The organism is Allofournierella massiliensis (assembly GCF_964241245.1).
Taxonomy (GTDB): Bacteria; Bacillota; Clostridia; order Oscillospirales; family Ruminococcaceae; genus Allofournierella; species Allofournierella massiliensis.
This window is the reverse complement of the sequence record NZ_CAXSWZ010000012.1, coordinates 1-57,671: the sequence shown is the minus strand read 5'-3', so window position 1 is coordinate 57,671 and position 57,671 is coordinate 1. Positions and strand designations below refer to the sequence as shown.

At 58.9% G+C, this 57,671-nt stretch carries 41 protein-coding genes, 2 tRNA genes and 2 CRISPR repeat arrays (1 of these 45 running past the window's edge); of the genes, 10 read left to right on the top strand and 33 right to left on the bottom strand.

Annotated elements, in window-relative coordinates; translation table 11 throughout:
- The 5 genes from ACESYO_RS08050 to ACESYO_RS08030 form a co-directional block, all read right to left on the bottom strand.
- Nucleotides 1-303, bottom strand: partial view of a class I SAM-dependent methyltransferase gene (locus tag ACESYO_RS08050; protein WP_373209748.1) — the 5' end (the start) only. Its footprint begins 366 nt before the window's first position; 303 of the gene's 669 nt are visible here — the first part of the coding sequence; the start codon lies at nucleotides 301-303; the stop codon falls past the left edge of the window.
- Nucleotides 300-500, bottom strand: coding sequence for a DUF1858 domain-containing protein (locus tag ACESYO_RS08045; protein ID WP_058965310.1), 201 nt, complete (start codon nucleotides 498-500; stop codon nucleotides 300-302). The genes ACESYO_RS08050 and ACESYO_RS08045 overlap by 4 nt, the downstream gene beginning before the upstream one ends.
- Before the next feature lie 92 nt (nucleotides 501-592).
- Nucleotides 593-2,935 (bottom strand): DUF2142 domain-containing protein, encoded by a 2,343-nt coding sequence (locus ACESYO_RS08040; RefSeq protein WP_373209747.1) that lies wholly within the window; start codon nucleotides 2,933-2,935, stop codon nucleotides 593-595.
- A gap of 232 nt (nucleotides 2,936-3,167) precedes the next feature.
- Nucleotides 3,168-3,446, bottom strand: coding sequence for a zinc-ribbon domain containing protein (locus ACESYO_RS08035; RefSeq protein WP_087180234.1), 279 nt, complete (start codon nucleotides 3,444-3,446; stop codon nucleotides 3,168-3,170).
- Between the two features lie 142 nt (nucleotides 3,447-3,588).
- On the bottom strand, nucleotides 3,589-4,134 hold the full coding sequence (locus ACESYO_RS08030) for a sigma-70 family RNA polymerase sigma factor (RefSeq protein WP_058965313.1): 546 nt from the start codon (nucleotides 4,132-4,134) through the stop codon (nucleotides 3,589-3,591).
- Nucleotides 4,135-4,596: 462 nt separating this feature from the next.
- Between ACESYO_RS08030 and hcp the strand changes: the two genes are divergently transcribed.
- Complete coding sequence (gene hcp / locus ACESYO_RS08025) at nucleotides 4,597-6,237, top strand: hydroxylamine reductase (protein WP_283128651.1); 1,641 nt, start codon at nucleotides 4,597-4,599, stop codon at nucleotides 6,235-6,237.
- A 76-nt stretch (nucleotides 6,238-6,313) separates the two neighbouring features.
- Here hcp and ACESYO_RS08020 read toward each other — a convergent pair whose 3' ends face one another.
- Complete coding sequence (locus ACESYO_RS08020) at nucleotides 6,314-6,763, bottom strand: GNAT family N-acetyltransferase (protein WP_373209746.1); 450 nt, start codon at nucleotides 6,761-6,763, stop codon at nucleotides 6,314-6,316.
- Nucleotides 6,764-7,067: 304 nt separating this feature from the next.
- Nucleotides 7,068-7,928, bottom strand: coding sequence for a hypothetical protein (locus ACESYO_RS08015; protein ID WP_373209745.1), 861 nt, complete (start codon nucleotides 7,926-7,928; stop codon nucleotides 7,068-7,070).
- A 289-nt stretch (nucleotides 7,929-8,217) separates the two neighbouring features.
- Between ACESYO_RS08015 and ACESYO_RS08010 the strand changes: the two genes are divergently transcribed.
- From ACESYO_RS08010 to ACESYO_RS07995, 4 genes are all read left to right on the top strand, one after another.
- A complete protein-coding gene (locus tag ACESYO_RS08010; RefSeq protein ID WP_283128592.1) occupies nucleotides 8,218-9,297 on the top strand; it encodes a SulP family inorganic anion transporter in 1,080 nt (359 codons plus the stop codon).
- A gap of 19 nt (nucleotides 9,298-9,316) precedes the next feature.
- Complete coding sequence (locus ACESYO_RS08005) at nucleotides 9,317-10,570, top strand: amidohydrolase family protein (RefSeq protein WP_373209744.1); 1,254 nt, start codon at nucleotides 9,317-9,319, stop codon at nucleotides 10,568-10,570.
- Between the two features lie 97 nt (nucleotides 10,571-10,667).
- On the top strand, nucleotides 10,668-11,426 hold the full coding sequence (locus tag ACESYO_RS08000; protein WP_276872382.1) for a MerR family transcriptional regulator: 759 nt from the start codon (nucleotides 10,668-10,670) through the stop codon (nucleotides 11,424-11,426).
- A 164-nt stretch (nucleotides 11,427-11,590) separates the two neighbouring features.
- Nucleotides 11,591-11,782, top strand: a complete 192-nt coding sequence (locus tag ACESYO_RS07995; protein ID WP_283128590.1) for a hypothetical protein — start codon at nucleotides 11,591-11,593, stop codon at nucleotides 11,780-11,782.
- Nucleotides 11,783-11,989: 207 nt separating this feature from the next.
- A CRISPR array of direct repeats spans nucleotides 11,990-18,776; the repeat unit is 33 nt; unit sequence ATTTCTATCCACGCCCTCCGTGTGGAGGGCGAC.
- Between the two features lie 184 nt (nucleotides 18,777-18,960).
- On the opposite strand, the gene cas2 is transcribed toward ACESYO_RS07995, so the two are convergent.
- The 10 genes from cas2 to ACESYO_RS07945 all read right to left on the bottom strand — a co-directional run bounded on the left by cas2 (nucleotide 18,961) and on the right by ACESYO_RS07945 (nucleotide 31,779).
- A complete protein-coding gene (gene cas2 / locus ACESYO_RS07990; protein WP_058965945.1) occupies nucleotides 18,961-19,251 on the bottom strand; it encodes a CRISPR-associated endonuclease Cas2 in 291 nt (96 codons plus the stop codon).
- A gap of 19 nt (nucleotides 19,252-19,270) precedes the next feature.
- Nucleotides 19,271-20,302: a type I-C CRISPR-associated endonuclease Cas1c gene (gene cas1c, locus ACESYO_RS07985; RefSeq protein WP_283128589.1), complete on the bottom strand. Its 1,032-nt coding sequence runs from the start codon at nucleotides 20,300-20,302 to the stop codon at nucleotides 19,271-19,273.
- Nucleotides 20,299-20,892: a CRISPR-associated protein Cas4 gene (gene cas4 / locus ACESYO_RS07980; protein WP_373209760.1), complete on the bottom strand. Its 594-nt coding sequence runs from the start codon at nucleotides 20,890-20,892 to the stop codon at nucleotides 20,299-20,301. The genes cas1c and cas4 overlap by 4 nt, the downstream gene beginning before the upstream one ends.
- A gap of 73 nt (nucleotides 20,893-20,965) precedes the next feature.
- On the bottom strand, nucleotides 20,966-21,850 hold the full coding sequence (gene cas7c, locus ACESYO_RS07975) for a type I-C CRISPR-associated protein Cas7/Csd2 (protein WP_058965939.1): 885 nt from the start codon (nucleotides 21,848-21,850) through the stop codon (nucleotides 20,966-20,968).
- 1 nt (nucleotide 21,851) lies between these two features.
- The gene (gene cas8c, locus ACESYO_RS07970; protein WP_058965937.1) at nucleotides 21,852-23,579 is read right to left on the bottom strand and encodes a type I-C CRISPR-associated protein Cas8c/Csd1; all 1,728 of its coding nucleotides are present in this window, start codon (nucleotides 23,577-23,579) and stop codon (nucleotides 21,852-21,854) included.
- A complete protein-coding gene (gene cas5c, locus ACESYO_RS07965; RefSeq protein WP_058965935.1) occupies nucleotides 23,576-24,220 on the bottom strand; it encodes a type I-C CRISPR-associated protein Cas5c in 645 nt (214 codons plus the stop codon). The genes cas8c and cas5c overlap by 4 nt, the downstream gene beginning before the upstream one ends.
- Before the next feature lie 42 nt (nucleotides 24,221-24,262).
- On the bottom strand, nucleotides 24,263-26,413 hold the full coding sequence (locus tag ACESYO_RS07960; RefSeq protein WP_373211239.1) for a CRISPR-associated endonuclease Cas3'': 2,151 nt from the start codon (nucleotides 26,411-26,413) through the stop codon (nucleotides 24,263-24,265).
- 274 nt (nucleotides 26,414-26,687) lie between these two features.
- Nucleotides 26,688-28,146: a CRISPR direct-repeat array (repeat unit 33 nt; unit sequence ATTTCTATCCACGCTCTCCTCGCGGAGAGCGAC).
- A gap of 608 nt (nucleotides 28,147-28,754) precedes the next feature.
- Nucleotides 28,755-28,840: transfer RNA gene (locus tag ACESYO_RS07955), tRNA-Leu, on the bottom strand.
- A 149-nt stretch (nucleotides 28,841-28,989) separates the two neighbouring features.
- Nucleotides 28,990-31,572, bottom strand: a complete 2,583-nt coding sequence (locus tag ACESYO_RS07950; protein ID WP_373209742.1) for an NYN domain-containing protein — start codon at nucleotides 31,570-31,572, stop codon at nucleotides 28,990-28,992.
- 84 nt (nucleotides 31,573-31,656) lie between these two features.
- Nucleotides 31,657-31,779, bottom strand: coding sequence for a hypothetical protein (locus tag ACESYO_RS07945; RefSeq protein WP_276870992.1), 123 nt, complete (start codon nucleotides 31,777-31,779; stop codon nucleotides 31,657-31,659).
- Between the two features lie 234 nt (nucleotides 31,780-32,013).
- On the opposite strand from ACESYO_RS07945, the gene ACESYO_RS07940 reads away from it, so the two are divergent.
- Nucleotides 32,014-33,399 carry an SLC13 family permease gene (locus ACESYO_RS07940; protein WP_373209741.1) on the top strand — a complete coding sequence of 462 codons (1,386 nt, stop codon included), beginning with the start codon at nucleotides 32,014-32,016 and terminating at the stop codon, nucleotides 33,397-33,399.
- 201 nt (nucleotides 33,400-33,600) lie between these two features.
- Here the strand turns inward: ACESYO_RS07940 and ACESYO_RS07935 are convergent, their stop codons facing one another.
- From ACESYO_RS07935 to ACESYO_RS07870, 14 genes are all read right to left on the bottom strand, one after another.
- Nucleotides 33,601-35,043 (bottom strand): DUF4179 domain-containing protein, encoded by a 1,443-nt coding sequence (locus tag ACESYO_RS07935; protein WP_373209740.1) that lies wholly within the window; start codon nucleotides 35,041-35,043, stop codon nucleotides 33,601-33,603.
- Nucleotides 35,030-35,539 carry a sigma-70 family RNA polymerase sigma factor gene (locus tag ACESYO_RS07930; RefSeq protein ID WP_373209739.1) on the bottom strand — a complete coding sequence of 170 codons (510 nt, stop codon included), beginning with the start codon at nucleotides 35,537-35,539 and terminating at the stop codon, nucleotides 35,030-35,032. Before ACESYO_RS07930 ends, ACESYO_RS07935 begins: the two co-directional genes overlap by 14 nt.
- Before the next feature lie 251 nt (nucleotides 35,540-35,790).
- A complete protein-coding gene (locus tag ACESYO_RS07925) occupies nucleotides 35,791-38,097 on the bottom strand; it encodes an ATP-dependent Clp protease ATP-binding subunit (protein WP_373209738.1) in 2,307 nt (768 codons plus the stop codon).
- A 44-nt stretch (nucleotides 38,098-38,141) separates the two neighbouring features.
- Nucleotides 38,142-38,819, bottom strand: a complete 678-nt coding sequence (locus ACESYO_RS07920; RefSeq protein ID WP_276871002.1) for a CvpA family protein — start codon at nucleotides 38,817-38,819, stop codon at nucleotides 38,142-38,144.
- Nucleotides 38,820-38,859: 40 nt separating this feature from the next.
- Entirely contained in the window at nucleotides 38,860-40,056 is a 1,197-nt protein-coding gene (locus ACESYO_RS07915) for a DUF5711 family protein (RefSeq protein ID WP_373211238.1), read from the bottom strand.
- Between the two features lie 32 nt (nucleotides 40,057-40,088).
- Nucleotides 40,089-40,886 carry a tRNA pseudouridine(38-40) synthase TruA gene (truA, locus tag ACESYO_RS07910; protein ID WP_373209736.1) on the bottom strand — a complete coding sequence of 266 codons (798 nt, stop codon included), beginning with the start codon at nucleotides 40,884-40,886 and terminating at the stop codon, nucleotides 40,089-40,091.
- Between the two features lie 4 nt (nucleotides 40,887-40,890).
- Entirely contained in the window at nucleotides 40,891-41,709 is an 819-nt protein-coding gene (locus ACESYO_RS07905) for an energy-coupling factor transporter transmembrane component T family protein (protein ID WP_058965916.1), read from the bottom strand.
- Nucleotides 41,703-42,587, bottom strand: coding sequence for an energy-coupling factor transporter ATPase (locus ACESYO_RS07900; RefSeq protein ID WP_276871011.1), 885 nt, complete (start codon nucleotides 42,585-42,587; stop codon nucleotides 41,703-41,705). Before ACESYO_RS07900 ends, ACESYO_RS07905 begins: the two co-directional genes overlap by 7 nt.
- Nucleotides 42,588-42,681: 94 nt before the next feature.
- Nucleotides 42,682-43,515 carry an energy-coupling factor transporter ATPase gene (locus ACESYO_RS07895; protein ID WP_058965912.1) on the bottom strand — a complete coding sequence of 278 codons (834 nt, stop codon included), beginning with the start codon at nucleotides 43,513-43,515 and terminating at the stop codon, nucleotides 42,682-42,684.
- A gap of 38 nt (nucleotides 43,516-43,553) precedes the next feature.
- Entirely contained in the window at nucleotides 43,554-44,420 is an 867-nt protein-coding gene (locus tag ACESYO_RS07890) for a class I SAM-dependent methyltransferase (protein WP_058965909.1), read from the bottom strand.
- Nucleotides 44,421-44,523: 103 nt separating this feature from the next.
- The gene (ruvB, locus tag ACESYO_RS07885; RefSeq protein ID WP_283128397.1) at nucleotides 44,524-45,528 is read right to left on the bottom strand and encodes a Holliday junction branch migration DNA helicase RuvB; all 1,005 of its coding nucleotides are present in this window, start codon (nucleotides 45,526-45,528) and stop codon (nucleotides 44,524-44,526) included.
- Nucleotides 45,529-45,573: 45 nt separating this feature from the next.
- The gene (gene ruvA, locus ACESYO_RS07880; RefSeq protein ID WP_276871017.1) at nucleotides 45,574-46,176 is read right to left on the bottom strand and encodes a Holliday junction branch migration protein RuvA; all 603 of its coding nucleotides are present in this window, start codon (nucleotides 46,174-46,176) and stop codon (nucleotides 45,574-45,576) included.
- A gap of 33 nt (nucleotides 46,177-46,209) precedes the next feature.
- Nucleotides 46,210-46,707, bottom strand: coding sequence for a crossover junction endodeoxyribonuclease RuvC (gene ruvC, locus ACESYO_RS07875; protein ID WP_373209735.1), 498 nt, complete (start codon nucleotides 46,705-46,707; stop codon nucleotides 46,210-46,212).
- 510 nt (nucleotides 46,708-47,217) lie between these two features.
- Nucleotides 47,218-47,293: transfer RNA gene (locus tag ACESYO_RS07870), tRNA-Val, on the bottom strand.
- Nucleotides 47,294-47,453: 160 nt separating this feature from the next.
- On the opposite strand from ACESYO_RS07870, the gene ACESYO_RS07865 reads away from it, so the two are divergent.
- From ACESYO_RS07865 to ACESYO_RS07855, 3 genes are all read left to right on the top strand, one after another.
- Nucleotides 47,454-49,997 (top strand): YfhO family protein, encoded by a 2,544-nt coding sequence (locus ACESYO_RS07865; protein WP_373209734.1) that lies wholly within the window; start codon nucleotides 47,454-47,456, stop codon nucleotides 49,995-49,997.
- 140 nt (nucleotides 49,998-50,137) lie between these two features.
- Nucleotides 50,138-51,964 (top strand): translational GTPase TypA, encoded by a 1,827-nt coding sequence (gene typA / locus ACESYO_RS07860; protein WP_276871023.1) that lies wholly within the window; start codon nucleotides 50,138-50,140, stop codon nucleotides 51,962-51,964.
- A gap of 138 nt (nucleotides 51,965-52,102) precedes the next feature.
- Nucleotides 52,103-53,239, top strand: coding sequence for an aldo/keto reductase (locus ACESYO_RS07855; RefSeq protein WP_373209733.1), 1,137 nt, complete (start codon nucleotides 52,103-52,105; stop codon nucleotides 53,237-53,239).
- A gap of 77 nt (nucleotides 53,240-53,316) precedes the next feature.
- Here ACESYO_RS07855 and ACESYO_RS07850 read toward each other — a convergent pair whose 3' ends face one another.
- Together ACESYO_RS07850 and ACESYO_RS07845 are read right to left on the bottom strand one after the other, a co-directional pair.
- The gene (locus ACESYO_RS07850) at nucleotides 53,317-55,005 is read right to left on the bottom strand and encodes a hypothetical protein (RefSeq protein ID WP_373209732.1); all 1,689 of its coding nucleotides are present in this window, start codon (nucleotides 55,003-55,005) and stop codon (nucleotides 53,317-53,319) included.
- A 153-nt stretch (nucleotides 55,006-55,158) separates the two neighbouring features.
- Nucleotides 55,159-56,121, bottom strand: a complete 963-nt coding sequence (locus tag ACESYO_RS07845) for a DUF4349 domain-containing protein (protein WP_373209731.1) — start codon at nucleotides 56,119-56,121, stop codon at nucleotides 55,159-55,161.
- 190 nt (nucleotides 56,122-56,311) lie between these two features.
- Between ACESYO_RS07845 and ACESYO_RS07840 the strand changes: the two genes are divergently transcribed.
- Nucleotides 56,312-57,535: a 6-phosphofructokinase gene (locus ACESYO_RS07840; protein WP_373209759.1), complete on the top strand. Its 1,224-nt coding sequence runs from the start codon at nucleotides 56,312-56,314 to the stop codon at nucleotides 57,533-57,535.
- Nucleotides 57,536-57,671 lie beyond the last annotated feature (136 nt).

Here is a 57,671-nt window from a genome sequence, read left to right as displayed (position 1 = left end):
GGCGGTCTGGGCGCTTACGCCCGCAATCACCACCGCCTGCGCCTCGCCGGGAGCCAGCACGCTCAGGCCATCGCCCAGGCGAAGCTCCACATGCGCAAGGCAGCCCGCTTCCTCGCAGGTTTTCTGCGCGGTGGAAAGCGGCCCGGGGCGAAGATCCGCGGCGATCACCCGCCGGGCCCGGCCGGTGCAGGCCAGATAGGCCGACAGCTTGCCGTGGTCGCAGCCAATGTCCGCCGCGGTGTCGCAGGGGCGAACCAGATCCGCCGCCGCCTGCAGTCGTTCGTCCAGTTTTGGGGCGATCATTCGTTGCCGAAGTGCTTGTTCAGCTTGGCCACCAGCTCGTCGGCGTTGGTGCCGTGAACCATGCAGGCCTCCTCAATGGTCTCGCCGCGGGCAGAGGGGCAGCCCAGGCAGTGCATGCCGATCTCCAGGAAGAAGGGAGCCACGGAGCCGTCGGTGTCCAGAATATCGCCGATGATGGTATTTTTGGTAATGATCATGATGTTCGATCTCGCTTTCCTTTTCAAACTCGGGCGGCTGTGCGTGCCGCCGGTACTTATACTATACCCAATTTCTCCATATTTTGCAACCGTCAGGCCCCGCAAAACAGCGCAAAGCTCTGCAGTGCAGCCGCGGCGCTCACGAACACTGCCGCGCAGCGCACGCCCCGGCTCACATCCCGCCGGGCGCAGAAGGCATTCTGTTCCCCCAGCAAAAGCAGCAGGATGGGCAGAACCGGCAGCAGATAACGGCCCTGAATGCCGAACACGGTGGTGGCGTTGATGGGCGTCCAGATCAGCGCGGCCACAACCATGAGCCCCGCCACCGACAAAGCCACCAGGCCCATCACCCAGCGGGCGGGCTGGTTCAGCCGGGCAGGCTGTTCCGCCCGGCGCACCGAAGCGCACACCGGAACCAGCAGCAGCAGGATGGTCAGGCTCCAGCTCAATGTCAGCTTGTGCACAATGGGCTCGCCGGGCAGCGCCCCCACCAGCCCCTGCAGGTAAACGGGAAGCTGTTCGGTGATCGTGTTGGCCAGCAGCTTGATCGTCTGGCTCAGATGGCTCAGAATATAGCCCACGCTGAAGGTGTAGATGGATTCGCCATTGGGCTGAATTCCGGCAGCCAGCTCCTCCGGAGTAAAGGTCTGTCCGCTGTTTGCCAGCACCCAGACAGCCGTACCCCCGCCTGCCAGCAGGATCAGACCGCAGGCGCCCAGCGCCGCCCACTTGAACCAGCGTTTTTTATGCAGCTTGTACCAGGCAATACCGCACAGTGCCACCAGCACCAGTGCAGGCAGCACTGCCAGCCGGATGCGCTCGGTATCCACGCTGCGGAAGGTGTAAGCCACCGTCTCGCCGTTGACCATCAGCCAGCTGGCCAGAGCCGCCACACACACCAGAGCCTTGAAGATGCGGCTGCGCAGCTTTCCGCCCAGCTGTTCCGCTCCAATGGGGAACACCAGCGCCACCATGCCCAGATAGATGGCTTTGGCCGGAGCCAGCAGCGCCGCCAGCACCAGAAGCGCCGCACAGCGGCCGATGCTCACCTGCTTTTTCTCTGTCAGGGCACTCACACAGAGCGCCGTGAACAGGAAGGCCATGCCCAGAACCGTGGTGTCCGCCGAAAAGCTGCCCGCCAGCGAAAGGCCCATGGGCAGCAGAGCCGCCGCACCAAAGATCTCCTTGCTGCCCTGGGGTGCGATTTTCACTGCCAGAGCCGTCAGTGCGGTATAGCAGGCCACGCTGAACAGCCGGCCCATCCACAGCATGGGATAGAAGCCCAGGCCCAGCAGCCGGGCCAGCAGAATTCCCAGCGCCTGGGGCAGATACTGGGCCGGAAGCGGATTGGAGGGCGCCACCACATCCACCCGCTCGGTGAGCTGGCCGCTGTTGCCAAAACCACCCGGATGATCCAGAATCTGCTTGTAACCGAACACGCCGATCTCGCCGGATTTGTTCAGCATATAGGGTGCATCACAGCTGCGCATGGGCAGGGTGTAGGTTCCCTTGCCCCAGTTATCGTAGCCCGTTTCCACACCGGGCTGCCCCATCATCCGGCTGGCCATGGAATAGGCTCCCGCCAGATGGGTGTACTCGTCCGGCCCCGCCATGGGGGGCGTGATCAGCGACCAGGCCAGACCCAGCGCCGCCACCGCATAGGCCACACAGGCCGCCGCGCCGGCTTTTTTGCAGAAGATCAGCCACCAGGCCCCCATGACTGCCGCAAACAGCACCACAGCCACCGGGATACACAGCCACAAACCGATGCTGCCGCTGTAATTGGTGATGTATTGCAAAGCCGCAGTGGCTCCGCCCTCCGGCTGCACCGTACCGCCCGTCAGCGGGAAGGCCGGATTCGCCGCATTGGCGCTCACCGCCGCGTCCGGATCCGGCACAAAGGGAATCTGGTTTTCGTCCAGCTCCACCTCCTGCGGCATGGGGCCGGTGCCGTACACAAGGCCCAGCACATCCTCCGCGGTGGCAGGCTCGTAGTAAATGTGAAGTGTATAGCGGGTGGCGTCCTTTTCCGGGAACACCGGCTGTTCAAACACAATGCCCTGAAAATCCAGACCCAGAATTTCGGTCATATCCAGTGCCGCACCGGTCAGCCGCTGGCCGCTTTCGTCCAGAAGATCCACATACAGGGTACCGTGCACCACCCGATCCAGGCTGGAAAAATACAGACGCACACCGTAAAGCGGCGTGTCCGGCCCCGCAAGGATGCCCTGCGTCCAGCCTTCGGCCGGGTCAGCCGCCAGCATCACCTGGTTTTCCGCGTAATAATCATGCACCTGGTAGTATTCCGACTGGCCGTTCACGGTATGGATCACATTGTAGGCGGTCCAGGCCAGGGCCAGCGCGGTGATCGCCGCCACCAGAAGGCCTGCGGCTGCCAGCCGCCAGCGCTTTTTTGCTGCTTGGTTCGATGCCATAACAGGGCTCCTTCGTTTTTTCGGCAGGGTGCCGTTTTTTTCAGAAGCTGCGGCCTTTGCCCGCATGCTCCTACCTTATTATATATTATATACAGACAGATCGATCCGCACCTCTCTGCTGCCTGTTCATTGTACCGTAAATGCCGCGAAAACACAAGGCCGCGCCCCGGGCACAGAAAAAGCCCCCGGTTTGATACCGGGGGCTTTGGATCGCAAAGAAACGAAAAACGGATCAGCCGTTCTCCTTCATCTTGGCGAAGCACTCGCTGCAGTAAACGGGGCGATCCTCGCGGGGCTGGAAGGGCACGCGAGCAACCTTGCCGCAAGCGGCGCAGGTAGCCTCGAACATCTCACGGGTGCCGCGGGTGGCGTTCTTGCGAGCGTCACGGCAGGCCTTGCAGCGCTGGGGCTCGTTCTCGAAGCCACGGCTGGCGTAGAACTCCTGCTCGCCGGCGGTGAACACAAACTCCTTACCGCAGTCTTTGCATACCAGGGTCTTATCTTCGTACATGCTAGATTCTCCTCTGCATTCTGTTTTTTTGCCCGCGGAAGGATTTCAACCGACACCTTTGGAATTGACCAATGCTCTAAATGTTAAGCTACAGGGGCATATATTCTTACAGGCCGTTCGCCCATAATTCAAAAATAGATTGTTAACCACGCGCTTCTTTCAGCTTGCGACGCAGGCGGGAAAGTGCATTTTCCACCGACTTGGGGCTTCTGCCCAGCGCCTGAGCGATCTGCTCGTAGCTGCAGCCGCTCAAAAACAGCTCCAGCACCTCCTGCTCGAAGGGAGAAAGCCGGGTCTGAATGGTCTGCAGGGTGTCCTGCAGCTGCTCATTCTGGATGGCAAGCTCCTCCGGGCCCGGGGTGGTGTCCTCCTCGCTGAGGGGGACGCTCTGGTTCAGCGGCCCGTGCTTTTTGCGGCCCGCCGCCCGCCGGGCGGTGCGAATCGCATTCTGGATACACCGGCCCGCGTATGTGCCAAACGAGGCCCCTTCACCGGGGCGATAGCTGCGGATGGCGGCAAACAGGCCGATAATTCCTTCCTGCACCGCGTCATCCAGATCCAGCCCGGGGCATACCCCCGCGGCCGCGTGACTGCGGATCACCGGCATCATGTGGGCCAGCACGGCGGCAAGCGCGGCTTCCTGCCCTGCCTTGGCCTGCTGAAGCAATTCTGGAGTGATCTGAGTCATATTCGGCGACCTGAACCGGCCTGCCCAAAACGACGCGCCGGACCTCTGTGTGACATAATAAAAGCATACCGTTTTGCCCAACGTTTGTCAAATGGGATACTCGACAATTTTTGGAGCAATTTCACAGGCAAATTCACCAATTCCCTACCTTCTTTGTGCGGTATGGAAAAAGTTTTGTCTGTTTGTTACCACTCTATCACAGAAAAGTCCACAGGTCAATGAAAAAATAGTGACAGTTTCTGCCTTTTTGTGTATAAAAATCCCAAGGTTTTTAATGGGATATTCCATTTTTTCCGTACAGATTCCAGAATTGCCACACAAAAATCAGCACAAAAGTTGTTTTTCCAACATATCTTCCGTTTCAAATACGGTATCATCATAGCTGTCCGCAGGCGTCGGCGGGCACCATTTGAGTAAATTTCCGGCGCACTTTTATCCCCATGAACAAGGAGACGTTCAACCATGGAACAGAAAATGTTTTGCTATCAGTGCCAGGAAACCGCCGGCTGCCGGGGCTGCACCCAATCCGGTGTGTGCGGCAAGACCCCCGATGTGGCCGCCATGCAGGATCTGCTGATGTATGTGAGCCGGGGCATCTGCGCGGTGACCACCACACTGCGCGGCGAAGGCCGCGAAGTGCCCACCGCAATCAACCAGCTGATCACCCTGAACCTGTTTGCCACCATCACCAACGCCAACTTCGACAAGGAAGCCATTGTGGCCCGCATCCGCGCCACGCTGGACGCAAAGCAGGAGCTGCTCAGCCAGCTGGATCACACGGCCGATCTGCCCGAAGCCGCCCTGTGGGACGGCAGCGGCGACTGGGAGCAGAAAGCCCAAACCGTGGGTGTGCTGTCCACCGAAAACGAGGATATCCGTTCCCTGCGGGAACTGATCACCTACGGCCTGAAGGGTCTTTCCGCCTATTCCAAGCATGCCAACGCCCTGCTGGAGCAGGACGAAGAGCTGGATGCCTTTTTGCAGCGCGCACTGGCCGCCACGCTGGACGACAGCCTCACGGTGGACGATCTGGTTGCCCTGACGCTGGAAACCGGCAAATACGGTGTGACCGGCATGGCCCTGCTGGACAAAGCCAACACCTCCGCCTATGGCAACCCGCAGGTGACCCGGGTAAACATCGGCGTGGGCAAAAACCCGGGTATTCTGGTTTCCGGCCATGACCTGCGGGATCTGGAAATGCTGCTGGAGCAGACCCAGGGCACCGGCGTGGACGTTTACACCCATTCCGAAATGCTGCCCGCCCATTACTATCCGGCGTTCCAGAAGTATCCCAACTTTGTGGGCAACTATGGTAACGCCTGGTGGAAGCAGAAGGAGGAGTTCGAGAGCTTCAACGGCCCCATTCTGATGACCACCAACTGCATCGTTCCCCCCAAAGCCAGCTACAGGGATCGGCTGTACACCACCGGCGCTGCCGGGTATCCGGGCTGCAGGCACATCCCCGGTGAGATCGGGCAGACCAAGGACTTTTCCGCCATCATCGAACAGGCAAAGACCTGCCCCGCCCCCACCCAGATCGAGACCGGCGAAATTGTGGGCGGCTTCGCCCATGCGCAGGTGCTGGCGCTGGCCGATCAGGTGGTGGATGCGGTGAAGAGCGGCGCCATCAAAAAGTTCGTGGTCATGGCCGGCTGTGACGGCCGCGCCAGAAGCCGGGATTATTACACCGAGTTTGCCAAAGCACTGCCCCGGGATACCGTGATCCTCACCGCAGGCTGCGCCAAGTACAAATACAACAAGCTGCCCCTGGGTGACATCGGCGGCATCCCCCGGGTGCTGGATGCGGGCCAGTGCAACGACTCCTACTCGCTGGCGGTGATCGCTCTGAAGCTGAAGGAAGTCTTTGGCCTTGCCGACATCAATGACCTGCCCATTGTGTACAACATTGCCTGGTACGAACAGAAAGCAGTGATTGTGCTGCTGGCCCTGCTGCATCTGGGCGTGAAGAACATCCATCTGGGGCCCACCCTTCCTGCCTTCCTGAGCCCCAACGTGGCCAAGGTGCTTGTGGAGAATTTCGGTATCGCAGGCATCGGCACCGTGGAGGATGACCTGAAGCTGTTCTTCGGGGAAAACGCCTGAGCCAAACCGGCAGTGCGATCCCGGAAAACCGCATAAAAACCGCCGGGCTTCCAGAATAGACGGAAGCCCGGCGGTTTTATTGCATCTTCTCCATCACAAAATTGGTGAGCCGGATTCCCCTGCGCTCCACCTGCTGCTCTTTTACCACCCGATATCCCCTCTTTTCAAAAAAGGGGCGGGCCGTAATGGAGGCATGGGTCACAATGGTGCCCGCCACAGTCTGTTCCAGCCGGTTGCACAGTGCGGTGGCAATGCCCTGGCCCTGATAATCCTTATGCACATAGAGCCGGTCCAGATAACCATCGGCAGCCATGTCGGCAAAGCCAACGAGCACTTCTCCCTCCAGCGCCACAAGGCTGAAATGCTCCTGCAGCGACCGGTTCCAGGCATCCAGATCCGGGCTTCCATCCGCCCAGGCATCCAGCTGAGCCGGGGCGTAGTCCCGGCGGTTCACAGTATGCACCGTATCGTAAAACAGCCGGGTAATCGCTTCGCAATCCTCCGGCCGGTATTCCCGGAGCTCCATGTTTTCTTCCTCCCTCTGCCTGTTCTGTGGGGATTTCCTGTGTCTGCCCCACTGTTTTTATTATAACGCAGCCGCTTTCTTTTTGAAAATCCGCAACCGTGATTTTCTCTTTACAGGTATGGAATATCCCCCATACCTCCAGAATTCAAGATACAAATCGTAATTTAACAAAATATAAATACGATTTGTATCAAATTCGTTTGTCTCGAATGCTCCCTTTGCGTGTATACCCACTCATACCAGGGGAAAAGCCGGGCGAGCTTCTCCGCTGTGCCCGGCTCCTGCCTGTTCTTTTGATCTGTTCTCACAGCTCCAGCTGATCCGGCGCAGCTTCCGTCTCTTCCGAAGGTGCTGCCTGCTGATGCCGGCTTACCTGCCTCAGCAGGCCCTCAATCTCCTCCTCGGTGATGGTGGAATCCACCGTGTTTCCGCCATCATAAATTTTCACCAGAATCCAGCTGCAGAATCCGTCGTCCAGATTTGCCCACGCATAGTAGTTCCGGCCCTTGCAGGCGCCATCGTAGGTAAAGCCTTCCCCGCAGAACAGGAAATCTCCGGTGTCGGTTACTTTGAACTCCGACATCGGGTCGCCAATATCTTCACTGCCGGTATAGTTCACTTCTTCCTCGATTACCATATCCCAGAAGAACAGGTCGTTGGAGTCAACGGTTATCCACATCGGATAGCAGACCAGCCGATCCAGCTCTTCATTGTAAAAATTCACCTGGTCATATCCGGAAGATTCCAGCTCATAGCCTTCCGGGGCTGCAACATCCACATAATAGCCCCTCTCCTGAATGGTGAAGGTGCCATCTCCATTGTCCGGATTTCCTTCCTGAAGCCGCTGGTCCTGCTCCGCTGCTTCCTTTGCACCTTCCGGCAGCACACAGGGCTCCACCGGTTCATAAGAGGTATAATCCATCGTTACTTCCGCGTTCCGGATCCCCAGGGTAAACGCCTCATCCCCCATCAGGCCGGACAATGCCTGCGAGACGTCTTCGCCGATCACCTCTGCGTTCAGACAAACCGCCGGGGCGTCCTCCAGCTCGATCACTTCCTCGTCAATGGAAAACTGCTCTGCGGGCAACTCCCAGATGGCACCGGAGCCGCTTTCCCCTGTCTGCTGGAACTTCTCCAGCTCCGATCGGGTCCAGTTGCCCTCCACATTTCAACACTTATTTTTTATCCAGTGAGCAAGAAAAAAAGCCGCCACGATCCGCCCCGGTCGTCTTCTCTGCCATAGCCGGAACGGTGCTGATTGGAACAGTCGAAGTCATCATGTGCCGTAATAAAATTCATGCAAAAAGCCCTTGACTCTATGGTTACCATAGGGTTTATTCTGACACAGGACGCTTTTTACCGACAGAAAAGAAAACTATTTTATCGGCAAAGCAGCGCCGTATGGGGAAACCACAATCCTGTATGACGCAGGAAGAATGAAGGAGGAAATTATATTGGAATTTGAGATTATCAAAGACATCCTTTCGGTGTTGGGAAATGTGATCAACGGCCTTTCCGGAATCATCATGGGCCTCAGCTTCGGGTTTCTATCCGCCCCCACAGCACTGGGCTATTGCGCGGGCATCATCGGCATGCTGGCCTTCAAGACGGTGATTCCCATCAACATTCAGGGCGAAACCATCGTTCTTGCGGGAAGCGTTGGCAAAAACTTCCGCGAACGCATCAGCATCGTGTTTTACAGCGGTGTGATCATGGTAATTCTGGGCGGCCTGGGCCTGCTCCAGCGCATTGTGGATTTCGCGGGCTCCTCCATCATTTCCGGCATGGAGGCCGGTGTGGGCATCATCGTCATTCGTGTGGCCATTGATCTGATCAAAGAGAGCAAGAAAACCGGCGCCGTCTCGCTGGTTTCCGCCTTTGCCGCCTATTTCCTCACCAAGGACCTGAACTGGACACTGGTCATCAGCATGGCAGCCAGCATCGCCTGTTTCCTGATTCTGAACAAGGGCCCCATGGAGGAGGTAAAGGAAGAAAGCAAATTCAAGTTCTTCAAGCCTGTTACAAACTTCAACGTCATTCGTGGCGCTCTTGCCCTGGCCTGCCTGTCCATCGGCACAAACATCGCTTACAGCGGCATCGTTTCCGGCATGGCGGGAATGGAAAACCCGAACGTGGACGGCCTGACCATCTATTCCGGTGCGGCGGACATTCTGACCGGCCTGTTCGGCGGTACGCCTGTTGAAATCACCCTTTCCTCCACAGCAGCAGCGCCCCATCCGGTGGCGGCCGGCATTCTGCTGATGGTGGTGATGGCGCTGATCCTCTTCGCACGTCTTGTTCCGAAGATTGCGCGGTTTATCCCGGCGGTCTCCATTTCCGGTTTCCTGTTCGTACTGGGCTCCATGGTCAGCGTTCCCCAGTATGCCGCAGCCACCTTTGAGGGTGCAAGCCAGGCGGATGCTCTGGCCGGCGGCGCCACCATTGCCGTTACCGCGCTGATCGATCCCTTTGTGGGGCTTCTGGCAGGTATTGTAATTCGATTCCTGTCCGTTGTATCCGGACTCGCGGTCTGATAGCAGAAAGGAACTCACAGTGAATATTCTTCATGGCAACATCCTGTTTTCAAAAAGCTACGACGAGCTGGTCACCTATGAAGACAGTTATCTGATTGTGGAAAACGGAAAAGTCCGGGAAATCTGCAGCGTTCTTCCGGAGCAGTATAAAGGCGCAGAGGTCACGGACTACGGAAAAGGCGTGATTATTCCCGCCTTTTCGGACCTGCATGTCCATGCTTCCCAGTATATCGAGCGGGGTCTTGGAATGGACATGCTTTTGTCGGACTGGCTGAACGAGTACACCTTCCCGCAGGAGGCCCGCTTTGCGGACATGGACTACGCCCGGCCGATCTACGACGCCTTCATTGACGACATGATCAGGCACGGCACCTTCCATGCCTGCATTTTTGCCACCATCCATCGGGAAGCCACCTCTTATCTGATCCGCCGCATGGAGGAGCGCGGCCTTTACGGCTATGTGGGCAAGGTGAACATGGACATCGCTTCGCCCGATTATTTGTGCGAAACGGTGGAGGAATCCCTCCGGGAGACGGAGCAGTATCTGGCCGACTGCACAGGTCACAAAACCGCAAAGCCCATCATTACCCCGCGGTTTGCTCCCACATGCAGCGAAGCGCTGGTAAAGGGTCTGGGCGCTCTGGGCAAAAAGTATCAGGTGGGCCTGCAGACCCATCTGGTGGAATCCCGCTGGGAGGCCCAGGAGGCCCTGCGGGTTTACCCCGGCTACAAGTGCGACACGGAGATTTACGAAAAAGCGGGACTGATGGAGAACGGCCCGGTTGTGGGCGCACACTTTATTTTCCCCGCCAAAGAGGACATCGAAATCATCAAACGTCACGGCGGCCATACCGTTCACTGCCCGGATGCAACTACCAACATCATTGCCGGGATCATGGGCGTTTCCGCCCTTCACAGCGACGGCGTGAACATTACCCTTGGCACCGATGTGGGCGGCGGCCATTCCATGGGCATCTATACACAGATCGGCCGTGCCGTGCAGCTGTCCAAGCTGAAGTGGTTCTACGAGCCGGAAAACGCCAGCCCCATCCCCTTCACCAACGCCTTTTATCTGGCCACAAAAGCCGGCGGACAGGTGTTCGGAAAGGTGGGCAGCTTCGAAAAGGATTATGTGTTTAATGCACTGGTCATCGACGGCATGGAAGATCTGAACATTCCGCTGACGCCTGCGCAGGTCGTGGAGCGGTTCTGTTACATCGGAACCACCGACAACATCAGGGCCCGGTATCTGGGCGGCAGGTGCATCGGCTGACACGGCCCTTGACAAAAATGCAATTCCACCCTATCATGACAACCGTCGAGACCGGCGGTTGTCATCTTTTTTTTGCTGGCAACATGGGAGGTGTGTTATGAAGGAGTATCTGCGAATCGGGGAACTGGCCCGCTTGTTCCATGTGGATGTGCAAACCCTGCGGCTGTATGAGGAAAAGGGGCTTTTGCTGCCGCAGGGCCGAGAGGAAGGAAGCAACTATCGCTACTACAAGTTCGACCAGTCTTACTCTTTGGCGCTGATCCGCTATCTGCGCCGTCTGGGCTGCCCTCTGTCGGAGATCAGCGGCTTTATGGGCCAGCGCAGCTTCACGGAAACCTGTTCCTATCTGCGGCATCAGTCCAGCAATCTGCGCGAGCAGCTTCAGGAACTGTTGCGGCTGGATGCGGTGATTCAGACGAAAATCGCCTTTACAGAGCAGGAGCTGGAAAACCTCTGCGTTGAAAAAATCAGCGTCGAGCGCTTGGATGCCATCCCGTACATTGCCCTTGGAAACCTGAGCGAGGTTTTCTCCAACGAGCTGTTCTATCTTTACCCCACCCTGGCCTTTTATCAGGGCGAGGAGCAGTCCTTCGGCGCTTATCTCATCGGTGAAGTTCCCGAGGCTTCCCAGCATTCGGTTCATGAGATCCCGGCGGGCAATTACCTGACCGGCTACCATGCCGGGCCTTACTCCAGCATCTGGGAGACCTTTACCCGGATGCGCAGCGCCACACAGCTGCCTTTGGCAGAGGATGTCATCTGCATCAACATCATCGACCAGTTTGTGGAGGTAAATCCCCAGAATTATATTACGAAGATATTGATTAGAATTCTGGACGATGGTGGCTCTATATAAAATTCAATGCTGCCAGGCAGCAAAGAGTACTTCTTCCCCCTTCACGATTTTCTCTTCACTTCCCGACGGCCCGGGCAGTGTACGTCAGGGAAGCGTAGAAAATAAACAGCGAACGGGAAAAAGCCCCCGAATGCAATTGCATTCGGGGGCTTTCAGTTTGCGTAATGAAACAGGTAATCGCCGCTCTTCTTATTCCGTGGGCCAAGCAGGAAATTACTCAAGTGAAACGGAAACAGCCGGCCAATCAGCCGAGCAATATGAAATCCGTGCCGCAAAGCGACACACCTTACTTCTTCACTCTTCACTATTTGTTATTCACTTTCAAAAATCCCGAGCGGGGAGCACAAAATCAGTGAAGAGTGAAAAGTGAATGGTAAACAAGGAAAAATCCCGAACGCTTACGCATTCGGGATTTTTGAGTTTGTGGGATGAAATTGATGCCCGAAAAAGCTGTACGCTTCTCTGTGTAACAATCAGCAAAATAACCCCGCCATACAAACTCCTCATGCGTACTTTGTACAGAGGATGACTACCGTAAGTTATTACTAAACTATCGAGATAAGATTTCTCCCCACGCTCTCCGTGCGGAGGGCGACACCGGTGCCCTTGTTCAGTGCATCCACCAGCGTGTATTTCTATCCACGCCCTCCGTGTGGAGGGCGACCGCGATGCTGCGCATCCGCTTCATGTCAGCCAGATTTCTATCCACGCCCTCCGTGTGGAGGGCGACCGGCCACGCTGATGGCGTCAGTAAGCGCCATCTTATTTCTATCCACGCCCTCCGTGTGGAGGGCGACGAGTGGGAATTGAATGTTTCCACGGGAGAAAAGGAATTTCTATCCACGCCCTCCGTGTGGAGGGCGACCCCGAAAAGGCATGGGAAAAAATCGTCCTCGAAGAGATTTCTATCCACGCCCTCCGTGTGGAGGGCGACGTCAAACGGGTGGTTTCTGCCGTGCGCGCATTCCTATTTCTATCCACGCCCTCCGTGTGGAGGGCGACGACAGCGGGCTTGCGGTCTTTGATGGATTTATGGATTTCTATCCACGCCCTCCGTGTGGAGGGCGACCGTGAAAGGGTTTGACCTGTCGGACTGCGTACAGGATATTTCTATCCACGCCCTCCGTGTGGAGGGCGACAGCGCGTCCAATGGAATCCTGGGCGCGATTTTTGATTTCTATCCACGCCCTCCGTGTGGAGGGCGACTGCGGGGAGAAAGAAAAAGACCCCGAGAAAATCAATTTCTATCCACGCCCTCCGTGTGGAGGGCGACCATAGCACTTATAAACAAGGCGATCAGCGGAATATTTCTATCCACGCCCTCCGTGTGGAGGGCGACAACCCCTACGACGTGACCACCGCAGACCAGCTTATATTTCTATCCACGCCCTCCGTGTGGAGGGCGACGCAGCAGGCAGTTCACGACACTGGTAACCAGTGTGATTTCTATCCACGCCCTCCGTGTGGAGGGCGACCGCGCAGAGCTGAATGCAGCCAACCATGGAACGGTATTTCTATCCACGCCCTCCGTGTGGAGGGCGACCATTATGATCGAAGTGGACGGCGAGCAGCTTGTGATTTCTATCCACGCCCTCCGTGTGGAGGGCGACGGCGTACTGCGACCCGAAGCAGCTGCGGACTGAAATTATTTCTATCCACGCCCTCCGTGTGGAGGGCGACTTGCATCGACCTACGCAACGGCAAGATAACGCAATTTCTATCCACGCCCTCCGTGTGGAGGGCGACTGTGGCGAACAACCTTAAGCAGGCAGCGACCACCGAATTTCTATCCACGCCCTCCGTGTGGAGGGCGACCGACAGCGAACCCACCGTTTGGCGCATCCGCAAGGTATTTCTATCCACGCCCTCCGTGTGGAGGGCGACGGCTGTTTGCCGGGCTGCTGGGCGTGATAATCCATATTTCTATCCACGCCCTCCGTGTGGAGGGCGACACAGCCAACCCCTGCACAGCTTCAGGCCCGGGCAATTTCTATCCACGCCCTCCGTGTGGAGGGCGACGGCACATTTGCGGACGTGCTCAATTGGGGCTCTCAGATTTCTATCCACGCCCTCCGTGTGGAGGGCGACGCTCTCAGGAAGGCGAACGCTTTGGCGTAACCATATTTCTATCCACGCCCTCCGTGTGGAGGGCGACACCTACCTGTAGCCCGCAAACACCACTGTCCTGTATTTCTATCCACGCCCTCCGTGTGGAGGGCGACAATCAGCCGTACATCCCGCCCACCGGCGCAGAACTATTTCTATCCACGCCCTCCGTGTGGAGGGCGACCCGCGAAAATGATCGTGGGACAGCCCACAGAAAGGAATTTCTATCCACGCCCTCCGTGTGGAGGGCGACCTATAACTCCACAAGATGGAAACACAAGGCAGAATTTCTATCCACGCCCTCCGTGTGGAGGGCGACCCGCGTGGGTCGACCTGCACACCAGCAACGTTTTATTTCTATCCACGCCCTCCGTGTGGAGGGCGACGGTTGCCGTTTGCATCGGGGCGGACGGCGGAGAAATTTCTATCCACGCCCTCCGTGTGGAGGGCGACCGAGGTTTTTGGAACCGGCGGCTCCATGCTGGTATTTCTATCCACGCCCTCCGTGTGGAGGGCGACCCGGGTCTGGAGCTTACCATCAACGGCGATCAGGATTTCTATCCACGCCCTCCGTGTGGAGGGCGACACACGCAAAACGCCTACGAAGGCACAACCAACATATTTCTATCCACGCCCTCCGTGTGGAGGGCGACCGTGTCTTTGTGGGTTTCTTTCACCTTCTCACGATTTCTATCCACGCCCTCCGTGTGGAGGGCGACCGTGGAACCGCACAATGTCCGTACCTGCCAGCTTATTTCTATCCACGCCCTCCGTGTGGAGGGCGACGCTGCGATGGTGCGGAATGGGAATGGAGAGGACTATTTCTATCCACGCCCTCCGTGTGGAGGGCGACGACAGTCTCGCCAGACCATCGCCGGTACTGTACCCATTTCTATCCACGCCCTCCGTGTGGAGGGCGACAACATCACCATCAATGCTGCCCCCGGCATGGATGTATTTCTATCCACGCCCTCCGTGTGGAGGGCGACTTACTGCACTGAAACCGTTTGTATGGGCTATGCAATTTCTATCCACGCCCTCCGTGTGGAGGGCGACGCCGGAAAAGGCGTGGGAGAAGGTGTACCTGACGATTTCTATCCACGCCCTCCGTGTGGAGGGCGACCGGAAGCGTGGAGAGCCTGGTGCGGTATATCTGCAAATTTCTATCCACGCCCTCCGTGTGGAGGGCGACGCCTTGTCGTCTGGGCGGATGGGGAGAACCAGGGCATTTCTGTCCACGCCCTCCGTGTGGAGGGCGACGAGGCAACCGTGGCCGCTGCCTTGCAGGCAAAGACATTTCTATCCACGCCCTCCGTGTGGAGGGCGACGCTTTACTGCACTGAAACCGTTTGTATGGGCTATGCAATTTCTATCCACGCCCTCCGTGTGGAGGGCGACCTTTTTTCGGCGGCGGGATGTTCCCCCGTAGGGGATTTCTATCCACGCCCTCCGTGTGGAGGGCGACCTATGATTGGCCCAAGTGCGCTTGTCAGTCCCGTATTTCTATCCACGCCCTCCGTGTGGAGGGCGACCCATGGCTTCTCCCTTCTCGATCTTGCCGGGATTATTTCTATCCACGCCCTCCGTGTGGAGGGCGACCGGACTACGCCAAGACGGTGGTCAAGAACGCCAAATTTCTATCCACGCCCTCCGTGTGGAGGGCGACCACGACGGTTTCCAGATCGTCCGCAACGCCGAGCAATTTCTATCCACGCCCTCCGTGTGGAGGGCGACAGTACAAGGTGGGCGACATCGTGAACTTCACGGGATTTCTATCCACGCCCTCCGTGTGGAGGGCGACCTCCCCCGCTGCGGTGCTGGGGTATGCGATGATGATTTCTATCCACGCCCTCCGTGTGGAGGGCGACGCTCTTCCGTCTCCTGGAGCGTCATGTGCTCGATATTTCTATCCACGCCCTCCGTGTGGAGGGCGACGCCTTGCTGCTCTGTACAAAGTTGGGGGCCTTGTTATTTCTATCCACGCCCTCCGTGTGGAGGGCGACCAGGCCTTGGATGATCGGCTTCACCGTTGTTGTCATTTCTATCCACGCCCTCCGTGTGGAGGGCGACGGGTGGGCGCTCATGGGCCACAGCCCAAAATACAATTTCTATCCACGCCCTCCGTGTGGAGGGCGACGCGATGGAGCGAAGCGCCATCAACAAAACCATCCCGAATTTCTATCCACGCCCTCCGTGTGGAGGGCGACGCGCGCAGGGTCTCCAGCTCGTCGGCCTGCTGCTATTTCTATCCACGCCCTCCGTGTGGAGGGCGACCTGCGGGAGCTGGGCATCGTGGCGTAAGGGAACAGAAGATTTCTATCCACGCCCTCCGTGTGGAGGGCGACCGATGTCGATGTCTTTGTCAGCGTCCGTATAATTATTTCTATCCACGCCCTCCGTGTGGAGGGCGACCTATGATTGGCCCAAGTGCGCTTGTCAGTCCCGTATTTCTATCCACGCCCTCCGTGTGGAGGGCGACCCATGGCTTCTCCCTTCTCGATCTTGCCGGGATTATTTCTATCCACGCCCTCCGTGTGGAGGGCGACCGGACTACGCCAAGACGGTGGTCAAGAACGCCAAATTTCTATCCACGCCCTCCGTGTGGAGGGCGACACATACACCGTCACCCGCCTGGCCTACGACAAGCTATTTCTATCCACGCCCTCCGTGTGGAGGGCGACACGGCCTCTACGGCCTCCTTGTAGTTGTTTACCAATTTCTATCCACGCCCTCCGTGTGGAGGGCGACCGACGATGGTTCTGATTCCTTCCAGGTTGTCTCCCAATTTCTATCCACGCCCTCCGTGTGGAGGGCGACATCGGCCTCGTTGGCCTTGTCCGCATCGGACTGGGTATTTCTATCCACGCCCTCCGTGTGGAGGGCGACACACCCGCGCTGGACAACAAAGGACGGCAGAGTGATTTCTATCCACGCCCTCCGTGTGGAGGGCGACGTAGGCGGCGGCGCTGCGCTTCTTGTCGAGAGTGAATTTCTATCCACGCCCTCCGTGTGGAGGGCGACGTTCCGCCGCCGTCTGGAAGAGGAAAACGAGCGACAATTTCTATCCACGCCCTCCGTGTGGAGGGCGACTGTGGTGCGTATGACAGGCGGGCAGATCGAAAACATTTCTATCCACGCCCTCCGTGTGGAGGGCGACGGTCTGCGGTGGGGGAGGCAGCGTTGTTATCCTATTTCTATCCACGCCCTCCGTGTGGAGGGCGACAGGCTTTTTCGTCGCGCTTCTCGCCGTTCTGGATATTTCTATCCACGCCCTCCGTGTGGAGGGCGACAACGTCCTGGGGATTTTTTTGGGGGAAAAATCTGTATTTCTATCCACGCCCTCCGTGTGGAGGGCGACCTACATCAAGCGGCTATACCGCTGGTGCGATAAATTTCTATCCACGCCCTCCGTGTGGAGGGCGACGGAGCGCGTGGAACAGGTGGGATTTTGCCATGTAATTTCTATCCACGCCCTCCGTGTGGAGGGCGACCGGTGTGAGGAGGTAACAACGATGCCCAGAACTATTTCTATCCACGCCCTCCGTGTGGAGGGCGACCCGGGCCGAGATTGCCCGCCTGCAAGACAAGCTATTTCTATCCACGCCCTCCGTGTGGAGGGCGACCTGTACACCCGGGACGAAAATGACCCGCTTAGAATTTCTATCCACGCCCTCCGTGTGGAGGGCGACGGTCAAAGCGAGGATGACTTCAACGCCAAACTTGCTATTTCTATCCACGCCCTCCGTGTGGAGGGCGACCCTGTGCCAGGCGTGCCACAACAAGGCGCATCCGGAATTTCTATCCACGCCCTCCGTGTGGAGGGCGACCTTATCCAGCAGCAGAAGACGCTTGCGTCCGAGCTATTTCTATCCACGCCCTCCGTGTGGAGGGCGACCGCTGTGGCGTACAAAATCCAGGCAATGACACAAAATTTCTATCCACGCCCTCCGTGTGGAGGGCGACGTGGGCGCTTTCGGGGATATCATCGAAAGCACTAAAATTTCTATCCACGCCCTCCGTGTGGAGGGCGACCTTTTTCCGCCTTTAGATGCGCAGCCACAACCGATTTCTATCCACGCCCTCCGTGTGGAGGGCGACAGGTAGTTCACGGTAATGGTTGCCTCGCCGGAAGTATTTCTATCCACGCCCTCCGTGTGGAGGGCGACGCTGGCAGTATTCTCGATGTTTACGGCGGCGAATATATTTCTATCCACGCCCTCCGTGTGGAGGGCGACGTGCAGGTATTTTCTGGCAACGTCACAGAATCCGATTTCTATCCACGCCCTCCGTGTGGAGGGCGACGCTGGGCGTGATAATCCACGAATGGAGGACGATTATTTCTATCCACGCCCTCCGTGTGGAGGGCGACACAAAGTGGTATGCAATTTCCGATGAAATAATGATTTCTATCCACGCCCTCCGTGTGGAGGGCGACAAGTTTGCAACCGTGGTTTTGTCCGTCCAGAATGTATTTCTATCCACGCCCTCCGTGTGGAGGGCGACCGCTGCTTGCCTTTGAATACAGTGTTGTCCTGGATATTTCTATCCACGCCCTCCGTGTGGAGGGCGACATTCAGCAGGTGGTGGACAACCTTGAAGACATTCAATTTCTATCCACGCCCTCCGTGTGGAGGGCGACTGTGGTGCTGCCTGTGCCATTCTCGCCACCATCAATTTCTATCCACGCCCTCCGTGTGGAGGGCGACAACAAAATGGTCGTGGGACAGCCCACAGAAAGGAATTTCTATCCACGCCCTCCGTGTGGAGGGCGACCGAAGCACAGGCGGATTTGAACGAATCTCTTGGAATTTCTATCCACGCCCTCCGTGTGGAGGGCGACTGGAAATGCCAGCGTTGCGCTGGATCTCGATTAATATTTCTATCCACGCCCTCCGTGTGGAGGGCGACTTTGCGCCGCAGGTCGTTACGCTGTGTGGCAAGAAATTTCTATCCACGCCCTCCGTGTGGAGGGCGACCTCGGAAACGGTTATAACGATCCGCTGAACCGCCATATTTCTATCCACGCCCTCCGTGTGGAGGGCGACCATCCAGCAGCAGAAAACGCTTGCGTCCGAGCTATTTCTATCCACGCCCTCCGTGTGGAGGGCGACGGCAGTATTCTCGATGTTTACGGCGGCGAATATATTTCTATCCACGCCCTCCGTGTGGAGGGCGACTCATCCGGGCAATAGGCATCACGCGCGAATTAATATTTCTATCCACGCCCTCCGTGTGGAGGGCGACAGCAAAAGTTCACAAAATATTGTTTCATTTTGCAGCACAAACACGAAAATTTGTCGTTTTGATATTACAAAGCATACTCTCTCCCGTTCTATCAAAACCGTTTCGCGTTCTTTTACATCATTTTTCAGCTATCTTTTAGTGCGAAGCTCCCAGCGTTTTTCTGGTTGCTTCACGTTCGCACCATCTACAACAGCAGCACGTCATCCTGCGACCACTGCGGGCAGCGCCCGATATGCTCCACCTTCTTTTTGTAAGAGTTTCCCAAACAGTAAAAACGCAGGCTATCGCATTCCGGATCAATCAGCTGCGTCAGTTTTGATTTCAAAACCGCATATTGCGCCGCGTCCAGCAAACATTCAAACACCGAATTCTGTACACGCTGCCCATGATCGATACAAGTCTTTGCAACCTTGCGCAGACGTTTGCGTCCGACCGGTGTTTCTGTGTTTACATCATATGTGATCAGCACCAGCATATCACACACCTCTTTTGCTTCATTTCCAGAAAAACGGCGGATATTCCTCCAGATCGCCGCGCAGTGTACGCGCAAGCAGCACCCCCTGTATATAGGGCACCAGCCCCCATGGCAGCTTTTCACCCAGAAATGGATGCGTGATGGTTTCCTGTTTGCGTTTTTGCCAGGCGGAAAGGAACACCTTGCGTCCTTCGTCCGTCAGCCAAACTGCTCCGCTGTCTTGCCGCTGGCAATGCTTTCCTGTAATGACTTTTTGGTTGATGCAGGACAAAACAAACCGATCAGCGCACACAGGGCGTAGCTCCTCCATCAGATCCAGCGCCAGACTGGTTCTTCCCGGGCGAGGCCGGTGCAAAAATCCAACATATGGGTCCAGCCCAACGCTTTGCAGTGCAGCTGCACACTCCCGGGCGAGCAGCGTATACGCAAAGGAAAGCACTGCGTTTATGGGATCCAGTGGCGGTCGACGGCTGCGGCCGGTAAATGCAAAGTCTGTTCGCTGCTGTAAGATCAGACTGTCAAACCCATCGAAATATCGTTGTGCCGCTTCTCCTTCCAACCCTCGCAGCTCTTCCAATGTACCGCACTCTCGAATTCGCATCAAGGAAGCTGCCAGCTGCGACGAGATTTCTTTCAGCCGTTCCACCGGTACGCGCTGAGGATGGTCACGGGTAGCACGTTCCAACACCCACCGTGCGTTGTAAACTTTTCCCAAGATAAACCCGCACGCATATCGGCAACTAACTGCAGGATTATCCGCAATCCGGTACTGCTGCTGACGAAGCAGCACATTGCCGCGTTCTTCTCCTACAGTGCGAGCCAGAAAGCGGCCATTGGGTGTAAAAAACGCCAGATCAATCCCTCGCTCAGCACAAGCACCCATCAGCGCGGGAGATGCTCCTGCATAGGCAAAGGTGAGTATTCCTTCCAGTGTGTGCAGTGGAAACCGTGCCGCTTCTGTTCCTTTCTGATTCACCACCACGGTTTCACCCTCCAGCGAAAGATAGCTTTCCGGTGTAAGAACAAACAGCGTATTCAGCATCTTTCTCATTTGGCTTCCTCCGTGTTCTGCTCTGCCAGATGAGTACGAATATACTCATTTACAGCATTTTTCCTGCACAGCGCCGGCAGGCAGATCTCTTTCAAAGAACAGGCATTGCAGTGTTTCCCGGGGCGCACCTTCGGCGTATACCCGCGGGCAAAGTACTCGTTCATCTCTGCGGCGGTACGGCGCGTTTTTTCCCGCAGCTCCGGCGTGAACTCCATAAGCTCCCGCCGGCGTGTCTGCGCATAGTACAGTGCACCGCACGGCACGCTGCACACCAGCATTTCCTCCAATGCCATTCCCTGTGCACACAGCTGCAATCGGTCGGCATCACTCTCTTTTGGGGCACCATGTTTGTATTCCACCGGCAGAGGCAACCACAGGCCTTTCTGCCCCTGTAAAGGAACACCTTGCGGATCAAGCGAAAACTCCACCACATCGCACACGCCGGACAGCTTCAGCGTGTGCGATGTTACTCGCATTCCCCGCACAATCAGCAGATTGTTCCGTTTTTCGCGCAGCGTTTCATCGTGGCAGCGCTGATGATCCAGCCTGCCCTTGGCGGTGCGGAGGTTTTCCTGCCATTGCTGCTCCAGATGGATCAGTGCCCATTGGCGGCGGCAGAAAAAAAATGCTGAATACCTGACAGCAACAGATATTCATTTTCCATCATCCCAACCGTTCACAGGTCACTCCACCAGGCAGAGTATCATCCACCGTTACCTGGTAGTCACGATAGCTGCGTGCCACAGCTACCTCCGGCTTGCGCTCAACATGTACCGCATCAAACAGCTTATAAGCAGGTGCATTGCCCAACTCACTGTCATGCCGGAATACGATTAGCTCCCGCACCGCCATTTTACCGCGTGCTGCACTATGGTCATTTTCAAACATGTTCAGAATCGCCTGCCACAGAATCTGCAGATCATCCTCCGAAAATCCGGTTGTTTTGCGGGCCAGATTTGCCGACACATATCCTTCTGCACGATACAGGCCATATGGTACGATGTATTTGCGGCCCATCTCAGTACCCTTGTTCTCGGCATCTGCCTCTGTAGTGATGGCCACACGGGTGATAGTGACCTCCTGCGGCAGAATCGGATCCACACTGCGGGCAAAGCCCAGCTGCACAGGGCCGCGCACCTGCCCACAATCCAGTGCCCCTTTTACAAAGGTAGTCATCACGGCACCGAAGGTACGGATGTCGTAAAAATTGCTGCACATGAAATTGCGAATTTTTTCATCCAGAGTGGGGTCATCCTTTTTGGCCGCTTTCAGGTCTTTATCCACCTTCAAATACTCCAGTGCCTCGGCATCGCTGCGCTGCAGTGGAATCCGATCCTTGATGTAGATCCGATAGCCCGGAGCATCTTCTTTTGCTGTTTCCACATAATTGCGGATCTTGCGTTTTAGGCACACATCGGTCACCAGTCCATACCCGGTTTCGGGATCAATGCGCGGCATATTGCCTGCATCCGGATCTCCGTTGGGATTGCCGTTTTCCACATCGAACAGGATCACAAAGTCGTAGCGATTTTTAATGATTTCAGACATTTTATACTTCCTCCTTTTTGGTGTAACGCTTCTGTGTTTCGTGATAATAGCCGATCTGGAAGGCACTCTGCTCCGGCAGGGTGAGCCGGGCAGGCAGCGTTTGTGTGATACGGGAATTCAGCTCCGTGATCTTGCGGTTATAGTGTATGACTAACCCTTTATCCAGCTTTGCCAGATGCTTTTGAGCCAGATTGATCAGCAGTGGAAATACTGTTGCGGGCGTTGCCGAAGCAGAATTGAAATAACGATTCTTGATGGTCGTATTGATTCCCGGATTGGCCCGTTGCTGAACGTCCTCCAATACCGCAAATAGCCGCCCCAGCAGATACGGCAGATAGTTGCTTTGTTCATTCAGTTCCACAGTCATGACCTCCTTCAGTTGTTCGTCTTTCGAGTTACGCAGATACCAAGCTTTTAAAATTGCAGCCCGGCCGCGCGTAATCTCTCTCTCGGCACGAATACGCAGCACCACGCCGTCCAACAGGGTAGCCGGATAAGGCGTTCCATTCAAAATCGCCAACAAAAGATCTCCCGCCAGCCGCGGGTTCGGCTCCGGATTGCGGGCATTCTGATTCACCGTTTCCCGCAGCAGCCGCCAGACCGGCAGCGTGGGAAATTTGTCAAATGAGGGCCGCGTAATTTCCAGATCCCGGTAATGTTTTGTCACGTTTTGAATCAGCGCTCCAAAGCTGTTCTGCCAGAAGAATCGCACCGAAAGACGTGCGGCATTGGGTGCAATCCCCAGAACATAAAAATGTGTATCCGGCGAAAGTTTCTGCTGCTGCCAGTCCACTGGTTCTCCTTCCGCCAAGCGGATCATCGTACTCTGAATGTCACGTTCATCCATATTGTCATCATACAGCGCTGCCATCATGAAATCCTGATAGACGGGTTGTCCACCCGCTGCCCAGCAGACGATGGTGGTATCGCCTACGCGGCGTGTGTGCTCCCGGTCGGCAATAAGGGTATTGAGCGCTGTGGTATAAGCAAAAGACACATATTCACCGGTCGGGGCATTGTCCCCTTGTTCGTGCTCATACGAGCAGAAAGCCGGTGCATTGAAAGACACCAGCGCCGCACCGGCGGTCTGTGCGCCCACCACTCCCTTGATATTGGGGTGCAGGCGAGCAGTCGGTTCGTGCTTACCGGTAACAAGACACAGCGCATTTTCTGCATTCCCACTTTGTTCGTTGGCAAGCTGCCAGCTTTCCCGCACCTGCGCATCTTCCGTCACAGGACCTCCCCGGTACCAGAACAAAAGATTACCGCCCTTCATCACCTCATCCCACTCCTCTTTCAGCGCCGGGTGATCTTTTGCGGTCTGTGAGTCCCAATGTTCATAAAATGCGAGCACAGCACACGCGGCCGGGCTCTGGGCCTCCTTCAGAATCTGCTCATGCAGCGTGCGGGAAGCTGCGAAGCATTCTGCAGTACGTTCCGGCTTTCCCTTTGTGTCAACCCCAAGAAGATAACCGGATGTATCACACAGAAAATTGGCTGCCACACCGGATGACCGCTTGACCGGCTGCGGCACCTCTCGCTCCTGTGGAATCAGTACCGTTTTCTTTCCCCGCTGCACTTCCTGCTGCAGATGCAGCAATCCCAGCAGCTCGCCATTGTCACCAAGTTCCAGTGCCCACGATACCTTTGCTTTCGCCCAACCCGGGCGCGCAATTTTCCCAAGAGCCAGCAAATCCTCATAATAATCTGTCAAAGCCTGCAGGATCATCGAAGCACCTCACAATCCGCCACATTCATAACGCCTTGCTTCAGACTTGCTCGGAAATACGTCGGCGTGATGTTCTTCGGATCCGAGTAATCAAAGTCATACAGCATCAACCCCAGATCCCGCGTCTCTTCGATTGTGGGGATTGCACCGCCGGGCCAGCGGCGGAACTTTGCCGAAAACTCTCTGCACCCAAAGTAGGGAGTGTGATAGCATTGCCCCCGCTCCATGCGCCGGGTCACGATATCCTGAAATTTTCCCGGATTATCACCGGGCGCAGCACGGTCTGTCATCGTAAAATGCGCCTCAATTACATAATGTACATCCTGTAACACCAGCGATGCCCTCTGCACAATCTCCTGAGGCGAAGCCAGATACAGTGGCTGTCCACTTCCCTGTGCCGCAGCGCGGGCTGCTGTGGCAAGAACCTTACTTTTTACCTCGTTGCGGCGTATACTGACAAAACGAATGGGATTAAGTACATAAATCCGGTCGATATGCCATTGCAGACCGGGGTGGTAGTAAACCGCCTCCACCAGTCCGCGCGCCGCCGAGGGCGTGGGCACGTCATAGGACATTCGCTCAACCTTCAATTCAGGGCGGGAAAAGAGCGCATAGTCGCCCCAGACTTCCAATTGGATCATCCAACATTCCTCCTTACTATCGATTTCACAAGACTCATGCTTTTATATCATCCAAGCTTTCCCTGTTTCCACGTCCAGAGCGAGTCCGGTCTCACGATTGTACAGGGTAGTATCCGTCAGCACCCAGTCTTCCCCATCCAGCATTTCCACCGCACCGGCCGCATGCAGCGCCGCAAGATGTTCAGGATACACCGTGACGCCGTATTGGCCCAATTTGCGATACAAAGAACGGCTACCATTTCCCTCCCACAGAGCTGCGAGCAGTTCCCGGTTCTCTTCTGTTGGTATATATACCGTCACTGCGCAGGACTCAATCAAATGGAATCGTTCCGCGGCAGTTGCAAAGGGAAGCATACGCCCTTCCATTGTTTCATTGAAGCCCTTTAAAATTTGCTTCTGATCCAGCGCGTCTTCTCCCTTTACCGCATACAAAAGGGAAAAATATGCTTCGATCGCCTGCGGCTGTGAGACATCTTCAAAGTTGCGCCACACACTGCGCGCTGCGTCTGCATTTTGACGGATGATCTGTGGAACCGGCTGACCACTCAGCCGAAAAACAGTAACCACACTATCCGCCACCGGATGTTTTCCCTCCCGATTGCACCGTCCTGCCGTTTGCAAAACCGAATCCAGCCCTGCTTCCTCCCGCCATGCCACCGGAAAATCCACATCTACACCGGCCTCGATCAACGAAGTGGACACAACACGGCAGGGCAGCCCTTTTTGTAAGCGAGTGCGAATCTCCCGCAGCAGACGTTTGCGGTCAGCTGCACAAAGAAGTGTTGTCAGGCAGTAGCTTCCATCGGCAGGCAAACTACTGTACAGCCGCTGTGCCGTTGCCCGACGATTCACCACACACAGCACCTGCTGTGCCTGGCCCAATTTCTCTGCCAGCTGTTCTTCTGTGAGTTCTCCTTCATTGCGCAGATTTGTACGGTGAAAGAAATGGTACAAGTCGGCTGTATCATTACAAATTTCCCGTAGCGTCAACCCTGGAGCCAGCTCCCGGAACAACGGTTCCAACGCCGGTTGCGTGGCTGTGCACAAAACAGCGCTTGCCCCATAATAACGCACCAACTGCCCAATAGCCGCCACACAGGGGCGCAGACAAGCCAGTGGAAGCGTCTGTGCCTCATCAAACACAATCATACTATCAGCCAGATTGTGCAGCTTGCGGCAGCGGGAAGAACGGTTAGCAAACAGCGATTCAAAAAACTGTACTGCGGTCGTAACGATCACCGGCGCATCCCAGTTTTCCGTCGCAAGCACCTTACGGTAAGTATCCGGGTCTGATTGGCTTTCCTCCATCACCGCATCACTGCCCGAATGATGTTCCAACACATTTTCCTCGCCTAAAATGTTGGTAAACACCTCAGCAGTCTGGTCGATGATAGACGTATAAGGAATCACATAGACAATTCGTCGTTTTCCATGTGCCACCGCATGAGACAGAGAGAAGGCCAGCGAGGAGACGGTCTTTCCTCCGCCTGTGGGTACCGTCAAGGTAAAAAGTCCCGGCTGCTCCGTCACGCCTTTTTCAAAACAGGCGCGAAGAATTTCACATCGCTTTTTGTTCAGTTCATTTTTTGCATCCCACCAGGGAGCAACATATTCCTGCAATCGACGAAGCAATTGTTCCGGCGGCTGAGTTCCCCCGCGCGGTGCAGGGCCTCCATTCATAAAAGTCTCTGTATCCAAATAGTCTGCGTCCACCAGACAGGAATACAGCATTCTCGTATAAAAAGCAGTGGAAAAGCCATCCGGAAAGTGTTTCCTTTCCGTCTCATCCGGAAGTTTTACCTCCTTCTTCCATTCACTATAATCAGGAATTGCAGTTTTCTTGATACGAGCGAGCAAGGTAGCTCCTTCCTTATCGCTTTTAGCCCCGCCATCCGGCAAGCCGCCATGGTGTCCTGCCACTGCAAAAGCCACCTCCAGCTGCCTCATGGAAAAGGCCTCCTGCGCACCGGCAGTGGAATGATCTGTTTTTTCCCCACCAGCCAGTCGCTTTTGGAACGCATCGCTATATTTTCCGATATCGTGCAGCATTCCCGCCAGATACGCCTGTGCCGCAGCACCAAAGGGTTCTGCAAAACCGGCAGCCAGATTTGCCGTTCCATTCAAATGTTCCAAAATCGTTTGCGGGCGTAACCCATCCTCAGAAACATGTGCTAATCTATAGGATTCATCCATGGAGTTCATGTTTTCACCTCCGCATTCAACTGTGAGCCTTTTCTAAAGTATAACACGCTGAATGTCCAATAGTACGGATTGATTTCCTGAATTGCCCATTTGATTTTGCTTTCGTAAATCTTTTAAAATTATAACCTGCTCCTGAATATTCCGTTAAAATAAGCAAAAGCGTAGTTTTCGGCACAATGCTAAACCGAAAACTACGCTTTTGTTTAAGATTCTCTCATCGCGGAGAGCGACGTATGGGCAGCGGTACAACCAAGGTAGCCTGCCGATTTCTATCCACGCTCTCCTCGCGGAGAGCGACATGGAGGGACAGCGAATGGGATTGACAAACGAGCAATTTCTATCCACGCTCTCCTCGCGGAGAGCGACTTTTCAGAACAACCGCATGGGAGCGTGAGCAAATATGATTTCTATCCACGCTCTCCTCGCGGAGAGCGACCGGCGTCGTCTGCGTCATCGGCCACAGCCTTCGCAATTTCTATCCACGCTCTCCTCGCGGAGAGCGACCTGTACGATCTGGCCCCACTTCTCAGCTTCAGCGAATTTCTATCCACGCTCTCCTCGCGGAGAGCGACGCTTTGGCAGCGTTTTGGGCGCCGGTGCGCTGATTATTTCTATCCACGCTCTCCTCGCGGAGAGCGACGTGTACTACTTAGACCCGACCAGCAGCACCATCTGATTTCTATCCACGCTCTCCTCGCGAAGAGCGACCTGCCGAAACAAAGTGCGGCGCCGGGAAAGCTGCTGATTTCTATCCACGCTCTCCTCGCGGAGAGCGACTGATGTCGCACACATCGCCTTTCTGATCTTCCATATTTCTATCCACGCTCTCCTCGCGGAGAGCGACGCCGGTCATTTGAGCGGTCTCCTCCTGGGCTGTACTATTTCTATCCACGCTCTCCTCGCGGAGAGCGACGCTCCCCCGCTGCGGTGCTGGGGTATGCGATGATGATTTCTATCCACGCTCTCCTCGCGGAGAGCGACCGGAGCTGGAAGAGAGGAGAAAAGACCGTGAAAAAATTTCTATCCACGCTCTCCTCGCGGAGAGCGACAGCCCCACCAGGACAGCCCCACCAGGACAGGCGGATTTCTATCCACGCTCTCCTCGCGGAGAGCGACCCCGGGCGTTTTGGCGGTTCTTCTTCTTCACGGGATTTCTATCCACGCTCTCCTCGCGGAGAGCGACACAGCCTCGCATATTCTCCCCTTACGCACTTGGGATTTCTATCCACGCTCTCCTCGCGGAGAGCGACCCGTGTGCCTGCGCAGGGAGGGCACGACCATCCCATTTCTATCCACGCTCTCCTCGCGGAGAGCGACGCCCTGACGTGTTCCGTTTGCTCCGTGTGGTACTATTTCTATCCACGCTCTCCTCGCGGAGAGCGACGGCATCAATGATTCAGTACCACACGGAGCAAACGATTTCTATCCACGCTCTCCTCGCGGAGAGCGACGCGTTGTCCGCCGTCTTTGCGTGCCCGCCGTCTTGATTTCTATCCACGCTCTCCTCGCGGAGAGCGACGGCTGGTTCTGATAGGTCAGCTGCACAGCCGCCACAGATTTCTATCCACGCTCTCCTCGCGGAGAGCGACAGGTAGTTCACGGTAATGGTTGCCTCGCCGGAAGTATTTCTATCCACGCTCTCCTCGCGGAGAGCGACTAAACTGTAGTTTAAATTAACTGATACAAAAATTATTTCTATCCACGCTCTCCTCGCGGAGAGCGACAGCAAAAAGCAACAAAAGATCGGTTCTTTTGTTGCAGAACTTGCTATATTACCATTACAATACGCGCTTTCTCTAGATTTGTCAAAATATTTTCGCCGTTATAGTTCTGTTTTTGAAAAACTTTTTGGTGCGAAGGTTCCTGAATTTTAATGTTTTCTTCATACTCGCACTAAAACAACTTACAATTTTTCTTCCTTATGGGAAACATCTACACTTTGATTTCTCAAACTGTAGATTTCAACTTGTGTTTGCATAATGAAATTGGTGCTCGCTCCCCCCTCCTGAGCCCGTAGAGTGGGGAGAAGGAGAAATGGCGGAGCGGTATGAGAAAAGCCCAGTCAAGTGGCTGGGCTTTTTGAATGGAGCGCAGTCCATTCCGATGTGAGTTTGTGTGATGAAATTGACATCCTGCCATTCCAGGCCCATAGGACAAAAGCGAACCTGACAATATAAAATCCGTGCCGCAAAGCGACACACCTTACTTCTTCACTCTTCACTATTCTCTATTCACTTCTAAAAATCCCGAGCGGGGAGCACAAAATCAGTGAAGAGTGAAGAGTGAATGGTGAATAAGGAAAAATCCCGAACGCTCTCGCATTCGGGATTTTTGGTGCCGGTGGTGGGACTTGAACCCACACGGTGTTGCCACCAACGGATTTTGAGTCCGCATCGTCTGCCATTCCGACACACCGGCTTATTTGTAACAGGGTTTATTATACTATACCGGGCCTGAAAATGCAAGCACTTTTTCGCGCTGAACGGCACCGGTCCAACCGGAGAGTTTCTCCTGCCGGACCGGTGCTTTTTTCCGTATGGGAGCGTTTTTCGCCCGTTCGTTTTTTCTTATCGCCGGGCATTTTTCAGGCGATTCTCCTCCAGAATGCGGCGAATTTCGCCGTTGGTACGCTCCACCTCTTCCCGGAAGGAACGGGCCGAGACCCGCAGCGCCCCGTGCCCCAGAATGATCAGCTGTTCGGCTCCGTCCGAGGTGACCACCCGCACCCGGCGCTGCTTTGCCAGCTGGTAGGTGGTCTTTTCGATGTACATATCCGCGGTTTCCGCTTCCCGGGTATAGACGATGTAAATATTATGATACCGGCTCACCTCACCGGTGCCATGGGGCACCTTGTAGGCATCGAACACCAGAATTACCTGACAATCGTGAAAGCCCCGGTAATTGCACAAAAGATCCGCCAGCGCCTGCCGCGCGCCTTCCAGATTATCCGCCGCCAGCTTTTTCAACTCATCCCAGGCGAAGATCAGGTTATAGCCGTCCACCAGAAGATACTCCGGCCCGCTGGGTTCAAAATGGTATTCCGCCGGCTTTACCGGCGCGGGGCGGAACAGCTCCCGCCCCTTGGAGGGGCCGTACGTCCGCTCGAAGATGGCCGCCAGCTGCTTGTCCTCCTCCAGTGAGGACACCGGCGCTGCCTGCCGCCGAGGCTGCCGGGCGGCAGGTACTTTCTCCTCTTCCGGCTCGTTCAGGCGCACGCCGCTTTCCACATGGGCATGAGCGGGCACCTCGTCCCACTTCACGTTATAGCCTGCGCCATGGGCACAGAACACCGAGTCCGCCGGGTTTTCCGTATCCCGCTCCGGGTCGTAGCCCACCTGCTCGATCACCGCGGGGGCATCGTGGCAGGGCCGGTAGCCCGCCAGCGTGCAGGCCAGTTTCCCCTTGCCCCTGGTGTAGCCGGCCAGTTCCATGGCATAGCCCCGCATTTCCGCCACCGGCACACTGCCGGTGAGCACCGAGGTATCGCCCAGCAGCTCCGGCGGGTCAAAGCTGCCGCCCATCCGCTGCACGTCTGCCATGGCCCGGCCCACCTGCTCGGCGGGCACCTCCAGCCGGAACTCATACCAGGGTTCCAGCAAAATACTGTCCGCCTGCATCAGGCCCTGCCGCACTGCCCGGTAGGTGGCCTGCCGGAAATCGCCGCCCTCGGTATGCTTCAAGTGAGCCCGGCCGGCGGTGAGTGTGATTTTCATATCCGTGATGGGGCTGCCGGTGAGCACGCCCAGATGCTCCTTTTCCTCCAGATGGGTGAGGATCAGCCGCTGCCAGTTCCGGTCCAGCACGTCCTCGCTGCAGATGGAATCAAACTGCAGGCCCGCGCCCCGGGGCAGCGGTTCCAACAGCAGATGCACCTCAGCATAATGGCGCAGCGGCTCAAAATGCCCCACGCCCTCCACCGGCCCGGCGATGGTCTCCTTATACACGATGCTGCCGGGGCCAAAGCCCACAGCCAGACCAAACCGTTCCCAAATCAGCCGCTTGAGCACGTCCAGCTGCACCTCGCCCATCATCTGCAGATGAATCTCGCCCAGACGCTCGTTCCACACAATACGCAACTGGGGGTCCTCCTCCTGCAGCTGGGTCAGCCGTGGCAGCACCGCGTGGGCGTCGCAGCCCTCGGGCAGCAGCAGACGGCAGCTCTGCACCGGCTGGAGCACCGGGGCCTGGCCGGCGGTCTCCTCGCCCAGGCCCTGGCCTGCCCAGGTACGGGTCAGGCCGGTAACGGCGCACACGGTGCCTGCCGGGGCCTGCTCCACCGCCTGGAATTTGGCTCCGGAATACACCCGCAGCTGGTCGGCCTTTTCCTGCCAGGGCTGACCGTCCGGATCTTCACCGGTGAGCAGCGCCTTTACCCGCAGATGGCCGCCGGTGACCTTCAACCAGGTGAGTCGGCTGCCCTGTTCGTCCCGGGAGATCTTGAACACCCGGGCGGCAAACTCTTCCGCCTCTTTGGGCTGGCGGGTATACACCTGCAAGGCGGCCAGCAGTTCATCCACACCCTGCAGCTTCAGCGCCGAGCCAAACAGGCAGGGAAACACCTGCCGCCGGGCCACCATGGCGGTGATCAGCTGCCGGGGCACTTCTCCGTTTTCCAGATATGCCTCCATGGCCTCTTCGCTCTGCATGGCCAGTGCTTCCGCAAAGGCATCTGATTCGAGGGAACCATCAAAGGGCACAAAACCCTCTTCCAGGCGGGCAAGCTGATCCAGCACTGCCTGCCGATCCGCTCCAGCCAGATCCATCTTGTTCACAAACACAAACACCGGCACCCCATAGCGGCGCAGCAGCTTCCACACGGTTTCGGTGTGGCTCTGCACGCCGTCGGTACCGCTTACCACCAAAACCGCATAGTCCAGCACTGAGAGGGTTCGCTCCATCTCGCCGGAAAAATCCACATGGCCTGGGGTATCCAGCAGGGTGATCTGCGCATCGGGCAGGCCGAGCACCGCCTGCTTGGAGAAGATGGTGATGCCCCGCTCCCGCTCCATGGCGTTGGTATCCAGAAAGGCGTCCTTGTGATCCACACGGCCCAGCTTTTTCAGGCATCCGGCCCGATACAGCAATGCTTCGGACAGGGTGGTTTTACCCGCGTCCACATGGGCCAGCAGACCCGTACAAATTCGTTTCATCGCGTTTTCTCCTGTGATCGTACTGCCTTTTATTGTATCACAGAATGCACGAAAATCCGAGTTTCATTTTGCTTCTTTTCCCCTTCAGCGCCGCCTCTGCTGTTCGGACCGGCGCTCCTCCCGGCTGGACACACAGGCCCCCGCATAACACACCAGTGCGCTGCCCAGCGCCGCACACAATAATACCAGCAACAGGATTGTTCCCACGGCCTTCCCTCCTTCTTTTTGTGGTGCAAGACCATGCTACCATGCCCATCGTGCCGTTTTTGCTGCATTCTGCCGGATATTTTCCCCTGTTTTCAAACAATTTTTACGTTTTCGATTGTTCCGGATTGACATACAATTCACCAGTCGTTATAATATAGATACTAAACATCATTGTTCACATAGTATACTATTTTCTGTGCATTTTTCCAATCCACACATCAAGGGGATGGATTCATGAAGAACAAACTTTTTGAAAGGGATCTGCAGTTTCGCTCACCGGCGGCACCAAAAAAGCAGATCGGTTTCGCTGTGGTAGCGGCGGAGGCCATTCTGCTGTTTGTTGCCCATTCCATACTGCACTGGAGCGCCAGCAGCCTGACTCTGTTGATTCTCGGCATGGTCTCGGTGCTTTTTATTTTTGAGCTGATTCCCATTGCCATTGCTGCACTGTGCGTTCCCGTGGCGCTGTGGTATGCGGAAGTTCTGCCCGCCAGCGACATTTTCTCCGGCTTCTGCGACTCTACCGTGGTTCTGTTCGGCGGAATGTTTGTGGTGGGCGGGGCCATGTTCTCCACCGGAATCGTGAGCATTATCGGCAGCAAAATGGCGCGGATTGCCGGCAAAAACGAGACCACCGCCATGCTGGGTGTGATGCTTCTGAGTGCGGTGCTTTCCTCCATGCTCAGCAACACCGGAACTGTGGCCGTTCTGATGCCCATCTGCCTGGGCTTTTCCAAATCGGTGGGCTGCAGCCGTACCCGGCTGCTTTTGCCGCTGGCCATGGCCTGCAGCCTGGGCGGATTGATCTCGCTGGTGGGTACCCCACCCAACACCACGGTGAACAGCGTGCTTACCGCCGCCGGGCTGGGCAGCTTCGGTTTCTTCGAATTCGCCAAGATCGGTATTCCGCTGACCATCGTTGGCATCATTTATCTGCTTACTCTGGGCCGTGTCTTACTGCCTGCCCGTCCCTTTGAGCCGGACGAGGCCGAAGTGATCCCCCCTCCGGAACACTACAACACCAGAAAACAGATCATTACCCTGCTGATCTTTATCGGGCTTTTGATTGGCATGGTGCTGAATCTGGCCCCGCTGGCTGTGCTTACCACCATTGCCGCCGTGCTGTGTGTGGTTTGCGGCACCCTGACGGAAAGCGAAGCCTATGGCTCCATCAGCTGGAGCACCCTGTTTCTCTTTGCGGGTATGCTGCCCATGGCTCAGGCATTGGAGGTTTCCGGTGCCGGCGAACAGATTGCAAACGGGGTGGTGCATCTGCTGGGAAACAACGCCAACCCCTATCTCATTATGTCGGTGCTGTTTCTGCTGACCACCAGCCTGACGCAGTTCATGTCCAATACGGCCTGTGCCGCTCTTCTGGCTCCCATCGGGCTGCACATCGCTTCCAATCTGAGCATCAACCCCAAGAGTGTTCTGATCGTGATTTCGGTGGCTGCCTCCTGTGCGCTGGCCACCCCCATGGGCACCCCGCCCAACACGCTGGTGATGAAGCCGGGCGGATACCGCTTCAACGATTATCTGCGGGTAGGCCTGCCGCTGCTGGTGCTCTGCTATCTGACCACCCTTGTGCTGGTTCCCGTATTCTGGCCCCTGTACACTTGATTCTCCGGGGCATGGAATCCACTCTTTTCTCTGAAACTCCTTTTTCTCTCTTCTCATGGAATAACGCGCCGGCCACAGGGATGACCGGCGCGTTATTCTGTTTAGTGTGATTCATAATCTCCTCTTCGGGCCACCTGCCGCCCTGAAACGTAAAAGCGCCGGAAGCACTTCACAACGGAGTGCTTCCGGCGCTTTTATCTTTTATTCGGCAACGTATTCCATTTCCAGCGGTTCGCCGTTCAGGGTAACCGTTTTCACCTGGGAAAGATCCAGAATCTCGTTGAACATGCTGTTCAGGGTCACATCCTCACCATCGATGGATGTTCCGGCGGAAGAGGTCTCCACCTGGGTACCATCCTGCAGCCAGACGCGAACCTCCGGCATCTCGCCGCCCAGATCCCACAGATCGCCGCTGCCGCGCACGGTAACCGCAACCGGGGAAACGGTCACGCTTTCCACCGTCCAGCCGCCCAGATCCAGCTCCTGCCTGCTCTGCAGCCGTTCCTTCACCTGCTCCAGCCGGAAGGTGGTGGACCAGTTGCCCTGAGTCAGGGAATCATAGGTGGTGCCGCTGTAAACCACTTCCATATCGCTCACATCCTGCCCTTCGGGCAAAAAGAGCACATACTCATTGGTTTCGGTATAATACAGCTCCCGGCTCAGCTCGGTGCGGGGGCCGATGTTCAGCTCCAGCATGGGCAGATCCAGAATCTGGCCCGAGGAATCCTTCAAGCGGAAGCTCAGGCTGTTCACGCCGCCCAGAACACTATCCGTATTGTACTGGATGTGCAGCTGATTGCCGATCTTTGCTGCGGCAGCCACGGTAGCCCAGTCCACACCGTCGATCTTCAGGCCTTCGGCCCAGGGCTCCAGCACAGGCACCTTGCCGGAATCTTTCAGCTGGTCAATCTCCTCCAGTGTAATCTCCGCGTTTTCCGGGTCATCCACGCTCGCCATGCTGCCCATGATCAGGCCCTCTTCCGGGGGCGCATATTCCGCCGCCGGGCCGCTGGCGATCAGCTCGCTCACCGTGTAACCGGTGGATTCGTCGCTCACCTGCTGCTCACCGCTGAGCAGAGAACGGGCGCTCACGGTGATCTTTTCCCCTGCATCGGCGTCGCCGCCCATGCCCTCCAGCCGCAGGATCGCGGTTTCGGTGGTTTCGTCATAACTCACCACGTTGGCGATTGCAATGCCCAGATCATCGCTGATCTGGCAGTCCATCAGGCGCACGGTGTCGCTCACACGGCCCTGCCCGGTGGTATCCTGCAGGCTCAGAAACGCAACGGCCACGCCGCCGTCGTTCACTGCGCCCAGCACCTCCATGCGGATGCCCTGATCCTCGCTCACCTGATTCACCGGCTGCAGAATGGCGATGGTGTCCTCCGAGAGGCCTTTCAGGCTTTCCCGCAGTTCGGGTGCGGCGGCCAGCGTGCCGACGCTCAGAACCATGACTGCGGCAAAGCTTGCCGCCACCGCCAGCACACGGCGCATCGGCCGATGGTGGGGCGCTACGGTCAGGCTGGGCCTGCACTGGGCCAGGATAGCACTCTTTTGGGAAGCATCCAGTTGGATGCTTCCCAACTCGCGATCGATCGCGAGGCGGATGGTATCGTCGCAGCGTTTGTCGTCAAAGATCCTCATAGGGCCCTCCCTCCAAACGTTTTTTCAGCAGCTCCCGCGCCCGGTAGAGCCGGATGCTCACCGTGGACTGAGGCGCCCCCAGAATGGCGGCGATCTCACCCACGCGCAGCTGCTGATAGTAGTGCAGAAGGATGACCTCGCGGTATTTCGGCTTCAGGGCCATGATCTCCTGGATCAGGCGACCCTCTTCCGAACGGGGCTCCTGGCCCGCGGGCAGCTCGGGATACTGATCCACCAGGCTGACCCGGCGCTTCCAGGCGCTGCGCAGGTAATCCTTGCACACATTCACGGTGATCTTCATCACCCAGGCCTTTTCCGCCGCCGGATCCGGAATGGCGGGCCAGGCCCGATAGATTTTCACAAAGGCGTCCTGCACGGCGTCCTGGGCCAGATGCACATCCCCCAGATACATGCAGCAGAGCCGCAGCATTCCATTGCCATATTCATCCACCAGCCGCTCCATCTGCTGCTGGGTGCATGGGGTTTGCGAGGCCACACAATCACGCTCCTTCTTGAGCGCCTTCCATTCTACAAACGATACCTGCGCCCTGAAATATTTCAAAATCTGAAAAAATCTTGCGATTTTCTTAAGAAAACCGATACTTCTTGGTTACAACTTCGAAACATGCCAAAATACACGGCAGCCCCAGCTCTGCACAATGCAGAGCCGGGGCCCCGAAACCCGGCCACAACCGGGTAATCATGCTGTTATTATAACAGGTTTCTTCTTTTGAGACAAGCTCCTGTTTACACCAGTACCAGCTTTCCGTCCTGTACGTCCAGCTTCACGGTTCCGGTGAGGGTTCCTGCCACAAAGCGCTCGGCCAGAGGGTCCTCCACCTGCTTGCGGATTACCCGGCGCAGGTCGCGGGCGCCGAACTTCACGCCGCCGCACTCCTTCACCAGCTGCTCCAGAGCAGCGGGGGTGTATTCCAGGGCAAGGCCCTTGTCGGCCATGGGCTGGCGGTATTCGTCCAGCATCAGGCCGGCGATGCGGCACAGGCTCTGCTCATTCAGCGGCTTGAAGGCTACGATCTCGTCCACACGGCCCAGGAACTCCGGCCGCAGGAAGTCGCCCAGAGCCTTCATCATCTTGTTCTCGCTAATCTGCTCGGCGCTCTTGTTGAAGCCGGTCTCGCCGGTCTTTTCGGTGCTGCCCGCGTTGCTGGTCATACAGATGACCGTGTTCTCGAAGTTCACGGTGCGGCCCTGACTGTCGGTAATGCGGCCCTCGTCCAGAATCTGCAGCAGGATGTTCAGCACATCCGGATGTGCCTTTTCGATCTCATCGAAGAGCACCACACTGTAAGGCCGGCGGCGTACCTGCTCGGTGAGCTGGCCCGCCTCGTCGTGGCCCACATAGCCCGGAGGGGCGCCGATCAGGCGGCTGACGGTGTGCTTCTCCATGTATTCGCTCATATCAAAGCGGATCAGCGGATCCACCGAGTCGAACAGCTGGTTGGCCAGCTGCTTGACCAGCTCGGTCTTGCCCACGCCGGTGGGGCCCACAAACAGGAAGCTGGCCGGGCGGCGACGGCCGGACAGATCTGCCCGGGCACGCTTCATGGCGCGGGCCACCGCGCTCACGGCCTCATCCTGACCGATGATGTGTTTCTTCAGCTCGGTTTCCAGATTCACCAGCTTTGCGAACTCGCTCTCCTGCACCTTCACGGCGGGGATGCCGGTCCACAGCTCGATGACCTTGGCCACATCCTCCATCTCCACCTGAATGCCGCCGGCCTTCAGCTCCAGCGCGGGCAGCTCTTCCCGCAGGCGGGCCAGATCGGTCTTGATCTGGGCCAGACGGGCGTAGTATTCCTCGGTCTGGCCTTCGCCCTCACCGGACTGCTCCGCCGCCAGCTCCTCGGCCTCCAGCGCGGCGATCTTTTTGTGGGTGTCGGCCAGCTGGCTGATCTCCGGATGGCGCAGGTTACAGCAGGCACAGGCCTCGTCCAGCAGGTCGATGGCCTTATCCGGCAGGAAACGATCGGAGATATAGCGCTCGCTCAGGTTGACCACCGCGGCCACGATGGGCTGGCTGACCTCCACACCGTGATGCTTTTCGTAGTATTTCTTGATGCCGCCAATCACCTCGATGGCCTGGGCCAGGCTGGGCTCGCCCACCTTGACCGGCTGGAAGCGGCGCTCCAGCGCCTGATCCTTTTCGATGTATTTGCGGTACTCGGCAAAGGTGGTGGCGCCGATCACCTGAATCTCGCCGCGACTGAGGGCGGGCTTCAGGATGTTGCCCGCGTTCATGGCGCCCTCGCTGTCGCCCGCACCGGTGATGCTGTGAATCTCGTCGATGAACAGGATCACATTGCCGGCGCTCTTCACCTCGCTGATCAGGCCCTTCACCCGCTGCTCGAACTGGCCGCGGAACTGGGTGCCGGCCACAAGACCGGTCAGATCCAGCAGATACAGCTGCTTGCCCTTCAGGCAGGAGGGCACCTGATCCCGGGCGATGCGCTGGGCAATGCCCTCGGCGATGGCGGTCTTGCCCACGCCGGCCTCACCGATCAGGCAGGGGTTGTTCTTCTGGCGGCGGGCCAGAATCTGGATGGTGCGGTAGATCTCCTGCTCGCGGCCGATGATTTCATCCAGCTTGCCGGCCTTTGCCTTGGCGGTCAGGTTCTCGCAGTATTTATCCAGGAACTTATAGCGGGGCTTTTTGCCCTTTTCGTTCTTCTCGCCGTCCTTTTCCTTCTTTTCCTTCGCGCCGAAGCCGAAGGGGAAGGTGGCGCTGCCGCCGGGGGTGAAGCCGTCCTCGTCGCCCTCACCGGAATCGTCGGCATCCGGGTCCTCCTGGCCGCCCATGGGGCCGAAGGGGAACATGCCGTTTTCGCCCGCTTCCTCCATGAAGCTGCTCATGCGCTCTTCCATGTTCTCCAGATCCTGATCCGACACGCCGAACTGTTTCATCAGATCGTCCACCGGCTTGATGCCCAGCTCCCGGGCACAGGTGAGGCAGTAGCCCTCCTGCTTGGGCTGGCCCGCCTCCATGCGCTGCACGAACACAATGGCCGTGCGCTTTTTACAACGTACACAAAGCATATCTCATTTCCCTTCCTTTGGGGTTCCGGGGCAAAAAGCCCGGCTTAATAAAACGGATTGAACTGCCCAAACAGCGAAAAGCCGATGCTTTCGCCCAGCACCTCCTGATTGAGCCAGGGGATGGAGCCGCCGGTGATCACAATAATCGCCCACACGGCGCACAGAATCAGATACAGATCCACCACGCCGGCCAGCAAACCCATGGCGAAGCCCAGCAGCTTGTTCACGCCGCCCAGAATGGGGATGCGGTTGAAGTTGGTAAGCACCGCCACCACAAAGCCCACAATCACCTTGCACAGCGCGAAGGCCACAAAGAACACCACAATGGCAATGATGGGGGTGAGCAGCGGAGCAATGACCTGCCGCACCACCTGATCCGCCAGCTCCGGGGCGCTGCCGGTGAGCACGCCGCCCGCGGACTGAATGATGCCCGCCTGAATCTCGTCCGGCAGAAAGCCGGCATACTTTTCCACCAGCTGATCCAGCTGCACCTGGCCGCCGTCGGCCAGAGTCTTTTCAATGCTGGTGGTGAAGTTGTTTTCAAAGAACTGGGTGAACAGCACCGGGGCGATGTTCTGGCTGAAGATGCTCGCGCCCAGCAGGCTGGCAAGATTGCCCGCGAACTGCACCAGCGCGGCCGCGAAGCCCTTGCCTGCATAGCGCAAGGCCACCAGCAGCAGAATCGCCAGCAGGATCAGGTCAAAACCGTTGGCAATGGTCATGGGTCATTTCCTCGTTTTCTCTTGGATTTTGCTTAAGAGGTTATTCCTCTGCGGGCTGGGTCACCAGCGCCGCCTGGCCGCCGCTGAATACCAGCAGATTCTTGGCATTCAGCACCGCCTGGGGCTGGCTGTCGGTGGACATTTCCCACAGATACTCCCCTTCCAGATCGTAGGCGGCAACACCACCGCCCCGTAATACATACGCGCCGGACCGGGTGCACACCACTTTGCTTGTGGGTGCAGGCACCGAAGCGGTGCCCAGCTCCTGGCAGTTTGTGTCCAGCAGAATCAGCCGCACCGGTGCATCGGCCATTTCCGAGCCGATCAGCACGCCAATCGCCCGCTGGCTTGCCGACACGCTGAGCAGCGTACCGCTGGGGTAGCTGTAGGTGGCCAGCTGCTCGCCGGTGGTGGTGTCGAACACTGCAATCCGGTTCTGGAACACCACCAGCAGTTTTGTGTTGCTGAGCCAGTGCATCTGCAGCACCGGGCTGGAGCCTGCGTCAATGGTCAGGCCGATGGTGCTGGAATTCAGATCCAGCAGATGAATCTTCACCGCCAGCTGCCCGTTCGCCGCGCTCAGGCAGGCAGCGGCGAACCGCTTGCCGTTCTGGGAAAAGGCGATCTGCCCGGGCACGCCCTCGGAATCGGTGGGGTACCACTGGTAGATGGGCTGGAAGGTGGAATCGTACACCGTGACCTCCGCCAGATAACGGCTGGAATCGGTGACCACCGCCACCGTTCCGCCCGCGGCCATTTCCGCCAGCAAAATGGGCTGGGTGTAGGTGTTGGTGTACAGCGTGCGGGTGCGGCTTTCCACCCGCAGCTCATAGCCTGCCCGGTTATACAGCACAAAGCGGGTCTTGCCGCTGCTGATACACGGCCGGGCATAGTTATGGGCAATGCTGCGCAGCTGGGCGCCCCGGGCGGAAAAGACCACCAGATCCTGGTTGCCCAGCTCCACAAAGCCACCGCCCAGGCTTTCCACCTGAAGCGGCTCGGCAATGCCGGTCTTGACCGGCCAGCCGCCGCCGGGCTGCAGCCCGATACGGGCGGATTCCACCACGTCGCTCAGCAGTGCAAGGCCCCGGCCGAAAATGCCGCTGGCATACAAAGCCAGCGCGGCCAGCACCACCAGCGCCAGCGCCGCGGTGCGCAGCCGCCGCAGCCTGCGGCGGTGCTTCAATGCGCTCAGGCGGGTGAGCTTCGCCCCGCCGGGCGTCTGATTGGGTTCCATCTCCATATCCCCGCCCCCTTTCTTGTTGTTCGTCACAGAATGCGGCCGGGTTCCCCCTGGGGTCTGCCCGCCTGCCACAGTGGCAGCTCGGGGTAGTCCACCCAGGCCAGAAACAGGCCCTGGGCCGGCAGGGTGGGGCCTGCCTGGCTGCGATCCCGGCTTTCCAGAATGGCGGGAATCTGCTCCGGGTTCAGCTTGTGCTGGCCCGCCAGAACCAGCGTGCCCGCCAGAATCCGCACCATGTTATAAAGGTAGCCGTCCGCGGTGACGGTCACAGTTACCAGATCGCCGGTGCGCTGCACCCGGCATTGGGTGATGGTGCGCACCGTGCTGCCCCGCTGGGCCACCTCGCAGCCGGCGGAGCACAGGCTCATGAAATCGTGGCTGCCCACAAACCGGTCCGCCGCCGCCTGCATGGCAGCCTCGTCCAGCCTGCCCGGCAGCCGGTGATGCCAGCCGGCCCCGAAGGGGCTGTCGATGGGGCTGTTCCAGATGCGGTAGCAGTAGGTCTTTGCGTGGGCGGCGTAGCGGGCGTGGAATTCCTCCTCCACCTCCATGGCCCGGTTCACCCGGATGGCTGTCGGCAGCTTCTGATTCAGCGCCAGCGGCAGCTTTTCCATGGGGATGCGGCAGTCCGCCCAGAAGTTCACCGCATAATGCAGTGCGTGGACTCCCGCGTCGGTGCGGGAGCAGCCCTTCACCGGCGGTCGGGTGCCCAGCAGGGCCTCCAGCCCGTCCTGCAATGCCTGGCAGACCGAAAGGCCGTTGTTCTGCACCTGAAAGCCGCAGAAGCCGCTGCCGTCGTAGCTGATGTCCAGCAGGATGTTCATGGTGTTACAGCACCCCCGGCATCACAAAGCGGGTGGCCCACACCAGACCGAAGGTGACGGCGCAGAAGGCCACGGTGCCCCAGTCGTGGGGCTGAAATTTGAGCACCTTCAGCCGGGTACGGCCCTCGCCGCCCCGGTAGCACCGGCACTCCATGGCCATGGCCAGCTCGTCCGCCCGGCGGAAGGCCGAAATGAACAGCGGGATCAGGATGGGCACCATGGCCTTGATCCGATCCTTGGCGCTGCCGCTGTCCAGCATGGCGCCGCGGGCCTTCTGGGCATTCATGATCTTGTCGGTCTCCTCAATCAGGGTGGGGATGAACCGGAGGGCGATGGTCATCATCATGGCCAGCTCGTGCACCGGCAGGCCCAGCTTTGCAAAGGGCGACAGCAGCCGCTCGATGGCGTCGGTGAGCACGATGGGGCTGGTGGTGTAGGTGAGCAGGCCGGTGCCCGCGATCAGGGCCACGATACGCACCGCCATGAAGATGGCGTAGGCGATGCCCTCTTTATACACCTTGATGACCCAGAAATGAATCAGCGGCTCGCCCTCGCCGCCCATGAAGAACAGGTTCAGAATGGCCGTGAAGGCGATGATGGGAATGATGGGCTTCAGGCTCTTTACGATGATGCGCAGCGGAATCTTTGCCAGCATGTAAAGGCCCGCCAGCAGCACCAGACTGAGCGCAAGGCCCAGGAAATTGTTGATGGTAAACAGCAGCACAATGTAGGCGATGACCAGCAGAATCTTCAGCCGCGGGTCGGTGCGATGCACGATGGAATCGCCCGGGAAGTGCTGCCCGATGGTGATGTCCTTCAGCATGTGGTCTCCTCCCCTTTGGCTTCTTTGCGGGCCTTCGCCTCCAGAATGGTCTTGACCGCCCAGGGCACGGTGTATACGTCCTGAGGCAGATCCAGCCCCATCTGGCGCAGCTTCAGAAAGATCTTGGTCACCTGCGGCACCGAGAGCCCCAGCGCCAGCAGCTCGTCCGCCCGGGCGAACACCTTATCCACCCGGTCGTACATGGCGATCTTTTTCTGATCCATCACCAGCACCTTGTCGGCGTATTTGGCAATGTCCTCCATGGAATGGCTCACCAGCAGCACGGTGGTGCCGGTCTCCTTGTGGTAGCGCTTGACCTGGCTGAGGATCATGTCCCGGCCTTCCGGGTCAAGGCCCGCGGCGGGCTCGTCCAGCACCAGCACCCGGGGCTCCATGGCCAGCACGCCCGCAATGGCCACCCGGCGCTTCTGACCGCCGGACAGCTCGAAGGGGCTGCGCTCCAGATATTCCTCCGGCAGGCCGGTGAAGGCCGCCGCCCGGCGCACCCGCCGGTCGATCTCCTCCTCGCTCAGGCCCATGTTTTTGGGGCCGAAAGCGATGTCTTTATAAATCGTCTCCTCAAACAGCTGATACTCCGGGTACTGGAACACCAGACCCACCGCAAAGCGAACCTTGCGGATGTCCTGCCCCTTGGCCCAGATGTCCTTGCCGTCCAGCAGCACCTGGCCGCTGGTGGGCTTCAGAATGCCGTTGAAGTGGGTAATGAGGGTGGATTTGCCGCTGCCGGTGGAGCCGATGATGCCCACAAAGTCGCCCTCCTCTACCGCAAAGCTCACGTCCTCCAGCGCGGTGGTGGCGTCCGGCATGCCGGCGTTGTATATATGAGTCAGATGGCGCGTTTCAATGATGGCTGCCATTGGTTTCACATCCTTACTGCAAAGGGGCGCTAAGCCCCGGAAATGTGCCTCCTGCTTGCAAGATGGCGCTTTCGTCTGTTTTATTCATCCGCCGTTATTTCAGCAGCTCGTAGAGCGCGGCGGCGCACTCGTCCTCGGTGATGATGCCCTCGGGCAGGTTCAGCCCCGCCTTCACCAGTTCATCCCGCAGCTCGGCGGCCTGGGGCACGTCCAGCCGCAGGGAGCGAACCTTCTCGGTCTGGCTGAACACCTCCTTCGGGGTGCCCTCCATGACCACATGGCCCTCGCTCATCACCAGCACCCGGTCGGCCTGCGCGGCCTCCTCCATATAGTGGGTGATGCTCACCACGGTGATGCCGAAATCCTTGTTCAGATGATGGATGGTCTCCATCACCTTTTCCCGGCCCCGGGGGTCCAGCATGGCGGTGGCTTCGTCCAGCACCAGGCAGTCCGGCCGCATGGCGATCACGCCCGCGATGGCCACGCGCTGCTTCTGGCCGCCGCTCAGCTTGTGGGGGGCCTTTTCCCGGTGCTTGTAAATGCCGGACATCTGCATGGCCTCGTCGATGCGGGCGCGGATCTCGGCCGGGGGAACGCCCAGGTTCTCCAGCGCGAAGGCCACATCCTCCTCCACCACGGTGGCGACGATCTGGTTGTCCGGGTTCTGGAACACCATGCCCACGGTCTGGCGAATGTCGTACAGGTGGCTTTCATCCCGGGTATCCATGCCCTCCACGGTCACGGTGCCGCTCTCGGGCAGCAGGATGGCGTTGAAGTGCTTGGCCAGGGTGGACTTGCCGCAGCCGTTGGCGCCCAGCACCGCCACGAACTCCCCCTTGCGGATGGTCATGGATGCGCCATCCACCGCATAAGGGTTTTCCGGGGTGTAGCGAAAGCGCACGTCTTTTGCGGCGATCATCTCGTTCATTTCGGTTTCTCTCCCCTCTCGTTCCGGGTCCGTAAGGTTCAGGCCTCCTGCCAGATGGCGGTGGCCCCGCAGGGCACAACGCCGCCGGTGCTGCTCACCGGCAGGCCGATCTCATCGCAGCTGGTCACGCCGCCGTGCTTGTTGCACAGGGTGGTTTTCAGGATGTACTCCATCACCGCGGGCGACAGGCCGGTGGTGTAGCTGTTCACCGCCACAAACAGGGGCTGCTCGCTGAGCACGCCCGCGCACAGGGCGATCAGATCATAGATGTTATCCTCCAGCTTCCACACCTCGCCGCCGGGGCCACGGCCATAGCTGGGCGGGTCCATGATGATGGCGTCGTAGGTGTTGCCCCGGCGGATCTCCCGGGCCACAAACTTGGCGCAGTCGTCCACAATCCAGCGGATGGGCTTATCGGCCAGACCGCTGGCCTGTGCATTCTCCCGGGCCCAGGCCACGATGCCCTTGGAGGCATCCACATGGCAGACGCTGGCACCGGCCGCGGCGCAGGCCAGCGTGGCGCCGCCGGTATAACCGAACAGGTTCAGCACCTTGATGGGGCGGCCGGCAGCCTTGATCTTCTCCTCGTACCAGGCCCAGTTCACAGCCTGCTCCGGGAACACGCCGGTGTGCTTGAAGCCGGTGGGGCTGACCACCAGAGTCAGCGCACCGCAGCCGATCTTCCACTTTTCCGGCAGGCGGCGGCGGTATTCCCACTGGCCGCCGCCCCGCTCGGACCGGTGATACACCGCGTCCGCCTTGGCCCACAGGGGGCTGGTCTCGGGGCTTTTCCACACCACCTGAGGATCCGGGCGCACCAGCAGGGTGCTGCCCCAGCGCTCCAGACGGTTGCCGCAGGTTGCGTCGATGAGTTCATAATCTTGCCAGCTGGTGGCAGGGCGCATACGCAATTCTCCTTTTTCATTCCGGGGAAACCGGTGGTGCTTCGGTGCTCCGGGCGGTTTCCGTATCAGTATAACGTGTATTTATGAAATTTTCTTGGCGGGGTCAGTCGAACATGCTCTGCTGACCCGGAGCATCCAGCTCCTTGGGCAGCTCCAGCCCCAGATGAACCCATGCCTGCCGGGTGGCGCAGCGGCCCCGGGGGGTGCGGGTGAGGAAACCCATCTGCATCAGATAGGGCTCGCACACATCCTCCAGCGTCACGGCCTCCTCGCCCAGCGCGGCGGCCAGCGTATCCAGACCCACCGGCCCGCCGCCGTACAGCTCGATGATGGCCCGCAGCATGCTCCGGTCCATCTCGTCCAGACCCAGCTCGTCAATGTCCATCCGTTTCAGGGCCAGCTTTGCGGTGGCCTCGTCGATCACGCCGTCCGCCAGAACGGCGGCAAAGTCCCGCACCCGCTTTAACAGCCGGTTGGCCACACGGGGGGTACCACGGCTGCATTTTGCCAGCTGATAGGCCCCTTCCGGGGTGCAGGGCTGGCCCAGAATGCCCGCCGAACGCTGAATGATGCCGCTCAGCTCGTCCGGGCTGTACAATTCCAGCTTCAGCAGCACGCCGAACCGATCCCGCAACGGGCCGGTGATCTGGCCCGCACGGGTGGTGGCGCCGATCAGGGTGAACCGGGGCAGGTTGATGCGGATGCTCTGGGCGCTGGGGCCCTTGCCGATCATGATGTCCAGCGCGTAGTCCTCCAGCGCAGGATACAGAACCTCTTCCACCTGACGGGACAGGCGATGGATCTCGTCGATGAAGAGCACGTCGCCCTCCTGCAGGTTGGTGAGCAGGGCCGCCAGATCGCCGGGCTTCTCGATGGCCGGGCCGCTGGTGATGCGGATCTGCACCCCCATCTCCTGAGCCACGATGCCCGCCAGCGTGGTCTTGCCCAGACCCGGAGGGCCGTAAAGCAGGATGTGATCCATGGGCTCGCCCCGGCGCTTGGCGGCTTCCAGATAGATGCGCAGGTTTTCCTTTACCTTTTCCTGACCCACATACTCATCCAGAGTTTTGGGCCGCAGGCTGATCTCTTCGCTTTCGCCCTGATTCATCTCCGGGCTGACCAGCCGTGTGCCGAATTCGTATTCTTCCACAGGTTACCTTCCTTTCGCCATGCCGCGCAGCGCCAGCTTGATGAGTTCCTCCACCGGCAGGGAGGGGTCGGCCTTGGCCACCGCCTGGGCCGCCTCGCTGGGGCTGTAGCCCAGGCTGGTGAGGGCCGCGATGGCCTGGCTCAGGTTGCCCGCCGGTGCTCCGCCGCCGCTCACATCGCCCAGCGTGATGCCCTCGGCCAGACCCTTGCCCACCTTGTCCTTCAGCTCCAGCGCGATGCGCTGGGCCAGCTTGGGGCCCACGCCGTTGGCGGCGGTGAAGGCCTTGTGATCCCCGGCCGAGATGGCCAGTGTGATCCGCTCGGGGGTCATCACGTTCAGAATCGCCAGACCCACCTTGGGGCCCACGCCGGACACGGCGGTGAGCATCTTGAAGCAGGCCTGCTGCTCCTCGGTGGCAAAACCGAAGAGGGTCACGTCGTTTTCGGTGATATTCATATAGGTATAAAGGGTGACCTCATGGCCGATGGCCGGCAGCGCCGACGACACCGACGCGGGCACCTGCACAAGATAGCCCACTCCCGCGCAGGAAATAACCACCATGTCCAGGGTCTTTTTCAATAGTTTTCCGGTCAGACAATAAATCATCGGGAACCTCCTGTTGCTTTCTCAACGCTTCGGTCAGCGCAGCGGCGTGCCCATCAGGCGGCTGCGGCTGCAATGGCAATGGGCGATGGCCATGCCCAGTGCGTCGGCGGTATCGTCCGGCTTTGGCACCTTTTCCAGCTTGAGCATCATGCGGGTCATCTCCTGCACCTGCTTTTTCACCGCCTTGCCGTAGCCGGTCACCGCCTGCTTCACCTGCATGGGGGTATATTCAAAGATGGGGATGCCGCACTTGGCCGCCGCCAGCAGAATCACGCCTCTGGCCTCGGCCACGCCGATCACCGTGGTCTGGTTGTGCTGATAAAACAGCTGCTCGATGCTCAGTGCCTCGGGCCTGTAGGTGGTCATCACATCCAATACGCCCTCATACACCTTGTCCAGCCGCTGTTCAAAGGGCACGCCCGCCTCGGTCGTAACCGCGCCGAACGCCACCGATGTGAACCGGTTGCCCACATATTCCACCACGCCCCAGCCCACGATTGCATAGCCGGGGTCGATGCCCAATACTCGCATAGATACACCTCTCCATATTAACCGATATAGTATACTATATTTTTTATAAAATAGCAAATACCGGCGGAAGCGTTCTCCCGCCGGACAAAAAGAGGGCAGCGGCTCCGGTGAGCCCTGCCCTCTTTTTCTGTTTTCCGGGCGAGAAAACGCGGCAGTTTCCTCGCCCCGGTTCAATCTGACAGATTTTTCGTTTTTATTTCATACTGTTTTCATAGTATTGATGTATCATAACGGGTCGTTGTACGGCGTTGCCCCGCTTCCAACGGCACGCAAAACAAAAAACAGGACGCTCGACTGAGCGCCCTGTGTGGTGGACGGTAAGGAACTCGGTGCGGCCCCGCCCAACCGGGCGGCCCCGCGCCGCTCGGCTTTCCGGCCTTCGCGGCAGCCCGCCGGAAAACCTGCCACCGGCAGATTTTCTGTTCGGCGGTCACCCTTCCGGGATTCGAGTTCCTGCCACTTTTCAAATTCTATAAAACAAAAACAGGACGCTCGATTGAGCGCCCTGTATGGTGGACGGTAAGGAACTCGAATCCCTGACCCTCTGCACGTCAAGCAGATGCTCTACCAGCTGAGCTAACCGTCCATGTCCTTTCGGCTTGATTATTATATCGAATCTTTTTTCAAATTGCAAGCATTTTTTCGAAAAAATTTTTTCTTTTTTCATTTTTCCCGTTCCGGCGCTTTTCTGCCGGTTTTTCTTAGCCGCAGCAGATACACGCTGCCCCATGGAAAGGAGCACCGATATGAATTCCCCTTCCCTTTCTTCCCGGCATCCCACCGCCCTCCGGCTGCGCCGGCTTTGCCCCGTTCTTGCCGCTGCACTGGTGCCTGTGGTGCTGCTGGCCGGGCTGTATGCCGCCCGGGGCGTGGCCCCCTTCGGGCCGAACAGCCTGTTCTTCGGAGACATGGACGGCCAGTATTCCCATTTTCTGGCCGACTTTTCCGAGCTGTTCGGCCGGGGGCTGTTTTATACCTGGCACAAGGCTCTGGGCGGCGAGGCCCTCAGCTGGGCCGCCTACTATCTGTTCAGCCCTTTTAATTTTCTGGTTCTTTTGTTTCCCACCGCCCAGATGCCCACCGCCGTGACCCTGCTCACCCTGGCCAAGGCGGGCTGCGCCGGGCTTTCGATGAATCTGTTTCTGCGCCGCCGGGTGGGCGGATGGCTCCCGGTTCCGCTCAGCTGGGCCTGGGCGCTGAGCGGTTACCTGCTGGGCTTTTCCCAGAACATCATGTGGATGGACGCTCTGATTGCTCTGCCGCTGATTGCCTGGGGCATCCGGCGCATTCTGGACGGCCGTTCCCCCTGGCTGTACCTGCTGAGCCTTGCGGCAGGAATCTTCTGCTGCTATTACATCGGCTGGATGCTCTGCCTGTATTCCCTGCTCTATTTTCTCTTCGGGCTTGCCGGGGGCAGCGCGGCCGGGCACAAAGGGCGGGCCGCCGGGCGGTTTGCGCTGGCCAGCCTGCTGGCAGGCGGGCTGAATGCCTGGATGCTGCTGCCGGTGGCAAAGGCTCTGGGGCAGGGCAAGGCCCAGGCGGCCATGGAATGGGGCTTTTCCACCAATTTCTCCTTTCCACAGCTGCTGGGCCAGCTGTTTGCCGGCGCCTACCCCGCCGGGCAGGATACCAACACGCTGCCGCTTATTTTCTGCGGCACCCTTCCTCTGGTGCTGGCGGCACTGTTTTTTCTTCGCCCCGGCCCGCTGCGCCCGAAGCTGGCGGGCGGCGGGCTTGTGGTCTGTCTGCTGTGCAGCTTCTGGCTGCGCACACCGGATCTTGTATGGCATGGCTTCCAGAGCCCCAGCTGGTTCAATTACCGTTACAGCTTTCTGTTTATCTTCACCCTGCTGGAGCTGGCCGCGCTGGGCGGCAAGGGGCTTTCGGAGCATCTGTCCACCATCCGCCGGTGGGCTGCGCCCGGCCTGGTTGCGCTGCTGCTGGCCGCGGGCTGGTGGCTGGAACTGGTTCCCGGCTGGGCAGCGGCACTTGCTCTGTGCTGTCTGGCGGCTGCCGTGCTGCTGCTCACAATACCCCGGCGGCGGGCAGCGGCGCTGCTGGCTGCACTCTGCCTTGCGGCGGAGCTTGCGGCCAACGGCTGGGCCGCGCTGGAAGCCTTTGAGCCATTTTCATCCACCCTGCCTCAGCTGACGGAGCAGTGGCAGGCCACCGTGAACGAATACAGCGGGCAGGATCCCTCGGCCCGGATGCAGCTGGCCGAGGGCGGGCAGAACACGCCCTTTTTGCTGAACTACAACGGTCTGAGCCACTACAGCAGCAGCTATTCCGAAGCGACCTATGAACTGATGCGTGCTCTGGGCTGCAGCGGCACCAGCGGCTGGATGAGCTGGGCCGACGGTCTGACCCAGAGCACCGCCAGCCTGCTGGGCCTGCGCTGGCAGCTGGGCGGCACAGCCTCCGGCCAATGGCAGCAGCAGGGCGATGTGTGGGAAAATCCCTGCGCCCTGCCGCTGGTCACCGCGGCGGCAGGCACAGACAGTGCACGGCTTGCACTGGACCGGCCTTTCGACAACCTGAATCAGGTCTACAACACCCTGTTGGGTGAGGATGCCGCCATTCTGCATTCCATTGAGGCAGAACCCTCCGTTCAGGGGATGGAAGCCGGGGCGGACGGGCTGCACTACACCGTGACCGGTGAAAACGCCGCCCTGCGTTTTTCTCTCACCGCCCCGGTCTCCGGCGTGCTGTATGCCAGCTTTCCGGTGTACGACCAGTACTGCGGAGCCGATGTCTTTGTGGACGGCGAAGCGGCGGGTCAGACCCTTTTGCAGCAGAGCAACGGCACCCTTTGCCTGGGTTCGGTTCAGGCGGGCCAGACGGTCACCGTGGAACTGCACCCGCAGGCGGACACGCTTTCTCTGGGCGGCTGGAGTTTCGCCATGGAGGACAGCCGGGCACTGGCCGATGCCTGCGCCCGCCTGCAGCAGCAGGGACTTCAGGTGGAGACCTTTGCCCCCGGCCTTGTGCGCGGAACCATTCAGGTACCCCAGGGCTGCACCACCCTGTTCACCAGCATTCCCGCCGAGCCAGGCTGGCAGGTGCTGGTGGACGGTGAGCCGGTATCCACCGGCACAGGCTGGGGCGCGCTGCTCACCGCGCAGATCACCCCCGGCGAGCATCAGGTCACCCTTCGCTTCACCCCCGCCGGGCTGAAGGCCGGCACGGCAGTCAGCCTGTGCAGTCTGGGCGCTGCAGCAGCCTGGCTGGCAGCGCGCCGCCTTGGTCATACAGCCCAGAAAGCCCGGCCCCGCAGCCAAAAACCCTTGTGACAACGCCCAATGCTGTTAAAAATCATTTGTATATTCTTGACAAACCTTTTTTCCTGCTTTAGTATAGGTAAGGTTACGAATAGATGTAATTATATAAGAAGCAATCCAACTTAGCGATCCAATTCAGAAAGGATAACAATATGGAACGTAAAGATTTGCGCAACATTGCCATCATCGCCCACGTTGACCATGGTAAAACCACCCTGGTGGACCAGATGCTGAAGCAGAGCGGCGCGTTTCGTGAAAATCAGCAGGTGGCCGAGCGCGTGATGGACTCCGGCGACATCGAGCGGGAGCGCGGCATCACCATTCTGGCCAAGAACTGCTCCACCGTGTACAACGGTGTGAAGATCAACATCGTGGACACCCCGGGCCACGCCGACTTCGGCGGCGAGGTGGAGCGTGTTCTGAAGATGGTCAACGGCGTGCTGCTGCTGGTGGACGCCGCCGAGGGCTGCATGCCCCAGACCCGTTTCGTGTTGCAGAAGGCCCTGCAGCAGAATCTGAACCTGGTCATCGCCGTGAACAAGATCGACCGGCCTGACGCCCGCATCAAGGAAGTAATCGACGAAGTTCTGCTTCTGCTCATGGATCTGGGCGCCACCGACGAGCAGCTGGACAGCCCCATGGTGTTCTGCTCCGGCCGCGCCGGCACCGCCAGCTACAGCCCGGACGTGCCCGGCACCGACCTGAAGCCCCTGTTCGACACCATTCTGGAATACGTGAAGGGTCCCGAGGGCGACCCGGACGCTCCCTTCCAGATGCTGTGCTCCAGCGTGGACTACAACGAGTTCGTGGGCCGTATCGGCATCGGCCGCATCCAGAACGGCCGCATGAAGGTTGGTCAGGACGTGCAGGTTTGCGACTGGCACGACCCCAGCGTTTCCATCAAGGGCCGCATCACCAAGCTGTACGAGTTCAAGGCCAATGGCCGTGAGCCCGCCGAGGAAGCCTCTGCCGGCGATATTGTCGCCTTCTCCGGCATCACCGATGTGACCATCGGCAACACCCTGTGCGATCCCGCCAACGTGGAGCCCCTGCCCTTCGTGAAGATCAACGATCCCACCGTGGAGATGACCTTCGCCGTAAACGACAGCCCCTTCGCCGGCCGCGAAGGCAAGTTCGTGACCAGCCGCCAGATCCGCGACCGCCTGCAGCGCGAGCTGCTGAAGGACGTGGCCCTGAAGGTTGAGGACTCCGCCACCAGCGATTCCTTCCGCGTGATGGGCCGTGGCGAGATGCACCTGTCCATCCTGATCGAAACCATGCGCCGCGAAGGCTACGAGCTGCAGGTCAGCCCCCCGAAGGTTCTGACCCACGAGGAGAACGGCCAGCTGATGGAGCCCTTCGAGCGCGTTGTCATCGACACCCCCACCGAATATCAGGGCGCGGTTATGACCGCTCTGGGCTCCCGCAAGGCCATCCTGCAGCAGATGGAGCCCATCGGCACCCGCGTGCGTCTGGAGTTCCGCATGCCCAGCCGCGGCCTGTTCGGCTACCGCAGCCAGTTCCTCACCGATACCCACGGCGAAGGCATCCTGAACACCATTTTTGACGGCTACGACGCCTGGTGCGGCGACATCACCTGCCGCAGCACCGGCAGCCTGGTGAGCTTCGAGACCGGCGACGCCGTGACCTACGGCCTGTTCAACGCCCAGCAGCGCGGCACCCTGATCGTGACCCCGGGCGAGAAGGTCTACGAGGGCATGGTCATCGGTTACACCCCCACCGGCGAGGACATCAGCGTGAACGTCTGCAAGACCAAGCACCTGACCAACACCCGTGCTTCCGGCTCCGACGACGCCCTGCGTCTGGTTCCCGTTTCCAAGTTCAGCCTGGAAGCCTGCCTGGAGTTCCTGGCTCCCGACGAGCTGCTGGAGGTTACCCCCGAGAACCTGCGCATCCGCAAGCGCATCCTGAACCACGACATGCGCATGAAGCAGCTGAAGGGCAAGAAGAACGGCTAAGCCGCTCCCCTTCTCTGAATCGAGCATCCGCCCCTGTGCCACCCGGCGCAGGGGCTTTTTTGTATTCTTTCCGTTGACAAGCCCCCTGCCCCGCTTTATGATGAAAACAGAATTCAATGCAACGGAGGTCTCTTTGCCATGGAAGAACTGTTTGGAACCAAAAAACTGGGGTTCGGCTGCATGCGCCTGCCCCTTACCGGCCCCGCCGCCGACCCGACCAGTCAGGTGGATTTTGAAAAGACCTGCCGCATGGTGGACGATTTTCTGGCAGCAGGCTTCTGCTATTTCGACACCGCCCACGGCTACCTGAACGGCAAAAGCGAAACCGCCCTGCGCCACTGCCTGACCAGCCGCTACCCCCGGGAGCGTTACCTGCTGGCAGACAAGCTGTCCAACAGCTTTTTCAAAAGCGAGGAGGAGATCCGCCCCCTGTTCTTTTCCCAGCTGGAGGCCTGCGGGGTGGAGTACTTTGACTTCTACCTGATGCACGCCATGAACGCCAACTACTACCCCAAATACTGCGCCTGCAACGCCTTCGCCGTGGCCCGGCAGCTGAAGGAGGAAGGGTACATCCGGCACATCGGCATCTCCTTTCACGACAAGCCCGCCCTGCTGGAGCAGATTCTCACCGAGCAGCCGGACATTGAGGTGGTGCAGATTCAGTTCAACTACGCCGACTACGACAGCCCCAGTGTGGAAAGCCGGGTACTGTATGAGATCTGCCGCCGCTTTCAAAAGCCCGTGATCGTGATGGAGCCGGTGCGGGGCGGCGCACTGGCCAACCTGCCTCCGCAGGCAGCCGAGAGCTTTGCCGGTATGGAGGGCAGCCCTGCCGGCTATGCCCTGCGTTTCGCCGCCAGCTTCGCGGGCGTGGGTATGGTGCTCAGCGGCATGAGCGACCCGGCCCAGATGGAGGAAAATCTGGGCCTGTTCCGGGACTTCCGGGCCCTTTCGCCCCGGGAATGGCAGGCGGTGAACGGCGCCCGGGCGGCGCTGGCCGGGCTGAAGAGCATCGGCTGCACCGGCTGCCGCTACTGCGTGGACGGCTGCCCCAAGGCCATTGCCATCCCCGAGCTGTTTGCCTGCGCCAACAGCCGGAACCTGTTCAACGACATGGGCGCCGCCACCTATTACGGCGTATGCACCCGTGGCGGCCACGGCAGGGCGGCAGACTGCATCGGCTGCGGCCAGTGCGAAGCCGCCTGCCCCCAGCATCTGCCCATCCGCCAGCTGCTGGCCCAGGTGAGCGCCCAGTTCGACACCCCCGCCGAATGATATTGGAAAGCAAACCAAAAAGCGCGGGCTCCCGTTCCAGCGGAAGGGAGCCCGCGCTCTTTTTCTTTTTTCTTCGATCAGCGGGTCAGCGCCGCCTGTCGGCTGCCTGCCCTGCGGGTGCGCACCAGCTGCCAGACCGCTGCCGCGGCCAGCGCCAGCGTACTGAGGCCGCTCACCCAGTCCGACACATGCTGCAGCGTGGTGCCGGTGTAGCTCACCCGCACCTGACCCGCCGGGGCATTCTCCGGCATGGTCAGCTCCACCCGACCGCCGCCGTCCTTGTGCAGCTCCAGCTGGATGGGTTCGCTGCCGTCCGCCGGGGTGAGGGTGGCAGAATAGCCCTTGTACCACAGCTTGGGGATACCGTAGGGGCCGGATACCTGGCCGTCAAAGTCGAACACAAAGTCGCCATTCGGCAGATAATTGCCGGTGTAAACACCGGAGGTGTTGCTGTACTGAGCGCCCGGCTCAAAGGCAAAGGCTTTGGCGTCCACCCCGGCGGGCACCCACTCGGCACCCACCAGATAGAAGGTCTCGCCCCGCTGGCTGGTGAAGTAGTTGGAGGGGTAGTTCACCTGCTCGGGGAACTGGGTGGCGCTGACCGCCAGATCCGCCGCCCCTACCGCGAAGGCCGCCGCCAGCACCAGCACCCGGGCCCGGCGGGAGTCAAGCCCCGCCAGCAGCAGGGTAAGCGCCAGGCACACCGCCAGCTGACCGAAGGCGTTGAGCCGCCAGGGGAACTGGATGCTGTTGAGAAGGGTATCGTCCAGCATGCGCCAGGGCACGAAGGGCAACACCAGAACCGTGAGCACCACGCCCACCGCCAGAAAAACCCCGGCAGCCCGGCGTGCGCCGCTGCGCCGCCCCAACGGGCTCAGCAGCAGAGCCGCCACAACCAGAATGCCCACCATGCCGGTGAGGCCAAGGCCCATGTAATTGTTCGGGGTAAACAGCCCGGCCAGATTCACCGTGTTCCAGGAAACCTGGGTCAGGGGCTGCTCGGTGACGGCGAACTTGTCGCTGGCAAACTGCTCCAGCATGGGCAGCCAGTAATAGCAGCTTACCAGAAGGCAGGCCCCCGCAGCGCCCAGACCGCTCAGGATCGCCCGGCGGTTCAGCACCCGGGGCAGCCGCACCAGCACCCACACAATGGCCAGCAGGCCCGCCAGTGCCAGACTCACCGTATGGCTGAGCACAAGGCCGGTGAAGCCCAGCCAGAGCACCCAGGGGCGTTTGGCACCCTCCTCGGTTAAATCCCACAGGCCCCAGACCACCAGCGGCAGGAACACCATGGCCTGCACCTCGCCCACCGCGCTGCGGATGTAAAGGTTGGTAAAGTGATAGTGGCACAGGCCGTACAGTACCATCAGAAGGCAGCCGCCGAAGTGCTTTTTGGTGATGGCGCGCCCGGCAAAATAGCTGGTGACACACTGAGCCGCCACACAGCCCAGCATCAAAAATTTGAAGGCCAGCTCCGGCCCAAGGCCCGCCACCCGGGCCAGCGCCGCCGGATACAGAAACAGATCCGGATAGAACAGGCCGCTGGCGTAGCCGTAGCCGCCCAGCATCAGCGAATAGATGCGCACCGGCAGGCTGGAATGCCCGCCCAGCGCAGCGGCCAGCCCCTCCAGCCGCAGAATGTGGAACACGCTGTCGTGCCCGGCCACCAGATCCCGGCTGGCAAAGGGCAGCGCGCAAAGCAGCAGCACCAGCCCGGCGCAGGCAAGGCCGGTGACAAGCTCGTATCGAATGGTTTTGGTTCGCATGGATCGTTTCCGCCTTTTTTCTACATTTTATGCGTTCGTTCTATTATAGCACACAGCGGCGGGAATTTCCGCCCCAAAAGTTGGCATGGGCGCAAAAATGCCCCGGCGGGCCGGAAGCCGGCAACCCGCCGGGGCATTGCGCGTTTTATACGGTTATTTCATCTGGGTGTATTTCGGGGGCTGGTTTGCGCCGTCTGTGCCGGGCTGCTTCGGTGCGGAAGGCCGGGGATGCTTTTTCGCCGCCCGCCGGGCCAGCAGAACCACCACGACAATCACCACAGCCGCCACCACCAGGAAGGGCAGCAGGTAGATCAGCCCGATCACCAGCTCCTGCACCACCGCCACAAAGCCGTTCCAGCTGCCCCGGAAGGCGGAGCCCACCCGGCTGGCAAAGCTGGGGCTCTGGGGGGTGAGCTCGGTGACCTCGTCCAGATAGACCTCCACCGTGCTGTATGCGATCTGATCCTTCAGAACGTTCATCTGGCCGGTGTAGCTTTCGATCTCGTACTGCACCTGGGTGCGCTGGTTCTCGATGGCCAGAAGATCCTCCAGATTTTCGGCCTTGGCGGCCAGCTCATCCAGCCGCTGGCGCTGCTGCTCCAGGCTGGCCAGCCGGGCCTCCAGATCTACGTATTCGGCGGTCACGTCCTGAGTGGACTCGCTGCGCCGGGTAAGGTTGGCAGCCTGCCCCGCCGCGTTCAGAAATTCGCTGTAATGCTCCGCCGGCACGCGCAGGGTGTAATACACGCTGCGGTCGCCCCGCTCGGCGCTGCCGCTGGTCTCGCTGCTCTGCACATAGGCCCCCGCCTGACTGGCCGCTTCCAGCAGGTCGGCGCTGGCCTGATCGTATTGTTTGGTCTCCAGCCAGAGGGTGGCGTTGTAGATGATCTTGCGGCTGTCCTGCGGGGTGAGCGCGCCGGAATCCAGGCTGGTCTGGCCGCCGGTTCCGTTGGCGGCGTCTGCCACCGCACCGGCTTCCCCGCTGCCCTGTGCAATCTCCTGCACGGCGGCGGTGCTGGTGGCCGTTGCGCCGGATGCTCCCCCGCAGCCGGTGAACAGAGCCGTGAAAAGGGCGGCAGCAAGCGCCGCGGCGATCCATTTCTTCCTGTGCTTCATCTGTGTTCCCTCCTTGTTTTTTGGCAAAACCACCAAGTTTTCCATGCAAAGAATGTTGCCTGTCTGACCCTTATACGAAATTGCCGGGGGGATTATTGCAGCTCTTCTATAAATAAGATACAATAAAAGGCGTTGTGTCACAAGGGGGCGAACGGGTGCCCCGCTTTTTGAAGAAGGAAGTGTATTTTTGATGGGTATGAATTTTCTGGTGGGGCAGAGCGGCGGCCCCACCGCGGTGATCAATTCCAGCCTGGCGGGCGTGTATGAAACCGCTCGTGCCTGCGGCGCCGGGCGCATTTACGGCATGCACTACGGCATCGAGGGCCTGCTGGCGGAAAAACTGCTGGATCTGGACCAGCTGCTGGGCAGCGCATTGAACATCGAGCTGCTCAAGCGCACCCCCTCCTCCTATCTGGGCAGCTGCCGGTACAAGCTGCCCACCCCCGAGCAGGACGAAGGCGTATACCAGACGCTGTTCCGCCTGTTTGAGCGTTACCAGATTGACGCGGTGCTCTACATCGGCGGCAACGACAGCATGGACACCATTGCCAAGCTGGCCGCCTACGGCAGCCGCATCGGCAGCCCCATCCGGTTCATCGGTGTGCCCAAGACCATCGACAACGACCTGATGCTCACCGACCACACCCCCGGCTTTGGCAGCGCGGCCAAGTACATCGCCACCGTGATGAAGGAGATCATCCGGGATTCCAACGTGTACGACCTGAAGAGCGTGACCGTGACCGAGATCATGGGCCGCCACGCGGGCTGGCTGGCAGCCTCCGCCAGCCTTTCCAAGGGCGCGGACTGCGACGGCCCGGACCTGATCCTGCTGCCGGAGGTTCCCTTCAGCGAGGAGCTGTTCCTGCGCCGCGTGGATGAGCTGCGCAGGGAGAAAAACAACATCGTGATTGCCGCCAGCGAGGGTGTGCGCCGCAAGGACGGCACCTTCCTGTGTGATCTGGCAGGCGGCGACGGTGCGGTGGACGCCTTCGGCCACAAGGTCACCCTGTCCGGCACCAGCCGGTATCTGGAGGGCCTGATCCGCCATCATCTGGGCTGCAAGACCCGGGCCATCGAGCTGTCCACCCTGCAGCGGTGCGCCAGCCACCTGACCAGCCGCATCGACGTGAACGAGGCCTATCAGGTGGGCGGCATGGCGGTGCAGGCCGCCGTTCAGGGCCAGACCGGCCGGATGAGCGCGCTGGTTCGCCGTCAGGACGCTCCCTATGTGGCGGACTGCGAGACCGTGGACGTGCAGGCCGTGGCCAACAAGGAAAAGGCCATCCCCGCCAGCTGGATCGCTCCGGACGGCATGCAGGTGAACGGTTCCTTCGAGGCTTACGCCCGGCCCCTGATTCAGGGCGAGCAGATTCCCATCTATGTGAGCGGCGTACCCCTGCACACCCAGCTGTAATCAGCCTTTCCCCAAAACCACAAAACACCCCCAACCGGCCGGTCGGGGGTGTTTTTCTGTTAACTAGAAAACCACAAGCTATGCTTGTGGACGAGAAGAGCACGAGCGTTGAAACGGTAAAAAAGAACCTCCTTTT

Bases quoted from the DNA above. Each gene is read 5' to 3' on its own strand.
- ACESYO_RS08045 (WP_058965310.1), bottom strand. From the start codon at position 500: ATGATCATTACCAAAAATACCATCATCGGCGATATTCTGGACACCGAC.
- ACESYO_RS08040 (WP_373209747.1), bottom strand. From the start codon at position 2,935: ATGGCATCGAACCAAGCAGCAAAAAAGCGCTGGCGGCTGGCAGCCGCA.
- ACESYO_RS08035 (WP_087180234.1), bottom strand. From the start codon at position 3,446: ATGTACGAAGATAAGACCCTGGTATGCAAAGACTGCGGTAAGGAGTTT.
- ACESYO_RS08030 (WP_058965313.1), bottom strand. From the start codon at position 4,134: ATGACTCAGATCACTCCAGAATTGCTTCAGCAGGCCAAGGCAGGGCAG.
- hcp (WP_283128651.1), top strand. From the start codon at position 4,597: ATGGAACAGAAAATGTTTTGCTATCAGTGCCAGGAAACCGCCGGCTGC.
- ACESYO_RS08020 (WP_373209746.1), bottom strand. From the start codon at position 6,763: ATGGAGCTCCGGGAATACCGGCCGGAGGATTGCGAAGCGATTACCCGG.
- ACESYO_RS08000 (WP_276872382.1), top strand. From the start codon at position 10,668: ATGAAGGAGTATCTGCGAATCGGGGAACTGGCCCGCTTGTTCCATGTG.
- ACESYO_RS07995 (WP_283128590.1), top strand. From the start codon at position 11,591: ATGAAACAGGTAATCGCCGCTCTTCTTATTCCGTGGGCCAAGCAGGAA.
- cas2 (WP_058965945.1), bottom strand. From the start codon at position 19,251: ATGCTGGTGCTGATCACATATGATGTAAACACAGAAACACCGGTCGGA.
- cas1c (WP_283128589.1), bottom strand. From the start codon at position 20,302: ATGAGAAAGATGCTGAATACGCTGTTTGTTCTTACACCGGAAAGCTAT.
- cas7c (WP_058965939.1), bottom strand. From the start codon at position 21,850: ATGTCTGAAATCATTAAAAATCGCTACGACTTTGTGATCCTGTTCGAT.
- cas8c (WP_058965937.1), bottom strand. From the start codon at position 23,579: ATGATCCTGCAGGCTTTGACAGATTATTATGAGGATTTGCTGGCTCTT.
- cas5c (WP_058965935.1), bottom strand. From the start codon at position 24,220: ATGATCCAATTGGAAGTCTGGGGCGACTATGCGCTCTTTTCCCGCCCT.
- ACESYO_RS07960 (WP_373211239.1), bottom strand. From the start codon at position 26,413: ATGGATGAATCCTATAGATTAGCACATGTTTCTGAGGATGGGTTACGC.
- ACESYO_RS07950 (WP_373209742.1), bottom strand. From the start codon at position 31,572: ATGAAACGAATTTGTACGGGTCTGCTGGCCCATGTGGACGCGGGTAAA.
- ACESYO_RS07940 (WP_373209741.1), top strand. From the start codon at position 32,014: ATGAAGAACAAACTTTTTGAAAGGGATCTGCAGTTTCGCTCACCGGCG.
- ACESYO_RS07935 (WP_373209740.1), bottom strand. From the start codon at position 35,043: ATGAGGATCTTTGACGACAAACGCTGCGACGATACCATCCGCCTCGCG.
- ACESYO_RS07925 (WP_373209738.1), bottom strand. From the start codon at position 38,097: ATGCTTTGTGTACGTTGTAAAAAGCGCACGGCCATTGTGTTCGTGCAG.
- ACESYO_RS07920 (WP_276871002.1), bottom strand. From the start codon at position 38,819: ATGACCATTGCCAACGGTTTTGACCTGATCCTGCTGGCGATTCTGCTG.
- ACESYO_RS07915 (WP_373211238.1), bottom strand. From the start codon at position 40,056: ATGGAACCCAATCAGACGCCCGGCGGGGCGAAGCTCACCCGCCTGAGC.
- truA (WP_373209736.1), bottom strand. From the start codon at position 40,886: ATGAACATCCTGCTGGACATCAGCTACGACGGCAGCGGCTTCTGCGGC.
- ACESYO_RS07905 (WP_058965916.1), bottom strand. From the start codon at position 41,709: ATGCTGAAGGACATCACCATCGGGCAGCACTTCCCGGGCGATTCCATC.
- ACESYO_RS07900 (WP_276871011.1), bottom strand. From the start codon at position 42,587: ATGGCAGCCATCATTGAAACGCGCCATCTGACTCATATATACAACGCC.
- ACESYO_RS07895 (WP_058965912.1), bottom strand. From the start codon at position 43,515: ATGAACGAGATGATCGCCGCAAAAGACGTGCGCTTTCGCTACACCCCG.
- ACESYO_RS07890 (WP_058965909.1), bottom strand. From the start codon at position 44,420: ATGCGCCCTGCCACCAGCTGGCAAGATTATGAACTCATCGACGCAACC.
- ruvB (WP_283128397.1), bottom strand. From the start codon at position 45,528: ATGAATCAGGGCGAAAGCGAAGAGATCAGCCTGCGGCCCAAAACTCTG.
- ruvA (WP_276871017.1), bottom strand. From the start codon at position 46,176: ATGATTTATTGTCTGACCGGAAAACTATTGAAAAAGACCCTGGACATG.
- ruvC (WP_373209735.1), bottom strand. From the start codon at position 46,707: ATGCGAGTATTGGGCATCGACCCCGGCTATGCAATCGTGGGCTGGGGC.
- ACESYO_RS07865 (WP_373209734.1), top strand. From the start codon at position 47,454: ATGAATTCCCCTTCCCTTTCTTCCCGGCATCCCACCGCCCTCCGGCTG.
- typA (WP_276871023.1), top strand. From the start codon at position 50,138: ATGGAACGTAAAGATTTGCGCAACATTGCCATCATCGCCCACGTTGAC.
- ACESYO_RS07855 (WP_373209733.1), top strand. From the start codon at position 52,103: ATGGAAGAACTGTTTGGAACCAAAAAACTGGGGTTCGGCTGCATGCGC.
- ACESYO_RS07850 (WP_373209732.1), bottom strand. From the start codon at position 55,005: ATGCGAACCAAAACCATTCGATACGAGCTTGTCACCGGCCTTGCCTGC.
- ACESYO_RS07845 (WP_373209731.1), bottom strand. From the start codon at position 56,121: ATGAAGCACAGGAAGAAATGGATCGCCGCGGCGCTTGCTGCCGCCCTT.
- ACESYO_RS07840 (WP_373209759.1), top strand. From the start codon at position 56,312: ATGGGTATGAATTTTCTGGTGGGGCAGAGCGGCGGCCCCACCGCGGTG.